Here is a 53,582-nt window from a genome sequence, read left to right as displayed (position 1 = left end):
GGACCGAGGTGCACGGCCCGTCCTCGCGGCGGGAGTGCGTGGACTACGTCGAGGCGAACTGGACCGACATGCGCCCGAAGAGCCTGATCGAGGCGATGGCGGCGGACTCCGCGAAGTAGTCGCCGCGAATGGAGACCGGCCCCGGAACGTGCGTTCCGGGGCCGGTCTCGTTGGTGCGCGTGGCTGGCGTTCTAGCCGCTGAAGATGGTGAAGCCCTTGCCTGTGACGTCGTCCGGCTGCCCGTTGAGGTCGCCCAGGATGTTCTTGGCCGAGGTGTAGACGTAGGGCGGGAAGTGGATGGCGAGGCGGGTGACGATGCCGGTCCACTTGCTGGTGCCCTGGAGGATGGCAGGTCCGCCCGAATCTCCGCCCTGCATCGGGGCCCAGGACTGGATCAGCCCGCCGCGGGTCGCGGTGACGAACCCGCACTTGTAGTTGTCGGAGGTGGCGCCGTATCGGCAGATCTCCTGGTAGTCGTTCGGAACCGTCGGCGCTCCCGCGGCGTTGGTGTGCAGCGAGTTCTGGCGGAACACCACGGCGCCTGCGGCGTTCTTCACCTCGGTGGTGAAAGAGACGTTGGGGGTGAACTCGATGACCATGTAGTCGGTGTAGCCGCCGCGAGTGCCAGCCGAGCCGTCGGGTGGGAGCGTGTCGTCCTTGGAGACCCAGCGGATGTGGCCGATCGGCCCGTCGCCGACGTTGCGGTGGTCCCAGACGCGGTGTTCATTGGTCAGGGTGTGGATGCCCTTTTCGGGACCGACGATCGGGGTGAAGGTCTTGTTCCCGTCGGCATCGGTGTGATCGGGATCGTTGTTCTGGTTGTCGGGGTGGCGCTTCGGGTTGCAGTGTCCCGCGGTGATGCCGACCTTGCGGCCGGCGGAATCGGTGCCGACGGCCCCCAGCGTGCACCAGAATCCGTACTCCGTGTAGTTGTCGAACGTGATCTTGGTGCCGGGTCCGACGACCTTCGCGGGCGGGACTGCGGGGTCCGGAACCTGGTACGCATGGGCGGGCGCGGCGCCGAGCCCGAGAATGAGGGCGGCCACGCCGATCAGGCGCAGCGTGCCAGTGGAGACGTCTGCGACCCACGGCAGTTTCTCGGCGAGCGTGTCCTTGGCCTGGGTGGACTTCATCACCCCGGCCATTGCAAACATGACGGCCAGGATTCCTGCCACGATCCACAAGGCAACGTTCACAAAGCAGTTCCTTCATCCAGGGCGGGATGCGCCGGTTCAGGTCATGCAGGGTCAGGGGGTGAAGATCTTCGCGGCCTGGTCACGTTCGACATGCAGGTCCCAGTACAGCGGGGAGATTTGATCTGCGGAGGCGCTGGGCGTGCCCTCCGGAGCACGGTCGCCGATCCACGCCCCGATGGCTACATGCGCGGCCTGAATGCCGTCAGGCTCGAGCTCCTTGTGCAAGTTCAGCACCCACGAGCGCAGGGCCGCACCGGCGGTGTTGATGTCACCGAGCATCGGGGTGGGATCCACCGACCCGGCGCCGGTGGTGAACAGCAATGTGCCCGTACCTGCTTGCCGCATTGCGGGCAGCACCACGCCGGTGGCTGCGATCGCGCCGTAGACCAGGTACCGCATCTGCAGCTCCACATCCGCGGCGGTGAGCCTGCTGGGCGTGACGAACTTCGGCTCGGGCCCGCCCGGGGAATACTCGAGCACGTCGATCCCACTGAAGTGCTCCGCCGCGGCCTCGATGGCGCCAGTCAAAGAATCGGTGTCCAGGACGTCGGCCGCAAAGCCTCTGGCGGTGATGCCTTCAGCGGCCAGAGTCGCGACCCGAGAGTCGAGGTTGGTCTGGCTGCGGGAAAGCAGGGCCACGTCGAATCCGTGGGAGCCGAAGGTGCGTGCGATGGCCAGGCCCATGCCGGGCCCGGCGCCGACGACAGCGATAGTAGGCATGAAGAGAACTCCTTGAGAAGGACGGCATTTTCCCTGGACGGGACTGAAGCCGACAGTTACCAGTGTTTCCTTGGTAACTTTGGATAACCACATCCTGGTGGTCAAGGAGGCACTTTCGGGTGCCGTGGTTCTCGGGAGGTAACCATGCAGGTCAACGAGGAACTCAACCCGATCTGCGGCCAGGGCGCGGCCAGGGCTCGGGAGGTCCTGGACTTGGTCTCGGACAAGTGGTCGCTGTACGTCGTGGCCGCTTTAGGGCAAGGCCCGTTGCGGTTCAGTCAGGCCCGGCGGGTCGTAGTCGGGATCAGCCAGCGCATGCTCACCGTGACCCTGCGTCGTCTCGCGCGCGACGGACTGGTTACGCGTACAGTGACCCCCACGGTGCCGCCGCAGGTCACCTATGCGCTGACCGAGACCGGGCACAGTCTGCGTCTGGCCGTCCAGCCGTTGATCGGTTGGGCTTTCACCACCGTCGATGACATCGACGCCGCTCGCGCAGCCTACGACGCCCAGGTCGAAGAGCAGGCATGACCACGACTCCGTGGGTTGCCGGAAATTGACGGACACGCCCTAGTGGAATGTCGCACCCGAGCCGGTGAACCAGATTCGGTCGCTGCTGCGTCGGCGGGTGGGCAGCGTGAGGGCGTGTTGGCCGAGGTTGTTGTGGATGTGCATGATGGCGTCGGTCAGCATTTCGTAGCTCCACAGGCCTGCGGTCTTGAGTTGGTGATGCAGTACGCAGAGGCATTGCAGGTTCGCCAGGATGGTCCAGCCGCCGAGGGTGGGGTTGGCCTTGAGGAACGCGACGATGTGGTCGAGTTGGCAGTCGGCTGCGGGCACGGTGCATCCGGGGTGTCGGCAGGTGCCGTCGCGGAGTCTGACTGCGGCGGCGAGGAGATCCCTGGGTTGGTAGGTGAGGGCGCCCGGCGGTGGTTGGGTGAAGCCGCCGTGGCCGTCGGGGAATTCGGCGACGATCTGTCCTGGGTCGGTCAGGATCGCGCGGTAGAGGCCGTTGATCGTGGTGGCGGGTGAAACGAGGCCGGGTTGCGGGAGTTTGCGGCCGGGTAGTGCGAGGGTCCCGGCGGGCATGATCGCGCTCTTGAAGATGCGCAGACCCGGTCCGGGCGCCGCGGAACTCCCTGATTGTGGTGTGGGGTCGGGTGTTTCGGGTCCCGGCGGCGGTCCCGGCGGCGGTCCCGGCGGCGGTCCCGGCGGCGGTCCCGGCGCGGGACCGTCGCCGTCTCCGCTTCCACTGCCGTCGGCGCCGTCGCCGTCATCGTCATCGTCATCGTTGCCGGAACCGTCGTCATCGGCCGCAGCGATGTCGACGCCCGTACGAGAGTCGGCCGCTGCGGTGTCGCATTCACACCCTGCCTGCCTCCGCAGGCGGTCGAGTGTGGTTGCTGCGCAGTCCATCAGCGCCTGCCAGGTGGCGTCTTCGGCGAGGGTACGGGTCTGGGCGTGATCCAAATATCCGTAGCCGGCGAGGTAGCCCGGGTTGTCGCCGAGGCCGAGGAGGGTTTCGAGGCCGCACATGATGTTGACCCGGACCTGCGGCGGTGCGGGTTCGGGGTTGGCCTTGGCGGGGCACTGCGTGTGGGTGCAGTGGCAGGCGAGGCTGCGGTGGCCCTGGGTGATCGCGAGGAACGCGGCGACGCACAGTTCGTCGGTGGTCCGGGGATCCCTGAAACACACCGTCTTGGCGACCTCCGCGATCTGGGTGGTCACCGCCGTCATCTGTACGGCGGTCAGGGTCACCGACAGCACACCCATGCCGTGTGGACGCCGGTGTGTGCGGACCTTCGCGGTGGCCTCGGCTCCGCGGCGGGCCCGCTCCGCCCAGTTCGCGTCGTCCTCGATGAGCAACCGGTCGATCTCCACACCCAGGGGGCCGGGCGCCAGCCGGCGGGCGGCGACGGCGATGGTTGTGTCGAGGCGCTTGAGGGCGGCGAGGGTGGCGCCGCGGGTGTGTTCGGCGATCACCCGGACCTTCCGCAGGGAGATGTCCCCGGCGGTGAACGCGGCGGACACCGCGGGGACCCGTTCGAGGGCGTAGCCGAGGCGCATCAGGCCGGCGACCGACTTGAAGGAGGTGGACAGTTCGAGCGCGAGTTCGGCGATCGCGGACCGTTCCGCGGTGACGCCGTCGAATCGGGATCCGGGCGCGGCGGCCGCGAAGACGCAGCGGGAGTCGATGTAGCCCATGATCTGGCCGATCAAACCGGCGGCCGCGGCGTTCTCGGCGCGGGCGATCGCACCGACCGCGGCGAGCAGGCCACGTTCGCGGTCGGTCACCGTCATCTCCGTGGTAGCCCCCACTGCCAGCACCCCCCGGTTCGCTCGTATGTTCGAGTCTACTCGGGAATGGCTCGGACGCAAGGGTTTCTGATGCCGGCGTTCAGTCCCAGATCCCCACTTCTTCGAGGTGCTTGATCAGTCGCTGCGCGCCGTCGACGAAGTGGGCCTTGGATTCGCGGCCGGCCTCATCCGCGTTCCCCGCGGCCATCGCCGCGATGAGCCGGTCATGGCTTGCGACCGCGGCATCTCCCCAGCCCTGGTCGGCCGAGTAGAAATGCACCGGCGTGTACCGGGTCGCATTGAGCAGGAATCGAGAGAGTTTCGCGGCGCCTGCCAGCCGATTCAGGATCCGGTGGAAGCCGAACTCGAGGTCCTCGATCCGTGCGGTATCCGAATCCTCCACGGCACGTGCCAGTTTCGCGTTGATCGTCCGGAGCTCATCGAGGGCCTCAGTGCCGATGGCTGTGGTGGCCCTCGCGGTCAGCTCCTCGGCGATCTGCCCCTGCAGCCAGAACACGTCCTCGATGTCGCTGCGGCTGAGCGCGGCGACGACATATCCGCGGTGCGGGACCAGCTCCACGAGGCCCTCGCTGCGCAGCGTCAGCAGGGCCTCGCGGACGGGGGTGACGCTGACCCCGAGCTCGGCTGCGGTCTCGTCGAGGCGGATGAACTCGCCCGGCCGCGCCCCGCCCGACATGATCAGGTTGCGGACGTGCACCGCGACGTCGTCGGAGAGTTGGGGGCGGCGACGCAGCGCGCGCGGCTCCGACTGGCGTGGTGTGGCGGACGAGGTCATCGAATCAATCTCCTTCTGACGGCAACCAGCTTAAACGCCGGTCAGTGCCTACAAGCCGTACGTCTTGCCGATGATGTCGCGCTGGATCTCGCTGGTGCCGCCGAAGATGGTGGACACCAGAGCCCCGCGGACGTGCTTCTCCATGTCGAACTCGGCGGCGTAGCCGTAACCACCCATCATCTGCATGCCCTCGAGTGCGACCTTCTTCGCGGTCTCGGTTGCCTTGAGCTTGGCCATCGACGCCTCGCGGGCCAGCATCTTGTCCGGGTTGGCGTCCGCCTCACGGGCCACGCTGTACACGAGGAGTTTGGTGCACTCGATCTCGGTGGCGAGATCGGCGATCCGGTGCCGGAGCGACTGGAAGGTGCCGATCGGTCGGCCGAACTGCTTTCGCTGGGTGATGAACTCGAGGGTGTCATCGAAGGCCCTCTCCGCGGTGCCGAGGATCATCGCCGCCAGGATCAGTCGCTCGAAGTTCAATCCGGTCATCAGCTGACGCCACCCGTTGCCGACCTCGCCGACCACCGCGTCCTCCGGCAGTACGCAGTCGGTGAAGTACAGGTCGTTCGTCTCCTTCTGGCCGCCCATCAGCTCGATCGGGCTGATCTTGAGCCCTTCGGTGTCGGCGGGCACGTGGAACATGGTCATGCCCTCGTGCTTGTTCTCGCCGCGACTGGTGCGCGCCACCAGCAGGATGTTCTCCGAGATGTGTGCGTTGGAGCACCAGGTCTTCTGGCCGTTGATCAACCATCCGCCCGAGGTCTTCTCGGCCTTGGTGCTCAGGTTGCCGACGTCGGAACCCGCCTCGGGCTCGGACATCGAGATCGATTGCGATGCGCCGCGGACGATCCCGCGCAACACATTGTCCTTCTGCTCCGGAGTGCCGAACTTGTTGTACGCGCCGCCGGTGATGAGGGTGGGCCCGATCGCGCCGATCGGAGCCATTCCCCGATGGGACTCCTCGAGCAGGATGCACATGTCGACCATGGTCGCGTCGGAGCCGCCATACTCCTCCGGAATGGTCAGCCCCAACCAGCCGAGGTCGGCCATCTTCTCGTAGATGCCCTGGTTGTGGTTGTGCTCGCCGTGGTTGGTGAGCTGGTTCCGCTTCTCGCGGGTGCCGGTCTCGCGCTTGCAGAAGTCGGCGACGGCCGTGGCGAACGCCTTCTGCTCTGTGGTGAATTCAACGCTCATCTTCGTGGACTCCCGCTGGTCGGTGGTCGGCGCCCTCGCTGTGACAGCTGCGCAGTTCGCCTGGGATCGGTGTCGATGTGGTCTTGTCGGCGGGGCTGTTGCCGCCTAATGTGATGTCCACAACACTACATCACATCAAATATATTTGATGTGAAGCATTTCGAATGTGATCGCGGCGACGAAGGGAACTGTCCATGCCCCAGCAGGCGGCCAAGAAGCGCGAGCTCACCGAGACGGAGGCGTCTCCCGCCCCTTCGGTGGTGATCGAGTCGCTCGACCCGCGTACCGACCAGGTCATCGCCGAATACCCGGTCGCGGACGCATCGGAGGTCGCGAGGGTGGTCGACCGGGCCCGGGCCGCCGCCCGCTGGTGGGCGTCGCTGGGCTTCGACGGACGCAAGAAGTGGCTACTGGACTGGAAGAAGGCGATCGCCTCCGACGCGCAGGCGCTGGCGGCCGTGATCTCCCGTGAGACGGGGAAGCCGCCGGGAGACGCACTGCTCGAGGTCATGCTCACCGTCGAGCACCTCGATTGGGCGGCCCGCAACGCCGCCAAGGTGCTGGGCAGGAAGAAGGTGCCCGCCGGGTTGGTGAGCGCCAACCAGGAGGCGACCGTCCGCTACCAGCCGCTCGGCGTGGTCGGGGTGATCGGGCCGTGGAACTACCCGCTGTACACGCCGATGGGATCGATCTCGTACGCGCTGGCGGCCGGCAACGCGGTGGTCTTCAAGCCGAGTGAGCTGACGCCGGGCGTCGCGGTGTGGATCGCCGACAAATGGCGGGCGCTGGTCCCGAACCAGCCTGTGCTGCAGGTGATCACGGGAGATGGTGGCACCGGGGCCGAGCTCTGCCGGGCGGGTGTCGACAAGGTCGCTTTCACCGGTTCGACGCCGACGGCGAAGAAGGTGATGGCCCTGTGCGCGGAGACCCTGACCCCGATGGTCGCCGAGTGCGGCGGCAAGGACGCGATGCTGGTGGGCGCCGACGCGGACCTGGAGGAGGCCTCCACCTTCGCCGTCTTCGGTGCCATGGGCAATGCCGGCCAAACCTGCGTCGGCGTCGAGCGGATCTATGTGGCGGACAAGGTGTTCGACGCCTTCGTGCAGAAGGTCACCGAGAAGGCGAAGCGGCTGCGCCCAGGTGGGGCCGCGGATTCCTCGTACGGGCCGATGACGATGGCCCGGCAGTCGGAGGTGGTGCGCGGACAGATCGACGACGCCCTCGCCAGGGGCGGCCGCGCGGTGCTCGGAGGCCCGGAGTCGATCCGCGGGCCGTTCGTCGAGCCGGTCATCCTCGTCGATGTCCCGGAGGACTCCGCCGCCGTCCGCGAGGAGACCTTCGGCCCCACGGTGGTGATCAACAGGGTCGCCGACCTTGACGAGGGGGTGTCCAGGGCGAACGCCTCGAGCTACGGGCTGGGCGCCTCGATCTTCACCCGCGACCGCAGGCGGGCGGTGGCTGCGGCCGAGCGGCTGAGGGCCGGAGTCGTGACGATCAACTCCGTGCTGGGCTTCGCGGGGGTGGCTGCGCTCCCGTTCGGTGGGGTGGGGGAGTCGGGCTTCGGCCGGATCCACGGCGCCGACGGACTCCGCGAGTTCAGCCGCGCGAAGTCGGTGGCCAGGCAGAAGTACAAGGCGCCGCTGAACCTGTTGTCGATGGAACGCAAGCCCCGCGACATGAAGATCGCCGCCTGGTTGCTCAAGACGCGGCACGGCCGGAGCTGAGGGGGCACCATGTTTCTGATGAACGAGAGCTCGTCGACACCGCGCGGCAGGCACGGCTGGCTACGCCGGATCGAGCAGCTGGATCCGGTCGCGGACCATCAGGAGATCCTCCGGATCACCGCCGGCTTCGAGTTTCCCTGGGACTACCAGCGGTCGCTCGAGTTCGCGCTGTTCCGGACCTACTGCGTGCCGACGATCTCCGCTCTGCTGCGCAAGACAGGTGAATTCGAGAAGCGGCCGCAGAAGCGCTACGACGACACCGCGCTGCTGATGGCCGAACTCGTCGAGCACGGCTACGACTCGCCGCGGGGGACCGAGTCGCTGCGGATGGTCAACCGGATGCACGCCAAGTACGACATCGACAATTCGGACATGCTGTACGTCCTGAGCACCTTCGCCTTCGATCCGCTGGACTGGATCGACCGCTACGGCTGGCGCAGGCTGCACCCGAACGAACGCCTCGCGTCCTTCCACTTCTACCGGGCGGTCGGGCTGCGGATGGGGATCAAGGACATCCCCGCGAGCTTCGAGGAGTTCTACCGTTTCAAGGCCGAATACGAGGCGGAGCACTTCAGATACACCGAGGACAACCACATGATCGGGGTGTACACCCGGGACCTGTTCTGCTCGTGGTTTCCGCGGCCGGTTCGGCCTGCCGTGCGGCAGGGGGTCTACGCGATGCTGGACCAGTCGATGCGCTCCGCGTTCGGCTTTCCTGCGGCGCCCGGCTGGATGACCGGGCTCGCGCAGGGCGGATTGGTCGCCCGGTCCACGGCGGTTCGGCTGCTGCCGCCGCGCAGGCGCTCGAGTGCCTCCAGGGACCCTCACAATCGGACGTACCCGGGGTACCCGATCGGCTACCGGCCGAGCGATCTCGGCGTGGACCAGGACAACGGTCGGAGCTGACGGCCGCTGCATCGCGCCCGTGGTCGCGTGCAGCGGGGAGCTGCGGTGGCGCAGATCTGTAGCGTGCGAAGCCTCCGCGTCAGCCGTGTAGCACCGTCAGCATCAGGGTCTGCATCCGGCCGCGGGCCGCCGCCCCGGTGTCGAAGTGCATCAGCCTGCCGACGTCGAGGGTCTGGCCGAGGGCGGCGTGCACCAGGAACCTGGCCTCGACCGCGGACAGCTCGGGCCGGACCGCGGTGAGCAGGTGGACCCACTCCTCGACATGCAGGCGCTGCACGTTGCGTAGATTCGTGCGCTCGTGCTTGGGCAGGTTCCCGATCTCCGCGAAGTACACCGAGAGCACCTCGGGATAGCCGAAGGCCAGGTCGATGTAGGTGGCAGAGAGCCGACTCAGCGCCTCCTCAGGGTCGGCGGAGGCGCCGAGCGCGGCCGCCGTCGCCATCGCCAGGCGGTCGGCGGCCCGGTGGAACGCGGCGGCCAGCAGGTCCGCCTTACTGGGGAAATGTCGGTAGACACTCGAGGCGTTGATGCCGGCGGCGGCGCCGATCTCCTCGATGCTCGATTCGTGGTAGCCGCGATCGTTGAAGATCTTCACCGCCTCTGCGAGGAGGAGTTCGCGCTTGGAGGTCACGGCGAGGCCGCGCGCGGCCGATGGATTTTCGATGGTGGTCAGCGCGGGCTCGGCCGCGGCCAGATCGCACCGCAACACCGCCCACGCGGTGCGCAGCAGTAGCTTCTCGATCCGGCGGTTCGCAAGCGCGGCGCGGTGGCCGGTGATGCTGCCGATCACGCTCAGCGCGGCGGTCGAGAGGATCACCGAATCGCGTTCCGTGACATCGGGACGCAGCTCGAGCAGGGGCCGCGCGATGTTCTGGGTCACCGCGCCGAACTCGGCGCGCATCAGGTCGCGATCGGTGGGACGGAGGTAGCGTCCCTCCCAGCGGTAGAGCCCACCGGTCTTCCGGTTCTCGACGGTGGTGCTGATCAGCGCCCGCAACACGCGGTCCAATTGCCCCTCGGGTGTGGGGTCCGGATCGTCCTGGCCGACCTCGCGGGCGCCGTCGGACGCCGACCGCAGCCCTCCGACGGTGCTCATCGCGGCATGCACGAGCAGCGCGTACTTGTTGGGAAAGTGGCGGTAGAGGGCCGGGCCGGAGATTCCGAGGGTGGCGGCGATGTCGTCGACGCCGACGGCGTGATAGCCCCGTTCGCTGAAGGCCTGTGCCGCCACCAAGGCGATCTGCGCCTTGCGGTCCTTCGGTCGTCGCCGAACGGATGCGGCGGCCGAAACCGACGGGCCGGTGGTCGTCTGGGGCATCGACGTCTCCTGACTTCGGTCCCCACATCTTAACCGAGAGTTCCGGGGCTCCGACCCAAAAGCGAAGACGGATTCCTTCGCGATAGGCCATGCTTTCGTCGCCAATTCAACGCAATGGCTGTACTGACAACAAAATTCACCCTTGACAGCCTCGGCACGGTGCCTGAAAGTTAACAAGGATTCGCACCGTGTGAGTGTGGTCACGGGTGTGAGGGCAACCGAGAGGGGAACCATGAGAACCCGATTCACCGAGGCGTTCGGGATCGAGCACCCCATCGTGGCGGGCGGAATGATGTGGGTGGGTCGCGCGGAACTCGTGGCGGCTGTTGCCAATGCGGGCGCGCTCGGCTTCATCACCGCGCTCACCCAGCCGACACCCGAGGATCTCGTACGGGAGATCGCGCGCTGCCGTGACATGACCGACAAGCCGTTCGGGGTGAACCTGACGATCCTGCCGTCGATCGCGCCGCCGCCCTACGCGGAGTACCGCCAGGCGATCGTCGACTCCGGCATCACGATCGTCGAGACCGCCGGTTCCAGTCCCGCCGAGCATCTTCCGCATTTCAAGGACGCGGGAATCAAGGTGATCCACAAGTGCACCAGCGTCCGGCACGCACTGAAGGCGGAGCGGATCGGCGTCGACGCCGTGAGCATCGACGGGTTCGAATGCGCCGGTCATCCCGGTGAGGACGATGTGCCCGGGCTGGTCCTGATTCCGGCGGTAACCCAGAAACTGAGCATTCCGGTGCTCGCCTCCGGTGGGATCGCGGACGCTCGCGGACTGGTCGCCGCGCTCGCGCTCGGCGCTGACGGAGTGAACATGGGCACCCGGTTCATGTGTACCGAGGAATCACCCGTCGCCCAGTCGGTGAAGGAGCAGATCGTGGCGAACACCGAACTGAATACGAAGCTGATCTTTCGCACCCTCGGCAACACCGCACGGGTGGCGGAGAACGCGGTGTCCTCGGAGGTCGTGGACATCGAGTCGAGGGGAGCGACGTTCGACGACATCCGTGACCTCGTCGCGGGGGCCCGAGGTCGAAAGGTGTTCGAGGACGGTGATCTCGACGCAGGCATCTGGACCGCGGGTCAGTGCCAGGGGCTCATCGACGACATCCCGGCGGTGGGGGAACTGGTCGCGCGGATGGTGTCGGAGGCGGAGGAACTCATCGCCTGCCGCCTGAGCGCCATGGTCGGCGCAGGCGAACCGGTCGGGGCACTCCGGTGACGGCGGCACCCGAGCGCGAGACGGTCGGCGGCCTGCGGGTCGAGTTCGCGGACGGGATTCTGCGGATCACCATCGACCGTCAGGACCGGATGAATGCGCTCGATCTTGCGTCGATGAACGCTCTCGGCGACCTGCTGACCGGCCGGGCCGAGGATCCGTCGGTCAGGGTCGTCGTGATCACCGGAGCGGGGGTGGCGTTCTCGACCGGCGCCGACCTCGCCGCCGCGGCGAACGGACCCGAGGCGGACCCCCGCGTCGTGATGGAGTCTGCGAACCGGGTGATCCGGGCGATCCTCACGCTGCCGGTGCCGGTGATCGCGGGGGTGAACGGGGCGGCGGCCGGTATCGGCGCGTCCATCGCATTCGCGGCGGATCTCGCGTTCGCGGCGCCGAGTGCGTACTTCCTGTTGGCCTTCGTCAATGTCGGGCTGATGCCCGATGGCGGGTCGAGCCTGCTCGTGCCCGCGGCGATCGGGCGGGCCAGGGCGACCGAGATGGCGTTGCTCGGCAGGAAACTCGGCGCCACGGACGCCGCGGCCGCCGGGCTGATCGCGCGGGTTCTGGCCGAGGGTGAACTGCCGTCCCATGTCGATTCCGTCGCGGCCAGGCTGGCGCGCGGGCCGCGGCGTGCGATCGAGCTGACCAAGCGCTCGCTGACCGCCACCACGCTCGCCCGCATCGACGAGGCGATCGAACGGGAGACCGACGGTCAGGTCGAGCTCCTGGCCGCGCCGGACTTCCGGGAGGGCGTCGCCGCGATGCTCGGCGGCCGGGCGCCTGAATTCGGTCGATAGGCCCATTTCCTAGCGCGAATCAGTGTTAACAAAAATGCCGCGCGGTGCGTCTCGTATTGCCATACTGGGCGCATCCGTGAGGGTACGTCAGCCACACCGTGCCAGGGAAGGACAATCAAGATGTCACTCAGCGATGATCTGCTCACGCAGCCGCTGCAAGCCCGCAGGAATCACTGGAACAATCAGGTCGCGACGCACGCGGCCATGCGGCCGGACGCGGTGGCCCTGCGATTCCAGGGGGCCACGACCACCTGGTCGGGGCTGCACCTGCGTTCGGAGTCGTTCGCGGATGCGCTCGCTCGACGAGGCGTCGGATTCGGGGACCGGGTCCTGCTGGTCATGCTCAACCGCCCCGAGTTCCTGGAGGCCGTCCTCGCCGTCAATTCCCTCGGTGCTATCGCGGTCCCGGTCAATTTCCGCCTGACGCCGCCCGAGATCGCCTTCATCGTGGAGGACAGCGGCGCCACCGCGGTCGTCACCGATGTGCCGCTGGCACCCCTGGTCGCCGCGGTGCGCGGTCAGGTTCCGGCCCTGTCGACCTGCGTCGTGGTGGGCCAGCCGGGCGCGGACGGGGTGCTCGGCTACGAGGAGTTGCTCGACGAGGGCGGTGCGGACCATGCGCCGATCGACCTGGCCGAGGACGCCCCCGCCCTGATCATGTACACCTCCGGCACCACGGGCAGCCCCAAGGGGGCGGTGCTCTCGCATGCGAACATGCAGGCCCAGGCGCTCACCTGTATCCGGGCCCTGCGCATGTACGGCGGCGACGACATCGGGTTCTGTGCCTCACCGATGTTCCACATCGCCGCGCTCGGCAGCATGGCGCCGTCGCTCGTGCTCGGGGTGCCGACGGTGATCCATCCGCTCGGGGCGTTCAACCCAGCCGAGCTGTTGGACGTGTGGGAAGCGGAACGGGTCACCACGGCCTTCCTCGTGCCAGTGCAATGGCAGGCGGTGTGCGCGGAACCGACTGTGCGACAGCGTGATCTCGCGTTGCGGGTGATCAGCTGGGGCGCCGCGCCCGCTTCTGACGTGGTGTTGCAGGCGATGTCGGACACCTTCCCCGACGCGTTCAACGTCGCGGTGTTCGGGCAGACCGAGATGTCGCCGATCACCTGTGTCCTGGACGGCGAGGACGCGGTGCGCAAGCTGGGGTCGGTCGGCAAGGTCATCCCGACCATCCAGGCCCGCATCGTGGACGACGAGATGAACGACGTGCCCGCCGGGCAGGTCGGCGAGATCGTGTACCGGGGCCCGACGATGATGCGCGAGTACTGGCGTAACCCGCAGGGCACGGCGGATGCGTTCGCGGGCGGCTGGTTCCACTCCGGAGACCTGGTGCGCCAGGACGAGGAGGGGTTCATCTTCGTCGTCGACCGCAAGAAGGACATGATCATCTCCGGCGGTGAGAACATCTACTGCGCCGAGGTCGAGAATGCGCTCTTCGGTCATCCGAAGGTGCTGGAGGCGGCGGTGATCGGGCGCCCGGACGACAGGTGGGGGGAGGTCCCCGTCGCCGTCGTGGCGCTGCACGGCGGCGACCTCACCCTCGACGAGCTCTCCGAGTTCCTCGACGAGCGACTGGCCAGGTACAAGCACCCGAAGGAGCTCGTCATCGTGGATGCGCTGCCGCGTAACGCCAGCGGCAAGGTGGTCAAGGGTGACCTGCGCAAGAACCACGGATCGGTGTCGGTCGCGGCCGGCTGACGCCTGGGTCGGGGGCATGGGCGACGGGGAGGGTCGTTCCATGTCCCCGCGCCTGCCCGTCATCGGGTGGCCATTTCGGTCAAGGCCCCTGATCCTGATGAGAATCACGGTTCACTTAAACCTTGCGGGCCGCTGCCCGCTGTGAGAGGCTTCACACATTCGAACCGCGGGGGGGCTTCGGTCGCGGACTGGTCGAGAGGGGCTGTGGCGATGACGTACGAGCTTCCGGTCGCCAAGGGTCCGGTTCGAGACGTCGCGAATCAGGGCGGGTACCTGATCGGGTTCGCCGTCCTCTCGCTCGTCGCGCTGGTCCGGGCTCTGTTCCGGCGCCGATTGTCGCTGCACGAGACCATTACTCAGACCTTGTTCATCGGCCGGGTCAGCACCGGCCCCTCGTTGCTGCTGATGATTCCGATCGGCGTGTTCATCGCGGTGTCGGTTGGCGAGCTCGCGGGCCGGATCGGGGCAGGCGGCTACTCGGGTGCGGTGGTGGCGTTCATCATCGTCGGCCAGGCCGCCGCGCTCGTGTGCGCGCTGATGATGGCGGGTGTGGCCGGATCGGCGATCTGTACCGACCTGGGTTCCCGCAAGATTCGCGAGGAGATCGATGCCATGGAGGTCATGGGCATCGACGTCGTCGAGCGCCTGGTCGCGCCCCGACTGGTCGCCGCGGTGGTGGTCTCGCTCGCGCTCTGTTCGATGGTGACCTTCGGCGGCGTGATGGCCTGCTACGTCTATCACATTTACGTTCAACATCTTCCGGCCGGAACCTTCATGTCCACCTTCAGCCAGTACGGGCGGATGTCCGACTTCGTGATGGCGCTGGTGAAGGCGGCGATCTTCGGCCTCACCTCGACCCTGGTCGCCACCTTCAAGGGCTTGCACACCAAGGGGGGTCCGCGCGGAGTCGCGGACGCGGTCAACGAGGCGGTGGTGATCGCCTTCGCGTTGGTGTTCATCGTCAACACGGCGCTGTCCGCGCTGTACACCGTGATCGTCCCGGCAGTGGGGTCCTACTGATGGCCGGCTACGACACGATTCACCGGATGCGTTACCGCGGGGCGGCGCCGGCGCGGGCGGTCTACGGCGGACTGGTCGACGTCGGCAAGCACGTGACGTTCTACTCGCAAACCGTCGCATCGATCCCGTTCGCGCTGATGAAGTACCGCAAGCACGTCCTGGGCCAGATCAGCGAGGTCAGCTTCGGCACCAATTCACTGCTCTCCGGGGGCGGCACCATCGGGATCGTGTTCGCGATGTCCCTGGCCGCCGCGATGATGCTCGGCGTCGAGACGCAGCGGGGACTCGAACTGGTCGGGATGACGACGATGTCGGGAATGCTCTCCGCCATCGCGAACACCCGTGAGCTCGCACCGGTCGTGGTCGCGATCGCGCTGGCGGCCAAGGTCGGCACCGGATTCACCGCGCAGATCGGCGCGATGCGGATCTCCGACGAGATCGACGCGCTGGACGCGATGGCGATCCGTTCGATCCCGTTCCTCGCGGGTACCCGGGTGCTGGCCGCCATGGTCTGTGTCCTCCCGATCTACATGGTCGGGTTGCTCGCGAGCTACCTCTCGACGCGGCTGGTGATCGTGTTCTTCAATGGCGCCTCCGCGGGTACCTACGACTATTTCTTCCACCTGGCGCTGTCCCCGCAGGATCTCGCATACTCCGCGCTCAAGGCAATCGTCTTCGCCGCCGTGGTCTCACTGGTGCACTGCGCGTACGGCTACTACGCGTCGGGCGGCCCCGCGGGTGTCGGACAGGCGGCAGGCCGTGCGCTACGCACTGCGATCCTCGCCATCGGCATCCTCGACGTCCTGATGACCTTTGCCCTGTGGGGCCTGGTCCCCGAGATCCCGGGAATGGGGGTCTGAGGTGGACCAGTTCACGGGGCGCTCGCGCGCCCGGCTGGCGCTCCGTGGGGCGATCGCGGTGCTCGTCGGCGTGCTCGTCGCGGTGGCGATGGTGATGCGCGGGTCGGGAAACCTGGAGCGCGATGCCGTCGTGGTCGTCGCCATCCCCGCGTCGGCGGGACTGATCACCGGCGAAGCGCCGGTGCGCTACTCCGGTGTCAACATCGGACGAATCGCCGGAATCGACTCGGGCACGGAATCTTCCGTAGTGCGTCTGCAGATCGACGACGCGTCGATCGGGCGGGTTCCGTCCTCGGTTCTCGCGCGGGTGGTACCCAGGACCTTCTTCGGGGACATCTACATCCAGTTGGTCGACGCCCCTGACGCTGCGGCAGGGGGCTCGCTCGCGGACGGCGACACGATCGGCGTCGACACCGGCCCGGACGCGGTGGCGCTCTACGGGGTCTACACGAAGATGGTCGAGGTCCTCGACCGCATGCAGCCGCAGAAGATGCAGACCGCACTGACCGCGTTGGGCAAGGCGCTGGACGGTCGGGGCGAGACTGTCGGCCGAATCGTCGACCGGCTCGGCTCGGCCTCGCGGACGCTGGCCCCCTCCGCACAGGAGTTCCTCGCCGCCACACCGGACTTCCGTTCGGTGATCGCCGCTCTCGACACGGCGACGCCGGACGTGCTGGCCACACTGACCGCGGCGACATCGGTGTCGCAGAGCATCGTCGACCACGGCGACCAGATGGCCGCGATGTTCGGCAGTGCGGCGGGGTTTGCCTCGGTGGCGGCGTCGTTCGTCGGTGAACAGCGCGACCGGATCATCACCGTGATGGACTCCACCGGCACGATCCTGGCGACGACGGCCGCGAACCCGTCCGGTCTGGTCGACACGCTTGCGGGTGCCGAGACCTTCGGGGCCGCGGGCGCGCGGGTCTTCGCCACCGGAAAGTTCAACATCACCGCGGTGCCGACCTTTCAAGGGCCGCTGCCGTACACGGCGGCCGATTGTCCGCACTACGGCGACGAGTACGGCGCGAATTGCGGTGGGGGCCAGGCGACGCAGCCCCAGCCGACCGCCGCGTCGCCGCAGCCGGTGGCGGCCGTCGCCCCGGCCTCCTTCCTTGAGTCGGACCTGGTCGACGCCGTGCGCGAAGCCCCCGCGCTGAACCTCCTCGAGGGCCACCTGCGTGGAATCCCGACGTCCGCCGACGCGGCGCCGAACCCGGCCACCGTCGTGATGCTCGGGCCCATGGTGCGGGGGAACGAGGTGACCGTCCGATGAAACTCGGCTGGGTGGCCGCAGTGAAGGCGATCGGGTTCTGCGTGACCGGCGCGCTGTGCGCCTCGTTCGTGGTGAACACGCTGTCCGTTCCCGTGCGCGGAGCCACCGACGACTACACGCTGGAGTTCACCGATGTGGAGGGGCTCAGCCCGGGCAACGCGGTGACCATGGCGGGAGTGCGAGTGGGCCGAGTCGACGCGATCGACTTCGCCGACGCGGGCGGCGGCACCAGCAAGGCGGTGGTCCGCATCGAGGTCGAATCCGAGCACTTGCTGGCCAGGGACGTGACGGCCGCGGTCCGGTACGGCGACATGCTCGGGGCCCGCTACATCGCGCTGACTCAGCCGGACGGGACTGCGGTCGACGCGGTGGCGCTCGCAACCCGAGGCGACCGGCAGCAGGCGGCAACCCTGAACCCGGGCGCGGTGATTCCCACCGCGCAGACCACGCCGCCCGTCGACCTCACCGCGCTGATGAACGGGTTCCGGCCGCTCTTCGACGCGCTGGCGCCGGATCAGGTCAACGCTCTCACCAGGGGATTCGTGGAGACCTTCGGTGGCCAGGGACAGACGATCGCGACTCTGCTCTCGCAGATCGGGTCGCTGAGCGCAGGCCTGGTCGATCGGCAGGACGTGATCACGCAGCTGGTCGACAACCTGGCGTCGCTGCTGGGTTCGGTCAATGCGCGGGCGCCGCAGCTCGAACAGCTGCTCGCCGGGCTCAGCGGGCTGAGCACCGCGGTGGCGGGCAACAGCGATCACCTGGTCGCGTTGCTCGGCGACGGCAACCGGGCGGTCGCCCAACTGGCTCAGGCGATGGCCCGCTCCAACGGAGCCTTCGGTCAGTCGGTGACCGACCTCAGGTCGATGACCGACGCCTGGGTCGCGGGCACCGACGAGTTCAACGCCTTCGTGGCGAAGATGCCGGAGTTCGCGGCCGCGATCAACCGGATGGGCAGTTACGGCGGGTTCGTCAATCTCTACCTGTGCAACTTCACGTTGAAGGCGGGCGACTTGGAAGCGAACATCTTCGGCCCGACGCATTCTCCGGTGTGCTCATGATGTTCCTGGTCAAGCTGATCGACGTCTTCGTCGGCATGATGACATTCCTGTTCAAGGGCGACCGGCGCCGTGGCAGCGGCACACCGATGGCGCTTGGCGCACTGGGAATCATCCTGCTGCTGGCGGGGCTGGTCGTCGCGATCGGAGCGCCGAAGGCGTGGTATCAGGTCCGCACCAGTCCCTTTGTCGCAGAACTCGACAACGCCAGCGGGCTGTCGGGCGGCGACCCCGTGTACGTGGCAGGGGTGCCCGCCGGTCGGGTGGAGGGCATCGAGTTGGCGGGCGACCATGTGCGGGTGGACTTCCGGCTGGACAAGCGCCAGCCACTGGGCAATCAGAGCACCGCGACCGTGCGGCTCAAGACGGTCCTCGGTAAGCGCTACCTCGAGGTCGTGCCTGCGGGAGTGGATGACGGCGACACCGTCATACCCCGCTCCCGAACCACGGTTCCGTACAGCCTCGACGACGTCAGCAGGGATGCGACGGAGGCGGCCAAGGGCGTCGACCTCGACTCGATGCAGGCGATGATGACGACGCTGTCGCAGGTGATGCCTGCCGACTCGGAGCAACTCGGAAAGACGCTCGCCGGCCTGAGCGGCGCCTCGGCCGCATTCGCCGAGAACGGTCAGCAGGTCGACGAACTCCTCGCCATGTCCCGGTCCCTGTCCGATCTCGTTGTCCGTCAGAGCGACTCGCTGACGACGACGATGTCGAACGCGCAGACGGTGATCCAGATTCTCGCCGTCCGCAAGCACGCGCTGACCGAGCTGGTGGACAACCTGAGCGCGGTCATCGCCACCGCCTCCACGTCGATGACCGACCACCAGGAGGAGTTCGGGTTGATGGTCACCAATCTCGTGTCGATCACCGACACCTTGAAGCGGAACGCCGACAACATCGAGCTGCTGATGGATCGGCTCCCGCCCGCGCTGCGATCGGCAGCCGACGCGACAGGAAACGGTGCCTGGACCGACGTCAACGCGCCAGCCGCGGTGATCCCGGACAACCTACTGTGCGCCATCGGTGTCATGCAGGGGTGCAGGTGAGCACCGCGCGGAAGTCCACCGCGCGAAGGTCGCGGATCGCGACCGCACTCGCGCTCGTCGTCGCGCTGGCGACGGCGGGATGGTTTGTCTTCGCGCACACCGACGACTCGAAGACCGTGCACGCGAACTTCAGTTACGTGAACGGGATCTACCCGGGCAGCAAGGTGACGGTGCTCGGCGTCCCGGTCGGGTCGGTGATCGAGGTCCAGCCACAGGGGACCACGGTGCGCGTGACGATGACGGTGCCGGGCGAGGTGGAACTGCCCGCGGACGCGAATGCGTACGTGCTCAACCCCTCGGTGATCAGCGACCGACACGTCGAACTCGGCCCCACGTATCAGGGTGGACCGATGCTTGCCGACGGCGCCGAGATTCCCGCGGAGCGCAGCCACGCGCCGATCGACTTCGACGGGCTGATGGGCAGCATCAGCACGCTGACCGACGCACTCGGCGGCAGCGCTCCCGGTGGCGGCGGCGCCGCGACCGGCGACCTGCTCACCAAGGCGGCGGACAACTGGCGCGGCAACGGCGAACAGTTCAACACCGCGATCAAGAACCTCAGTGCCGCAACGGGAGTGGTGGGAGCGCGAGCCGAGGACATCGGCGCACTGGTGCGCAACCTCAACACCCTGATGGCCGCGCTGGATGCCCGCCAGGTGAGCCTGGACTCGCTGGTCGCCGACCTCGGTGCGCTCGGCGACGAGTGGTCGGCCCAGGAGGTCGACATCGCCGGACCGCTGGAGAACCTGCGTGTGGTGCTCGACCAGGTCAATTCCTTCATGAGCCTGCACGGTGACGACGTCGGTTCGATCGCCGAGAACACGCGCGTGCTCGGCGAGGTGCTGGCCGCGAACCAGTCGGGTCTGGCTGAGTTCATGGACGTGGTGCCGTTGCTGATGCAGAACCTGTCCAACTCCGTCGGTCCCGACAACCGCGGCCGGATCCGGCTGAACGTCTCGACCGCGCTGACCCAGTTCGCCGTCGCGAAACCGCTCTGCGACGCCCACCCGCTGCCACTGTGCACCGGAGCCGGGTTCACCAACCCGATCTCCTTCCCGGTCAGTGCATCCGACCCGCTTGGCATCGTCTCGGCCGTCACCGGTGGGGCGCTGCCACCGAAGGGAAACTGATGGGTCGCACGATGATTCGACTGGCGGCCGCGGGTCTGGGATGCCTCGTGCTGGCCGGGTGCGGGGTGGGAATGCAGGACCTGCCGCTCGGGCGCACCGCGGACGGCCCCGACTACCCGGTGACGCTGCAACTGGCCACCGCGGCCGGGTTGCTGCCGGGTGCCGACGTACTCAACGGGCAGAAGGTGATCGGTCGCGTCGCGGGCCTCGCGACCGACACCATCGGGGCGAAGGCCCTGCTGAGTCTCGAACTCGCGACCGAACTGCCGGAGAACGTCGAGGCGTCGGTGGAACTGCCGTCGGCGCTGGGCAACCCGTTCGTCCGGCTCACCGCGCCAACGGAGCCTTCGCCGCGGCCGTTGCGGGCGGGGGACGTCATCGCCGAGTCCCGCGCGACGATCGGCCCCCAGATCGAGAGTGCGCTCGCCACCCTCGGCACGATCGTCAGCGGGAGCGGGCTCAGTCAACTGCGGACCGTGGTCGACGAGCTGAACACGGCGTTCGCGGGCCGGTCGGGCGAGGTACGGGGGCTGATGGACACGATGGCGACCCTGATGTCAGAAGCCACAGCCAATCAGGGCGACTTCGACGCCGCCGTCGACCTCGCGGCGCGGGTCTCTCAGCAGTTGACGGACCAGCAACGGGCCGTCGACGGTTACCTCGACACGGTGCCGGGTGCGGTCGAACTGCTCGCGCAGCAACGAGATTCCATCGCCTCGCTGCTCGCCTCGACGACCGCCCTCGCGAGCAACACCGATGCAATCCTCGCGGCGTCGCCGCAGGGCCTCGACGGCCTGCTCGCCGATGCCGGGACGGTCATCGGGGCGTTGAACAGCTTCAACGGCCGGATCGGTACGACGCTCGACAACATGAACACCTTCATGGACAACTTCGGTCGATCGGTCCACGGCGACTACCTGAACTTCGATGGCGCGCTCGACATTCCGGGCGGGATCGACAAGCTGATCACCGGTGGGCCATTGCCAAGCGGCGCCGCGACCACCCCGGCAGGCACCCTCGCGTCGCTGTTGGCGGGGGGTGTCCGATGAGACGCCTGGTGTTGGTCCAGCTGGTCCTGTTCGCCCTCACGTCGGCGATCGTGATCCCGTTCGGGATCAACTACGTCCTCGGGCCGCAGGCGTTCGGGGACTCGATCCGGGTGCACAGCGCGATGAGCGACGCACTCGGGCTCACCGAAGGCACCAGCGTCACCTACCGGGGGGTCACGGTCGGGAAGGTGGCAAACGTCTCGCTCGACCCCGATATCCGCGGTGCCCGAGTGGAGTTCGACCTGAACCCGGGGACCCTGATCCCGCGGGACAGCGTGGCCAGGGTCGGGATGGGGACCGCCGCGGGCATCCAGAACGTCGACATCTTTCCCAATACCGGGGACGGCCCGTACCTCGAGGAGGGCGACGAGCTCGCCGCGCCTGCCGACGAACAGCCGGTCCAGATGAGTCAGATGATGCTGCAGGCGGCCCGGCTGCTGGAGGACGTCGACCCGCAGGCGGTCAGCGACATCGGCACGGAGCTCGGAGCGTCGTTCGACGGACTGGGTCCGGCGATGGCGAGCATGATCGATCACGGCGACCGACTCTCGGCCCAACTCGACGAGCAGGCGCCGATGCTGAAGTCGCTGCTCGAGCGGACCACGACATTGGTCGGAGCCATGGCGGGACAGTCGGATTCGTTCGTCCGGGGGATGGCGGCCGCCCGCGACGTCACCGGGCAGGTCGACTCGAGCGCGCCGGTCCTCGTCTACCTCGCCGACACCTCGCCGCAGGCGCTCGGCGCCGCCCGTGAGCTGTTCGATCGCTATCACGACACATTCGGGGCCGTGCTCGCGAACCTGGTGACGGTCGAGCCGATCATCTCCGATCGCAGCGACGCCCTCGCCGCGGGTCTCGACGAGATCCCGCGGGGGCTGGGGAGGTTGGAGTCGATCGTCACGGGGGACCGGGCCAACTTCGCCCTCGTCGCCACCCAGGGGCCGGTGTGCAACTACGAGACCGAACGGCGGGCGGTCGGCGACGTGAGCCCCACTGCCCCCAATCTCACCTTCTACTGCCCACCGGGGACTTCCATCGCGCAGCGTGGCGCCCGAAACGCTCCCCGGCCGGGCGGCCTCGGCCTGCAGAACGCGACAACACCGGGGACCACCATCGGGCCCCCGGTGGTCGCCGACCCGATCCTCATCCCCACCGGGGTCGAGGCAATGAACTACTGGAAGACGCTCCTGGAGGATCTCGGACATGGCAACTGACAACACCACCCTCACCGCGCCGAGCGAGACCGATGCGCTCCCACAGGCACAGAGCCCGCGCAGCACGGCCCGTTCGCTGCGGCGACCGCGGATGCTTGTGGCGTTGCTGCTGGTGTTCGCGCTGCTCGCGACGACCGCGGCCCTGACGGTCCAGGTGTTACGCGCCCGGCACCTCGATGACCTGCGCGCCGAGGCCGTCGACACAGCGAGGGACTACTCGGTGGCGATGTCCTCGTTCGACTTCCAGAGCCTGGATGAGAACCGCGACAAGATCATCGAGATGTCGACCCCGTCGTTCGCCGACAAGTACAACGAGATGGTCGACGCGCTCGCGCAGATCGTCACGGAGGGCAAGGGCCAGGCGACCGCGACCGCGGACCACGTGGCGGTCGAGCACATCGACGACTCGTCCGCTGTGGCGCTCGTCTTCGTCGACCAGCAGGCGACGAACGTCGTCTCGCCCGACGGCAACTCACAGAAGTATCGGATGGTGGTCTCCCTTGTCCGCGAGGGCGACCGATGGGTCGTCGACAACGTCGACACCAAATAGGGACAGGGGAATTCGATGCCCACTCATCACCAGCAGGAGGCCGCGGCGGCGGGGGAGGCGCTCGGCACGGCCGAGACCCGGATCCGGATCACCTCGTCCGCGCGACGGTGGACGCGCAAACCCGCACACATCTCCGAGGCGCTGGACTTCTGGTCGTTCGCGGGCGGCGCCGCGAACGTGGTGATGCAGCTGGGGTGGCCCGAGGTGGCTTACGGGGTGATCGAGAGCAAGGTGGAGTCCGGCAGCCTGATGCGGCACCCGTGGAAGCGTGCCAGGACGACCTTTCAGTACCTCACCGTCGCGATCCTGGGAACCGAGCAGGAACGCCACGCGTATCGGGAGGCGGTGAACGTCGCGCACCGGCAGGTGCGTTCGGACGAGAACAGCCCGGTCAAGTACAACGCGTTCAACCGCGAGCTCCAGCTGTGGGTTGCAGCCTGCCTGTACATCGGGTTCGAGGACACACACCAGCTTCTGCACGGCAAGATGTCCGAGGAGCAGTCGGAGTCGTTCTATCGGTCGGCCTCCACGCTCGGCACCACCCTGCAGGTCACCGAGGAGATGTGGCCCGCCACCCGGGTCGACTTCGACCACTACTGGAACAACGCGTGTCGCCGGGTGTCGATGGACGACACGGTCCGCGCCTACCTGATGGACCTGGTGAATCTGCGCATGATCGCGTGGCCGCTGCGGCTCTTCTTCGGGAACCTGTTGACGTTCCTGACCGTCGGTTTCCTGCCGCCCCTGTTTCGCGAGCAGCTGCGAGTCGAGTGGAGCGAGGATGATCGCAGGCGCTTCGAGCACCTGTTCGTCTTCGTCTCGTTCGTCAATCGATTTCTGCCCCGCTTCGTCCGGCACGGAGCCAACTACTTGCTGATGCGGGACGTTCGTCGCCGCATCGGGGGAGGAAAAAAGCTCATCTGACCCCGCGGACGGGAACCGGGCTGGGTTGTCACGATCGAATCCCTGCTGGAACATTCCGTGGGTCAGGGGAGGCGACGGTCACGAAGCCGGGTTGTGTGCCGCCCTCTGATAGCCCTTGATCGCGGGGTAGGTGAACAGCACGATGGCGCCGACCGACCACAGCACCGTCTTGATCAACGGCTCAGCGACCGCGCCGCCCAGGGTCAGGCCCTTCATCGCGTCGATCGCGGTGGACATCGGCTGGTTCTCGACGAAGGTCTGCAGCCACGTCGGGTAGGCCGCGGTCGGCACGAACCCGGAGTTGAAGAACATCAACAGCGTGCACAGCAGCGAGAGCAGTTCGACCAGGGGCGCTTTGGCCGCCATCACCGACAGCATCGTGACCAGGGTCGCGAAACCGAGACCGAGCAGCAGTGGGACGAACAGCATGCCGATCGCCGCGAGAAACCCCTGATTGAACCGGAACCCAAGCGGGATCGCCACGGCCACGATCAGCACCGTGGTGACCATGATGCGAATGGATTCGGCGAGCAGACGGCTGACCAGTCCGGCCGCTCGGTGGATCGGGAGCATCCAGAAGCGGGCGAGTAGCCCGGTCTTCCACTCCTTCTTCAATGAAAGTCCGCTCGCGATGGAGCCGAACATCGCGCCGACCAGGGTGATCAGTGGGGCTTGGCCGTAGACGCTGTTCACGCCGGTGGCCTTGGTGATCGAGATCCCGAGCACCGCCCAGAACATCAGCAGCGTGACGGCGGGGTAGACGATCGCCTGCAGCATCGTGAACGGATCGCGGAGCCACCCGCGCATCAGGCGTCCCGTCTGGAGCAGGCTGTGGGCGTAGAGGGCCGATCCGGACTTCTCGTCGTGCGCCTCGGTCACGGACGGGAAGGTCTCGATGGGGGAGGCCGGCTCCCTGGTCTGGGTCTCGGTCATGCGCGCTTCACATTCGCCCAGATCGACAGCGGCGCGAAGATCAGCAGCATTCCACCGATCCACAGCAGTGACGGCGTCATCTGATGCAGCGTGATGCTGCCGTCGGCCATGGAACGCATGACGGTGGAGAACTGGGAGATCGGCTGGTTGCGGACGAAGGGCTGGGACCATTCGGGGAACTGGGTCACCGGGACGAATCCGCTCGAGAACATGCCGAGGATCAGCTGAGGGAGGGTCAGCGCTTGGCTGGTGATCTCGGGGCTCTTCGTGAGGGTGCCGAGGGCGTCGCCCCCGATCGCGAGCGACATGCCGACGGCGAGGGCCATCGCGCAGAAGCCAGCGGCCATGGCCGCACCGCCGACGAAGCGGAATCCGATCGCGTGGCCGTAGACGAGCGCGGCGAGCAGGGATATGACCGCATGGACGAACAGGCTGCTCACCCGCGAGGCCAGCGGGACCGCGGCAAAGATCGGCATCGTCTGGAACCGTGCGTTCATCCCGTTGGACGCCTCGGTCGCGGCGCGACTGGCCGCGGAGATCGCCGTGAACGCCATGGCCTGCAGGACGATGATCGGCATCACGAACTGGGCGTAGTCGATGCCCTGGACCTGCATGACGAACTTCAGCGGCAGGTAAAAGCCGAGCGTGAAGATCAGCGGGGCGAGGATCGCGACGAAGATCTGCCCGTGCGTCCACATCGTATGCAGGCTGCGTCCGGACAGCGCGAGCCACTGCTGCGTGCTGGACAGCTGCGGCTTACGGTGGCGCCCGCTCCGCGCGATGACCACGGGGCTTGCGGCGACGGCGGTCATGACGCCGCGCTCTCTTCCTCTTCCGCGTCCATTTCCACGGGGGCATGCCCGGTCAGTGAGAGGAACACGTCGTCGAGGGACGGACGGCGCAGGGCGATGTCTGCCAGCGGGATCCGCGCGATGTCGAGTCGGCGCAGCACCTCGGCGAGAGTCTGCGCGCCGTACTGTGCGGGAATCGAGAGCCGGTCGTGGCCGGTCTCGGTGATGTACTCCGGCGGGACGAGGCTCATCAGCACGTTGAAGACCCGCGGCAGGTCAGCCAGCTGTACGGGCACCACCTCGCAGTAGCTGCCGCCGGTGCGCTCCTTGAGCTGATCGGCGGTGCCCTCCGCGATCACGGTGCCCTTGTCGATGACGACGATGTTGTCGCTGAGGACGTCGGCCTCTTCGAGGTACTGCGTGGTCAGCAAGATGGTGATGCCCTGCTTCTTGAGGTCGGACACCAGCGACCACACACCCTGACGGCTGCGGGGGTCGAGGCCCGTCGACGGCTCGTCGAGGAAGACCACCTCGGGCCGGGTGACCAGTCCGCAGGCGATGTCGACGCGCCGCCGCATACCGCCCGAGAACCCGGACACCTTGCGGTCGCCTGCGTACACCAGATCGAACTGGCGGAGTAGTTCCTCGGCGCGGGCCTTGGCGGACTGCCTGTTCAGCCCCAGGAGGCGGCCGAAGAGCACGAGATTCTCTCTGGCGGTGAGGGATTCATCGAGCGCTGCGTACTGGCCGGTCGTCATGATGCTGCGGCGCACCGAGGCGGCCTGCGCCACCACGTCATGGCCGGCCACGAACGCGCGGCCCGAATCGGGGCGCAGCAGCGTCGAGAGCACATTGACCGTCGTGGTCTTGCCTGCGCCATTCGGGCCCAGGATGCCGAGCACGGTCCCTCGGGGAACCTCGAAGCTGACACCGCGCAACGCATGCACGTCGCCGAAAGACTTCTTGATTCCCTCGACCAGGACGGCAGAGTGGGGTGAAGGCATGCACGCGAGTATGTCATGGGTCCAGTTCGTGGGTGATCGACAACTGGGAATTGGTCACTTGTCCGGGTCAGGTTTCCCGTCTCGCGGACTCGATTTCGGGCTGAGTTCGTCCACGGCGGTGCCCAGGCGGGCGCCCAGCTGGGTCTTTGTCCCACAAGTTAACGACGGGTCGCTCAGGTTTCGTCCTTGACGGATCGCAGGTTCTCGCCGATGACCACGGTATTCGTGTGAATTTCGGAAAGCCTCTGGTGAACATGGCCGTGGTGTGATTGCATGGCGACTATGAGTCGACGGGCGGCGGCAGTGACACTCCAGGACGTGGCGGGCGAGGGGATCATGCTCGCCGCAGGCGGCCGAGCGATCCTGCTTCAGGTGGCGAACCGGGGCGTGGGTCATGGAGTCGCAGACCACAGTGATTTCGCCCATCGGGCGGTCGACCGGTTACGGACGACGATGACCTATATATACGCCGTCGTCTACGGCACCGACGAGGAGCGCGCGACCGTCGTCCGGATGGTCAACAAGGCGCATGCCAAGGTGCGCTCCGACGACTACAGCGCTTTCGATCCGCAACTCCAGTTGTGGGTGGCCGCCACCCTCTACGAGAGCGCGGTCACCCTCTATGAACGCGTATTCGGCAAGCTTGACGATGTCAGTGCCGACGCGTTGTACCGGGAGTACGCGATCCTGGGCACCGCACTGCAGGTGCCGGAGGGTCTCTGGCCGCGTGACCGCGCCGAGTTCGCCGCGTACTGGAAACAGCAGATCGACAGCGTCGAGGTGGATGCGAAGGTCCGGGCCGTGTCGCGGGACCTCTTCCATCCGGTGCGGGCGCCCTTCTTCATCCGCGCGAATCTGCCGGCCTACCGGTGGCTGACCACGGGTCTGCTGCCCGACCGACTGCGGCAGCAGTTCGAGCTGCCCTGGAACGAGCGGGATCAGCGCAGGTTCGAACGAGTGATGACGGTCGTGTCGTGGGTGTATCCCCGGATCCCGCGAGCCGTCCGGCACGCGCCGAGGGCCGTCTACCTCTGGGACATGCGCAGGCGACTGAGTTCGCGCGGCTCGCTCTCGGCCTGACGGCCGCGTCGCTGCTGACGCGGCCGTGCGGCATCGGACGCTACTTCGGGGTCACCCAGATGGTGATGTCCGCGTGCACCACCTCGGTGCCCGCCTTGTCGAACAGTGCGACGGACACCACCAGGTCGGTGCCCGAGGTGATCTCGTCGAAGTCCGGCAGTTCCGGCAGCGTCGCCACGGCATGCAGCCCGGTGTCGGCCTTGGTGAGGTACCGGGTGTTCATCGACTTCGGGATCCAGCGGTGGGAGGTGGGCACCGTGGCCTCCGCGAGCATGCCCATCGCCGCTTCGGCGAGGTTGCAGGCCGCGATGGCATGGAAGGTGCCGATGTGGTTGTGTACCCCCCACCACTTGGGGGATCTGACCTCGCACAGGCCCGGCTCCAGCCGGGTGACGTGGGGGAGGACCGTCGCGAAGTAGGGCACTCGGACGCACATGCCCAGCGAGAACAGTGTCGATCCGATGCGGTTCCTGGGGAGCCTGAGCCAACCGCGATAGGTGGGTGTCTGGATTGCCATGGGCGCTATCTTACTCCGGAGTAAGTTTATGGGGGTGGGTGGCGTCAGATCGGATTTGAACTCCTGGCCGGTCTGCGGCATACTGTTCGGGTTGCCTAGACCCAGGTCGTGTTCCATTGCGGCAGGCGTCGGGCGAGAGATGACCGAAGCCCCGGCAGAGAGTGCGGGGTAGAGGCCAATGCAGGACGGAAGCAGTACCTGCGCTCACTTGCGAGCGCATCCGGTATTCATCCTTCAGGGCACATTTGTGCCTTGAGTATGAGTGGTAGGGCGACACGCCCGACCGCGTGTACCGGAGAACCATGACAGATGAACAGCGGCAGCGGATCGGGTACTTGCCCGGTCGCCAACGTTCGGACAGTCATGGGCAAGGCAGGAACTGTGCAAACGAGGTAGCCCATGACGGTCTACACGAACGAGGTAGCCCCCAGGGTCTACGAGGCCTAATCACATCGGGCAAGGAAGAGGACACAAGCGTGGCGGGACAGAAGATCCGCATCAGGCTCAAGGCCTACGACCATGAGGCGATCGATGCGTCAGCGCGCAAGATCGTCGAGACGGTGACCCGTACCGGGGCCCGTGTCGTTGGACCGGTGCCGTTGCCGACTGAAAAGAACGTGTACTGCGTCATCCGCTCGCCGCACAAGTACAAGGACTCGCGCGAGCACTTCGAGATGCGTACCCACAAGCGGCTCATTGACATCCTCGACCCGACGCCCAAGACGGTCGACGCGCTCATGCGCATCGATCTGCCGGCCAGCGTCGATGTCAACATCCAGTGAGCGCGGCGGAGACAAAAACAATGACTGAGAACAAGATCAAGGGAATCCTGGGCACCAAGCTCGGAATGACCCAGGTCTTCGACGAGAACAACCGGGTCGTCCCGGTCACCGTCGTGAAGGCCGGACCGAACGTGGTCACCCAGATCCGTACCGAGGAGCGCGACGGCTACAGCGCCGTGCAGCTCGCCTTCGGTGCGATCGACCCGCGCAAGGTCAACAAGCCGGAATCCGGCCAGTTCGCCAAGGCAGGCGTGACCCCCCGTCGCCACGTCGTGGAGCTCCGCGTTGCGGACGCCTCCGAGTACGAGGTCGGCCAGGAGCTCACCGCCGAGGTCTTCGAGGACGGCGCCTACGTCGACGTCACCGGAACCAGCAAGGGCAAGGGCTTCGCCGGAACCATGAAGCGGCACGGCTTCGCCGGCCAGGGCGCCTCCCACGGCGCGCAGGCCGTGCACCGTCGCCCGGGTTCGATCGGTGGCTGCGCCACTCCCGGCCGCGTGTTCAAGGGCATGCGCATGTCGGGCCGCATGGGTAGCGACCGCATCACGACGCAGAACCTCTCGGTCCACAAGGTGGACGCCGAGAACGGTCTGCTGCTCATCAAGGGTGCGATCCCGGGCCGCAAGGGTGGCCTCGTGATCGTCAAGACCGCAGTGAAGGGTGGTGCGTCCGCATGACCGAGACCGCAACCAAGCTGACCCTCGACGTCCGCACCGCCGGTGGCGGCACCAACGGGACCGTCGACCTGCCCGCCGAGATCTTCGACGCGACGGCCAACATCGCGCTGATGCACCAGGTCGTCGTCGCGCAGCTCGCCGCGGCACGTCAGGGCACGCACTCCACCAAGACCCGCGGCGAGGTTCGCGGCGGTGGCAAGAAGCCGTGGCGTCAGAAGGGCACCGGCCGCGCCCGTCAGGGCTCGACCCGCGCTCCGCAGTTCGCCGGTGGTGGCGTCGTGCACGGCCCGCAGCCGCGTGACTACAGCCAGCGGACCCCCAAGAAGATGAAGGCAGCCGCCCTGCGCGGTGCCCTCTCCGATCGGGCGCGCAACGAGCGCATCCACGTGATCACCGAACTGGTGTCGGGTCAGACCCCGTCCACCAAGGGCGCGAAGTCGTTCCTCGGCGAGATCTCGGATCGCAAGAAGCTTCTGCTCGTCGTCGGGCGTGCAGACATCGCCGCATGGAAGAGCGTGCAGAACCTGGAAGGCGTGCATCCCATCGCACCCGACCAGCTGAACACGTACGACGTGCTCAACAGCGATGACATCGTGTTCAGCGTCGAGGCGCTCAACGCGTTCATCCACGGGCCGGCCGAGTCCGCCCAGGCAGACAGCAAGGAGGAGAGCAAGTGAGCACCATCGCTGATCCCCGCGACATCTTGCTGGCCCCGGTCATCTCTGAGAAGTCCTACGGACTGATCGAGGAAGGCACCTACACCTTCCTGGTGCACCCGGACTCGAACAAGACGCAGATCAAGATTGCCGTCGAGAAGGTCTTCGGCGTCACCGTGACGAGTGTCAACACCGCCAACCGTCAGGGCAAGCGCAAGCGGACGAAGTTCGGTTACGGCAAGCGCAAGGACACCAAGCGCGCGCTCGTCACCCTCTCCGCCGACAGCAAGCCCATCGAGATCTTCGGAGGACCGGTCGCGTAAGCGGGCGGGACTTGACGAGACATAGAGGACGAGAAGACTCATGGGAATCCGTAAGTACAAGCCGACTACTCCGGGCCGTCGCGGCTCGAGCGTCTCGGACTTCGCCGAGATCACTCGGTCGACGCCCGAGAAGTCGCTCATTCGCCCGCTGCACGGTCGCGGTGGACGTAACGCACACGGTCGCATCACCACCCGGCACAAGGGCGGCGGACACAAGCGCGCCTACCGGCTGATCGACTTCCGTCGCAACGACAAGGACGGCGTGCCGGCCAAGGTCGCGCACATCGAGTACGACCCCAACCGCACCGCGAACATCGCGCTGCTGCACTACGCCGACGGCGAGAAGCGCTACATCATCGCGCCGAAGGACCTCAAGCAGGGTGCGAAGGTCGAGTCCGGTGTCGGAGCCGACATCAAGCCGGGCAACAACCTGCCGCTGCGCAACATCCCGACCGGTACCACCATCCACGGTGTGGAGCTGCGTCCGGGCGGCGGCGCCAAGATGGCCCGTTCGGCCGGCGCCAGCATCCAGCTGCTGGGCAAGGAAGGCACCTACGCGACCCTGCGTATGCCCTCCGGCGAGATCCGCCGCGTCGACGTGCGTTGCCGCGCGTCGATCGGCGAGGTCGGCAACGCCGAGCAGTCGAACATCAACTGGGGCAAGGCCGGACGTATGCGGTGGAAGGGCAAGCGCCCGACCGTCCGTGGTGTCGTGATGAACCCGGTCGACCACCCGCATGGTGGTGGCGAGGGCAAGACCTCCGGTGGTCGCCACCCGGTCAGCCCGTGGGGACAGCCTGAGGGCCGTACCCGCAAGCCCAACAAGCCGAGCGACAAGCTCATCGTCCGTCGCCGCCGTACCGGCAAGAACAAGCGCTAGGAGGGAGTTCAGAATGCCACGCAGCCTGAAGAAGGGCCCGTTCGTCGATGACCACCTCCTCGCGAAGGTGGATGTGCAGAACGAGAAGGGAACCAAGCAGGTCATCAAGACCTGGTCCCGTCGTTCGACGATCATCCCGGACTTCATCGGACACACGTTTGCGGTCCACGACGGCCGTAAGCACGTCCCCGTGTTCGTCTCCGACTCGATGGTCGGACACAAGCTCGGAGAGTTTGCACCGACCCGCACGTTCAAGGGTCACATCAAGGATGATCGGAAGGCGAAGAGGCGATGAGTAACACCGAAACCGCCAACCCGACCGCCAAGGCCGTCGCTCGCCACGTGCGCGTGACGCCGATGAAGGCGCGTCGTGTTGTGGACCTGGTTCGCGGGCGTTCCGTCGAGGACGCGCTGTCGATCCTGAAGTTCGCGCCGCAGGCAGCGAGCGAGCCGGTCGCCAAGGTGATCGCGTCCGCAGCGGCCAACGCCGAGAACAACCTCGACCTGGACCCGAGCACGCTTGTCGTCGCCACGGCGTTCGTGGACGAGGGTGCGACCCTCAAGCGGTTCCAGCCGCGTGCACAGGGCCGTGCGTTCCGGATCCGCAAGCGCACCAGCCACATCACGGTCATCGTGGAGAGCCTGCCCAAGGCCGGCGCCTCGACCCGTAATCGCCGGAAGGGAAGTGCTCGATAGTGGGCCAGAAAATCAACCCGCACGGCTTCCGCCTCGGCATTACGACCGACTGGAAGTCCCGCTGGTACGCAGACAAGCAGTACGCGGAGTACGTCAAGGAAGACGTCGCCATCCGCAAGCTCCTCGCCACCGGCATGGAGCGGGCCGGCATCGCCAAGGTGGAGATCGAGCGCACCCGTGACCGGGTTCGCGTCGACATCCACACCGCGCGTCCGGGCATCGTCATCGGTCGCCGCGGCGCCGAGGCCGATCGCATCCGCTCCGAGCTGGAGAAGCTGACCGGCAAGCAGGTGCAGCTCAACATCCTCGAGGTCAAGAACGCTGAGGCCGAGGCCCAGCTCGTGGCGCAGGGTGTTGCCGAGCAGCTGTCGAACCGTGTCGCGTTCCGTCGCGCCATGCGCAAGGCCATCCAGTCGGCCATGCGTCAGCCGAACGTCAAGGGCATCCGCGTGCAGTGCTCGGGCCGCCTCGGCGGCGCCGAGATGTCCCGCTCGGAGTTCTACCGCGAGGGTCGGGTTCCGCTGCACACGCTGCGTGCGGACATCGACTACGGGCTCTACGAGGCCAAGACCACCTTCGGCCGCATCGGCGTGAAGGTCTGGATCTACAAGGGCGACATCGTCGGTGGCAAGCGTGAAGCTGCCGCCAGCGCTGCAGCCCCGGCCGGTGACCGCCCGCGTCGCGAGCGTCCGAGCCGCCCGCGTCGCTCCGGCGCCTCGGGCACCACGGCGACCAGCACCGAGGCGGGCCGCGCTGCGACCGCCACCGCCGAAGCTCCGGCTTCGACCGAGACGAATCAGGAGGGCTGACGCATGTTGATCCCCCGTCGGGTCAAGCACCGCAAGCAGCACCACCCGAGCCGTTCGGGTGCCGCCAAGGGCGGAACTCAGGTGACCTTCGGTGACTACGGCATCCAGGCTCTCGAGCCCGCCTACATCACCAACCGTCAGATCGAGTCCGCTCGTATCGCAATGACGCGCCACATCAAGCGTGGCGGCAAGATCTGGATCAACATCTTCCCGGATCGTCCGCTCACGAAGAAGCCGGCCGAGACCCGAATGGGTTCCGGTAAGGGTTCGCCCGAGTGGTGGGTCGCGAACATCAAGCCCGGTCGGGTCATGTTCGAGATGACTTACCCCAACGAGGAGATTGCTCGTGAGGCCCTGCGCCGCGCGATGCACAAGCTCCCGTGCAAGTGCAGGATCGTCACGAGGGAGGAGCAGTTCTGATGGCTACTGGAACCCCAGCCGCAGAGCTCCGTGAGCTCAGCGAAGAAGAGTTGGTCACCCGGCTCCGCGAGTCGAAGGAAGAGCTGTTCAACCTTCGCTTCCAGATGGCGACCGGTCAGTTGGACAACAACCGTCGCCTGCGCACTGTCCGTCACGAGATCGCGCGCGTCTACACCGTCATGCGCGAGCGTGAGCTCGGCCTCGCCGCCGGCCCGGATGCGGGTGACGCGGCATGAGTGAGAAGAAGGACACCGCAGTGACTGAAGAGCGTGGGACCCGCAAGGTCCGCATCGGCTACGTCGTCTCCGACAAGATGGAGAAGACGATCGTGGTCGAGCTCGAGGATCGTGTGAAGCACCCGCTGTACGGCAAGATCATCCGCCGTACCACCAAGGTGAAGGCGCACGACGAGAACGGCATCGCCGGCATCGGCGACCGCGTTCAGCTCATGGAGACCCGACCGCTGTCGGCGACCAAGCGCTGGCGTCTGGTCGAGGTGCTCGAGAAGGCCAAGTAAGAAATCGACACCACGAAACGGCCCGTCCCCGTTGGGGGCGGGCCGTTTTCGTTGTCGACACGGCGGGGGACCGCCCAAGCACGCCGGATGCCCATCGGGCACGATTTGGATTCCCTCGGCGTGTTCCCTACACTAGAGCGGTTGCCTTTACCTCCGCATGTCCGCATGCGGGTTCGGATGGGCAGCAGACCGCGCGCATCGGGTCGGTAATCCGTTGCGTACGTAAATCCAGGTCTTAGGAGAGATCAGTGATTCAGCAGGAGTCGCGACTGCGCGTCGCCGACAACACGGGTGCCAAGGAGATTCTCTGCATCCGCGTTCTCGGCGGGTCGTCTCGTCGCTACGCCGGGATCGGCGACATCATCGTCGCCACCGTCAAGGACGCCATCCCGGGTGGAAACATCAAGAAGGGCGAGGTCGTCAAGGCCGTCATCGTCCGCACCACCAAGGAGCGCCGCCGTCCGGACGGCTCGTACATCAAGTTCGATGAGAACGCTGCCGTCCTCATCAAGCCTGATCACGATCCCCGTGGCACCCGCATCTTCGGACCCGTGGGTCGCGAGCTGCGCGACAAGAAGTTCATGAAGATCGTTTCGCTCGCCCCGGAGGTGCTGTGATGAAGGTGCACAAGGGTGACACCGTTCTGGTCATCGCCGGCAAGGACAAGGGCGCCAAGGGCAAGGTCATTCAGGCCTTCCCGGCGACCGAGAAGGTCCTCGTCGAGGGCGTGAACCGGATCAAGAAGCACACCGCGGTCTCCGCGAACGAGCGTGGCGCCTCCTCCGGCGGCATCGTGACGCAGGAAGCCCCGATCCACGTGTCGAACGTGCAGGTCGTGGACTCGGACGGTAACGCCACTCGCGTGGGCTACCGCACCGACGAGAACGGCAAGCGGGTTCGGATCTCCCGTAAGAACGGGAAGGACATCTGAGATGACTAGCACTGAGAACAAGATCGTTCCCCGTCTGAAGACCCGCTACCGCGCCGAGATCAAGGACGCGCTGAACGCGGAGTTCGAGTACGCGAACGTCATGCAGATCCCCGGCGTCGTCAAGGTCGTCGTCAACATGGGTGTCGGCGACGCCGCCCGCGACGCGAAGCTGATCAACGGCGCGGTCACCGACCTCGAACTGATCACCGGTCAGAAGCCCGAGATCCGCAAGGCCCGCAAGTCCATCGCGCAGTTCAAGCTGCGCGAGGGCATGCCCATCGGCGCACGCGTCACCCTCCGTGGCGACCGCATGTGGGAGTTCCTCGATCGCCTGGTCAGCATCGCGCTGCCCCGTATCAGGGACTTCCGCGGCCTGTCCGGCAAGCAGTTCGACGGCAACGGCAACTACACCTTCGGTCTCAACGAGCAGTCGATGTTCCACGAGATCGACGTTGACAAGATCGATCGCCCGCGCGGTATGGACATCACCGTCGTGACGACCGCGACCAACAACGAAGAAGGCCGTGCCCTGCTCAAGCACCTCGGCTTCCCGTTCAAGGAGAACTGAGCCATGGCGAAGAAGGCACTGGTCAACAAGGCCAACAAGAAGCCCAAGTTCGCGGTGCGCGCCTACACCCGCTGCCAGCGGTGCGGCCGTCCCCACTCGGTGTTCCGCAAGTTCGGCCTGTGCCGAATCTGCGTTCGCGAGATGGCGCACGCGGGCGAGCTTCCCGGCGTTCACAAGAGCTCCTGGTAGCGAGAACACTTCTGGCTTGCATCCGTGAGCCAGTCCGAAGGAAAACCCCTTCGCTGTAGGCCCACGACCGGCCGGCACTCCCTGGAGTGCCGGACCCGGTGTTGTATGGGAACCGCTGCGAGAAAGGTGAACAGGTCAACCCCATGACCATGACCGATCCAATCGCAGACTTCTTGACGCGTCTGCGCAACGCCAACTCGGCGTACCACGATGAGGTGAAGCTTCCCCACTCGAAGATCAAGGCGAACATCGCCGAGATCCTCAAGCGTGAGGGCTACATCTCCGACTTCCGTACCGAGGACGCCGAGGTGGGCAAGACCCTCATCGTCGACCTGAAGTACGGACCCAGCCGTGAGCGCAGCCTCGCGGGTGTCCGGCGCGTTTCCAAGCCCGGCCTCCGGGTTTACGCGAAGTCCACCAACCTGCCCAAGGTCCTGGGCGGCCTCGGCGTGGCGATCATCTCCACGTCGACCGGCCTGCTCACCGACCGCCAGGCGGCCAAGCAGGGCGTGGGCGGCGAAGTCCTCGCCTACGTCTGGTAAGGGAGGCCACCACAATGTCGCGTATTGGAAAGATTCCGGTCACCGTCCCCGCGGGCGTTGACGTCACCATCGAAGGCCAGAACGTCTCGGTCAAGGGCCCCAAGGGCACCCTGGCGCTGACGATCGCCGAGCCGATCAGCGTTGCCAAGAGCGAGGACGGTGCCCTTCTGGTCACCCGTCCGGACGACGAGCGTCGCAGCCGCGCGCTGCACGGCCTCTCGCGCACCCTTGTCGCCAACCTGATCACCGGTGTCACCGAGGGCTACACCACGAAGATGGAGATCCACGGCGTGGGCTACCGCGTCGCGCTCAAGGGCAAGGACCTCGAGTTCGCGCTGGGTTACAGCCACCCGGTGCCGATCGAGGCCCCCGAGGGCATCACCTTCGTCGTCGAGACGCCCACCCGGTTCTCGGTCTCGGGTATCGACAAGCAGAAGGTCGGCCAGATCTCGGCCAACATCCGTCGTCTTCGCCGCCCGGACCCGTACAAGGGTAAGGGCGTGCGTTACGAGGGTGAGCAGATCCGCCGCAAGGTCGGAAAGACGGGTAAGTGATATGAGCCAGACTGCAAACCAGAAAGCCAAGCGGATCCCGCTGGGCAAGGATGCGTCCACCACGCGTCGTCTCTCGAAGACGCGTCGTCACTTCCGTCTGCGCAAGAAGGTCTCGGGTACGCCCGAGCGTCCGCGCCTGGTCGTGAACCGGTCCTCGCGCCACATCCACGTCCAGCTCGTGGACGACCTGGCGGGCCGTACCCTGGCCTCCGCGTCGACCATCGAGGCGGACCTGCGTGCGGCCGAGGGCGACAAGAAGGCCCTGAGCGCGAAGGTCGGTCAGCTGATCGCCGAGCGCGCGAAGGCAGCAGGCGTCGAGGCCGTGGTCTTCGACCACGGTGGCCACGGCTACCACGGTCGCATCGCGGCCCTGGCGGACGCTGCTCGCGAAGGCGGGTTGAAGTTCTGATGATGAAGTTCACGAATGGAAGGACAGTCTGATGCCGGGACGTCAGAGGCGTGACGGCGGCAGCGGACCCGCCGGACAGAACGGACCCGCCGGTGGCGGCGACAACCGCGGCGGCGGCGACCGTCGTGGCGGCGGTCGTGACGATCGTCGTGGCGGCCAGTCGGCTCCGAAGTCGGACCACATCGAGCGCGTTGTCACCATCAACCGCGTGTCGAAGGTCGTCAAGGGTGGTCGGCGCTTCAGCTTCACCGCTCTCGTGATCGTGGGCGACGGCAACGGACTCGTTGGCGTCGGCTACGGCAAGGCCAAGGAAGTTCCCGCGGCCATCCAGAAGGGTGTCGAGGAGGCTCGCAAGAGCTTCTTCCGCGTTCCGATGATCGGCGGCACCATCACTCACCCGATCCAGGGTGAGGCGGCGGCTGGCGTGGTCATGCTCCGTCCGGCCAGCGCCGGTACCGGCGTCATCGCCGGTGGCGCGGTGCGTGCCGTGCTCGAGTGCGCGGGTATCCACGACATCCTGTCGAAGTCGCTCGGTAGCGACAACGCAATCAACGTCGTGCATGCGACCGTTGCCGCCCTCAAGGGTCTGCAGCGTCCCGAGGAGGTGGCCGCGCGTCGCGGTCTGCCCATCGAGGACGTGGCCCCGGCCGGCATGCTGCGTGCACGTGCGGGACAGGGAGTCTGAGATGGCTGAACTGAAAGTCACCCAGGTCAAGAGCTCGATCGGCACCAAGAAGAACCAGCGCGACAGCCTGCGCACCCTCGGTCTGAAGGGCATCCGTCAGACCGTCGTCCGCGAGGACAACGCGCAGAACCGTGGCCTGGTCAACGTGGTCCGCCACCTCGTCACAGTTGAGGAGGTCTAACCATGACCATCAAGTTGCACCACCTGCGCCCCGCTCCCGGCGCCAAGTCCGACAAGATCCGCGTCGGCCGAGGCGAGGGCGGCAAGCGAGGTAAGACCGCAGGTCGCGGCACGAAGGGCACCAAGGCCCGCAAGAACGTGCCCGCAGCCTTCGAGGGTGGACAGATGCCGCTGCACATGCGTCTGCCCAAGCTCAAGGGATTCAAGAACCCGTTCCGGACCGAGTACCAGGTCGTCAACGTGGGCGATATCGCCCGGTTGTTCCCCAACGGTGGGACGATTGGCGTTGCCGAGCTCGTCGAGGCAGGCGCGGTTCGCAAGAACCAGCTCGTGAAGGTCCTCGGCGACGGAGAGCTCACGGTGTCCGTTCAGGTCACCGCGAACAAGTTCACCGGTGCCGCCAAGGAGAAGATCGCCGCTGCCGGTGGGACCACCACCGAGCTGTGATCCACCAGTAGGTCGAGACCGATGGCCGCAGCGCATCCCGAAGGGGCGTGCTGCGGCCATTCGTCTAACCTGACTCACGCGGTCTCTCGGGGCTGAGTGAACGGGTGCCACTGCTAGTGTTCTAAAGTTCATTTCGCCTCGTGAGCGATCCCGCTCGCGTTCTGCCAGTGCCAGGAGGATCTTTGCTTTCCGCCTTCGTCTCGGCCCTCAGGACTCCAGACCTGAGGCGGAAGATCCTCTTCGCCCTCGGCATCATCGCGTTGTACCGATTCGGTGCGACGCTGCCGTCGCCCGGCGTCGACTATGCCAACGTCAAGACCTGTATCGATCAGATCTCCGGCGGTGAGTCCGCGGGCATCTATTCGCTGATCAACCTGTTCTCCGGCGGCGCGCTGTTGCAGCTGTCGGTCTTCGCGATCGGCATCATGCCGTACATCACGGCGAGCATCATCGTGCAGCTGCTGACGGTGGTCATCCCGAGGTTCGAGGAACTCCGTAAGGAGGGCCAGTCGGGCCAGGCGAAGATGACGCAGTACACGCGGTACCTGTCGATCGCGCTGGCCATCCTGCAGTCCACCGGCATCGTCGCGCTCGCCGCGCGGGGACAGCTGCTGCAGGGCTGCCAGGAAGACATCATCGCCGACCAGTCCATCTTCGGACTGGTGACCATCGTCCTGGTGATGACCGCCGGTGCGGCTCTGGTGATGTGGTTCGGCGAGTTGATCACCGAGCGTGGCGTCGGCAACGGCATGTCGCTGCTGATCTTCGCCGGCATCGCCTCGCGCATGCCGTCGGAGGGCAAGGCGATCCTCGACAGCCGTGGCGGACTGATCTTCGCCATGGTCTGCGTCGCGGCGCTCGTCCTCATCGCCGGCGTCGTGTTCGTCGAGCAGGGCCAGCGGCGCATCCCGGTGCAGTACGCCAAGCGGATGGTCGGGCGGAAGATGTACGGCGGCTCGTCGACGTACCTGCCGCTCAAGGTCAACCAGGCGGGCGTGATCCCCGTGATCTTCGCGTCCTCGCTGCTGTACCTGCCGAACCTGATCGCTCAGCTGACCGGTGCGAGCACGGCGACCGACCCGAGCTGGTGGCAGCGGCTGATCCAGGAGTACCTGGTCAATCCCAGCAACCCGGTCTACATCCTCATCTACTTCCTGCTGATCGTCTTCTTCACCTACTTCTACGTCGCGATCACCTTCAATCCCGAAGAGCGCGCGGACGAGATGAAGAAGTTCGGCGGCTTCATCCCGGGTATTCGCCCGGGCCGCCCGACGGCGGACTACCTCAACTACGTGCTCAGCCGCATCACGCTGCCGGGCGCCATCTATCTCGGTCTCATCGCGGTGCTGCCCAACTTCTTCCTCAGCGGGGGGAACGCGGGAAGCAGCATCTTCGGTGGTGCGGCAGTGCTGATTCTGGTCAGCGTCGGCCTCGACACCGTCAAGCAGATCGAGAGTCAACTCATGCAGCGCAACTACGAAGGGTTCCTCAAGTGAGACTTGTCCTCCTTGGTCCTCCCGGTGCCGGTAAGGGCACTCAGGCCGCCATCCTGTCGGAAAAGCTCGGCGTTCCGCACATCTCCACGGGCGACCTGTTCCGCGCCAACATCGGGCAGCAGACGGCGCTCGGCCTCGAGGCGAAGAAGTACCTCGACGCAGGCGACCTGGTGCCAAGCGAGATCACCAACAACATGGTCCGCGCCCGGGTGTCCGAGCCGGACGCGGTGAACGGTTTCCTGCTCGACGGGTTCCCCCGCACGGTCGATCAGGCGCAGGCGCTCGAGGGCATCCTCGGTGAACTGAACGCCAAGCTCGACGGTGTGCTGGCCTTCGAGGTCGACGACGAGGTCGTGGTCGAGCGGATGCTGGCGCGTGGGCGCGCTGACGACCAGGAAGACGTGATCCGCAACCGGATGCGTGTCTACCGCGAGGAGACCGCGCCGCTGCTGGACTACTACGCCGGCCAGACCGTCACCGTCGACGCCGTCGGCGAGGTCGACGAGGTCAACGCGCGCGCGCTCGCCGCGCTCGGCAAGTAAGAGGCCATCGTGGGGTTTCGTCGTAAGAAGGTCGTTCCCTTCCGCACCGCGGGCGAGTTGGACGCGATGGCGGCTGCTGGTGCCGTCGTCGGCGCGACACTCGTCGCGGTGCGCAACGCGGCGAAGCCCGGCGTGAGCACGCTCGAGCTCGACCAGCTCGCCGAGCAGACGATCCGTGATGCGGGCGCCGTGCCGTCGTTCCTCGGCTACCACGGCTTCACCGGATCGATCTGCTCGTCGGTGAATGACCGGGTGGTGCACGGGATCCCGTCGGCCGACGATGTTCTCGTCGAGGGCGATCTCGTGTCCATCGACTGCGGCGCGATCCTCGACGGTTGGCACGGCGACTCCGCCTGGACGTTCGGCGTCGGCACGATCATCGAGGCCGACGAGCTGCTCAGCGAGGCGACCAGGCTGTCGATGGAGGCCGGCATCGCGGCGATGGTCGCGGGCAACCGCCTCACCGACGTCTCGCATGCGATCGAGCTGGGCACGCTCGCCGCGGCGAAGGCGCACGGCCGCAAGTACGGCATCGTGGACGGCTACGGTGGTCACGCCATCGGCAGGGAGATGCACATGGATCCGTTCCTGCCGAACGAGGGCGCGCCCGGCAAGGGACCGGAACTCGTCATCGGTTCCGTGCTGGCCATCGAGCCGATGCTGACGCTGGGTACCCACGAGACCGTGGTGCTCGAGGACGACTGGACGGTCGTCACGACCGACGGCTCCCGCGCCGCGCACTGGGAGCACACCGTCGCGGTCACCGAGGACGGCCCGCGAATCCTCACCCTCCGCCCGGAGTAGAGGCAAGGCGACTGTTCGAGTCGGGGCAAACGTGAGCGGGGTCGGCCTGTCGATCGCGGAGGCTGCTGCGCGGACCGGGCTCAGCGCGCACACCCTGCGCTACTACGAGCGAGACGGCTTGATGCTGTCCGCGGTCGGCCGGTCCGGGGCCGGGCACCGGCGGTATGCCGCGGAGGACATCGCGTGGATCGAGTTGGTCACTCGGCTGCGGGCGACCGGCATGCCGATCCGGGAGATCCAGCGTTATGCCGCACTTGTCCGGGCGGGGGACGGGACCGAACTCGATCGGCTGACGCTGTTGCAGGCACACCGGAGCCGGGTGCTCGCCCAGCTCGCCGAGGTGACCGATCACCTGGGTGCCATCGACCACAAGATCGGCGTGTACGGCGATCGTCTCGACGCTCGGGGCTTGACTTCGAGCGCACTCGAAGTCGTTGACTTCACCCATGACAACTGACGCAATCGGAACGAGAACCCTCGGCGCAGCCTCGCCGCTGACCGTGTCTGCCCTTGGGCTGGGCTGCATGGGCATGTCCGAGTTCTACGGGACCGGCGACGAGGCAGCCGGGATCGCCACCATCCATCGGGCGCTCGACCGCGGTGTGACCCTCCTGGACACCGCTGACATGTATGGGCCGTTCACCAATGAACGGCTGGTCGGCAAGGCCGTCGCCGGGCGTCGCGACGAGGTCGTGCTTGCCACGAAGTTCGGCCACGAGCGGCTTCCCGACGGCACCCGAGTCGGGATCAACGGCAGGCCGGAGTATGTGCGTGCGGCCTGCGACGCCTCGCTGCGGCGGCTCGGCGTCGATCACATCGACCTCTACTACCAGCATCGCGTGGACAGGTCGGTTCCGATCGAGGACACCGTCGGCGCGATGGCTGGACTCGTCGCGGCCGGCAAGGTGCGTCATCTCGGATTGTCCGAGGCGGGTCCGGACACGATCCGTCGGGCGCATGGCGTGCATCCGATTACCGCGCTTCAGACGGAGTACTCGCTCTTCACTCGTGATCTCGAGGACGAAATCCTGCCGACGATCCGCGAGCTCGGCATCGGGCTCGTGCCCTACTCGCCGTTGGGTCGGGGCATGCTCACCGGCGCGATCACTCCGGTTTCCGGAGCAGACGGCGCCGGTGACCTGCGCCGGTCGGCGTACTTCCCGAGGTTTCAGGGCGAGGCGCTGACGGCGAATTTGGCGTTGGTCGCCAGTGTGCGCGCCTGCGCCGAGGCCAAGGGCGTGACGCCCGGCCAACTGGCGCTGGCATGGGTCCTCGCGCGCGGCGAGGACGTCGTCCCCATCCCCGGGACCAAGCGGGTGAGCTACGTCGACGAGAACGTGGCCGCCGCATCGGTCACGCTGACGACGGAGGACCTGGTGGCGCTCGAGCGGGCGGTGCCGAAGGGCGCGGTCGCAGGCGACCGGTACGGCGACATGTCGCACATCGACGCGTGACGAGGGAGCCTGGCCGGTGACATCGGGGGCGCGGCGTCGTGCATCCTCTGCCGGCTCAGGCCTCGAGCAGCAGGGTGACGGGGCCGTCGTTGACCGAACTGACACGCATGTGCGCGCCGAAGTGGCCGGTCTCGACGTCTGCGCCCAGCCCGCGCAGCGCGTCGGCGAACGCGTCCACCAGCGGCTCGGCCACCGCGCGGGGTGCGGCCGCCGACCAGGAGGGTCGCCTGCTCTTGCGGGTGTCGGCGAGCAGCGTGAACTGGCTGACCACGAGGATCGGCGCAGCGACGTCCGAGGCGGACCGCTCGTGGTCGAGGATGCGCAGCTTCCAGACCTTCGCGGCGAGGGCGTCCGCGACAGCCTGGTCGTCGCCGTGCCCGACGCCGAGCAGGATCAGCAGTCCCTGGCCGTCCGGGGCGATCCTGGCGACCGTGCGACCGTCGACCTCGACTGCCGCCTCGGTGACCCGCTGCACAACCGCGCGCACGTCTCGCTTCCTTTCGGGGGTTGGGGCGTGTGAACCCACATTTGGCCTGGTGAGCGAACTCCGGTAAGCTAGATCAACGGTGCGCCCTGCGTGCCGGTCGTTTCGTGCGTCTGTGCGGCTCGCCGGTTCTCTACCGCGTGCGCATCACCGTAACGGAGAACGATGCCCACCAACGGATCGCGGAGGATATGGCTAAGAAAGACGGGGCCATCGAGGTCGAGGGACGCGTAGTCGAACCGCTGCCCAATGCAATGTTTCGCATTGAGCTCGAGAACGGCCACAAGGTCCTCGCGCACATCAGCGGGAAGATGCGTCAGCACTACATTCGCATCCTGCCGGAAGACCGTGTCGTCGTAGAGCTGTCGCCCTATGACCTCTCTCGCGGTCGCATCGTCTACCGGTACAAGTAACACACACTTCCCGGGCCACATCTGGCCTGGGGGAACCATGTCCACCCACCGGTGGGCGACCACACAGGAGATTAGACAGACGTGAAGGTTCAGCCCAGCGTCAAGAAGATCTGCGAGAAGTGCAAGGTGATCCGTCGTAACGGCCGGGTCATGGTCATCTGCGACAACCTGCGTCACAAGCAGCGTCAGGGATAACCACCTGCACGACTTGCGATCGGCTTGTCCGACGCAACTGAAAAGAAGACCTCTCAGCACCAGCCAGGGTCACGGCCAACGGGTTTCGGCTCGAACGGCAAATCCTGGTACACCCCCGGCACGGAGGCCGGGGCCCCACTGAGTTAGTTGAAAGACGCTCTGAGCGATCAGAGGACACAGGGGACGGACTGGGAGCAGACCTCCGCACACCGATAGGAAATGCCAACATGGCACGTCTCGCAGGTGTCGATCTTCCTCGCGAAAAGCGCATGGAGATCGCACTGACCTACATCTACGGCGTCGGCCGTACCCGCTCCAAGGAGATCCTCGCGGCCACCGGGGTCAACCCGGATCTGCGCAGCAAGGACCTCAGCGACGAGGACCTGACCAAGCTCCGCGAGTACATCGAGGAGTCGCTGAAGGTCGAGGGTGACCTTCGCCGCGAGGTTCAGGCGGACATTCGTCGCAAGATCGAGATCGGCTGCTACCAGGGCCTGCGCCACCGTCGTGGTCTGCCCGTGCGTGGACAGCGCACCAAGACCAACGCGCGCACCCGCAAGGGCCCCAAGCGCACCATTGCCGGCAAGAAGAAGGCGAAGTAATGCCCCCTAAGTCACGCACCGGTCCGAAGAAGACCCAGAAGGCACGTCGCAGGGACAAGAAGAACGTCCCGCACGGCGCCGCTCACATCAAGAGCACCTTCAACAACACCATCGTGTCCATCACGGACCCGGCAGGCAACGTCATCTCCTGGGCGTCCTCGGGTCACGTGGGCTTCAAGGGTTCGCGTAAGTCGACCCCGTTCGCCGCTCAGCTGGCCGCCGAGAGCGCTGCCCGCAAGGCGCAGGAGCATGGCGTCAAGAAGGTCGACGTCTTCGTCAAGGGCCCCGGCTCGGGACGCGAGACCGCGATCCGTTCGCTGCAGGCTGCAGGCCTCGAGGTCGGCACCATCTCCGATGTCACCCCCCAGCCGCACAACGGCTGCCGTCCGCCCAAGCGGCGTCGGGTCTAGCGGGAAGGAAAGGTTTAGAAAATGGCACGTTATACCGGCCCCATCACCCGCAAGTCGCGTCGTCTGCGCGTCGACCTCGTCGGAGGCGACCAGGCGTTCGAGCGTCGCCCCTACCCGCCGGGCCAGCACGGCCGCGCGCGGATCAAGGAGAGCGAGTACCTGCTCCAGCTGCAGGAGAAGCAGAAGGCGCGCTTCAGCTACGGCGTCATGGAGAAGCAGTTCGTCCGCTACTACAAGGAAGCGGTGCGTCGCCCGGGTAAGACCGGCGAGAACCTGCTGCGCATCCTCGAGACCCGTCTCGACAACGTCGTGTACCGCGCCGGTCTGGCCCGTACCCGTCGTCAGGCCCGCCAGCTCGTCAGCCACGGCCACCTTCTCGTGAACAACAAGAAGGTCGACATCCCGAGCTACCGCGTCTCCCAGTACGACATCATCGATGTCAAGGAGAAGTCGCTGAGCACGCTGCCGTTCCAGGTTGCCCGCGAGACCGTCGGCGACCGCCCGGTTCCCGGCTGGCTGCAGGTCGTTCCGGGTCGCCTCCGCATCCTGGTCCACCAGCTGCCCGAGCGCGCACAGATCGACATTCCGCTGCAGGAGCAGCTGATCGTGGAGCTGTACTCGAAGTAATGCCTAACGGCCTGTGCGCGGTTAGCGGGTCCAAGGACCCGCTAACCGCGCACAGGCGCCGAAGGCGCCATCCATCGTGGGCGTCAAATAGCGGACGTCCGTACAGGAGGAAAACCACATGCTCATTTCTCAGCGACCCACGCTGACCGAAGAGGTCATCGCTGACAACCGCTCGAAGTTCGTCATCGAGCCCCTTGAGCCCGGCTTCGGGTACACCCTCGGCAACTCGCTTCGCCGTACCCTGCTGTCGTCGATCCCCGGCGCTGCTGTCACCAGCATCCGCATCGACGGCGTCCTGCACGAGTTCACCACCGTTCCCGGCGTGAAGGAAGATGTCACCGACATCATCCTGAACCTCAAGGGCCTGGTCGTGAGCTCCGAAGAGGACGAGCCGGTCACCATGTACGTCCGCAAGCAGGGCCCCGGTGCCGTGACTGCAGGCGACATCGTGCCCCCGGCCGGCGTCACGGTGAACAACCCGGATCTGCACATCGCCACCCTGAACGACAAGGGCAAGCTGGAGATCGAGCTCGTCGTCGAGCGCGGTCGCGGCTATGTCCCCGCCGTCCAGAACAAGGCGTCCGGCGCCGAGATCGGCCGTATCCCGGTCGACTCGATCTACTCGCCGGTGCTCAAGGTCACCTACAAGGTGGAGGCCACCCGCGTCGAGCAGCGCACCGACTTCGATCGGCTCGTGCTGGACGTGGAGACCAAGAACTCCATCACTGCTCGGGACGCGCTCGCCTCGGCGGGCAAGACCCTGGTTGAGCTCTTCGGCCTGGCCCGTGAGCTGAACGTCGAAGCAGAAGGCATCGAGATCGGACCCTCGCCCGCCGAGGCCGATCACATCGCTTCCTTCGGACTGCCGATCGAGGATCTGGACCTGACCGTCCGTTCCTACAACTGCCTCAAGCGCGAGGGTGTTCACACCGTCGGCGAGCTGGTTGGTCGCACCGAGTCCGATCTGCTGGACATCCGCAACTTCGGTCAGAAGTCCATCGACGAGGTGAAGGTCAAGCTGCATTCGCTCGGCCTGGCCCTCAAGGACAGCCCGGCTTCCTTCGATCCGACCACCGTTGCCGGCTACGACGCCGCCACCGGAACCTGGAGCGACACGGACGCCGGCGCCTTCAACGACGCCGACGGCAACGACCAGGACTACGCCGAGACCGAACAGCTGTAGTCAGCTCACCGGTTCCTTACTAGGAGATTCATCATGCCCAAGCCCAAGAAGGGTGCTCGCTTCGGCGGGTCGGCTTCGCACCAGAAGGCGATCTACGCCAATCTGGCCACCGCGCTCTTCGAGCACGGTCGCATCACCACCACCGAGGCCAAGGCCAAGGCCGTGCGGCCCTACGCCGAGAAGCTCATCACGCACGCGAAGGCCGGCACGCTGGCTCACCGTCGTGAGGTGCTCAAGGTCATCCGCAACAAGGATGTCGTGCACACCCTGTTCGCGGAGATCGGTCCGTTCTACGCGGAGCGCGATGGCGGCTACACCCGCATCATCAAGACCGTTCCCCGCAAGGGTGACAACGCTCCGATGGCGATCATCGAGCTCGTCAAGGAGCAGACCGTCACCTCCGAGGCCAACCGCGCCAAGCGCGTGAAGGCTTCGCAGGACGCCCCGGCCGAGAACGTCGTCGAGGCCGTCGTGGCCGACGCGACCGAGGCCGAGGTCGAGAACGCTGACGCAGTCGTGGAGGCCGTCGAGGACGAGACCGCCACCGCCGCGGACGCGGACGAGGCCAAGAAGGACTAACGCTGAACGCGTCAGAACCTCTGAGCGAACCCGTCGCCCCCTCCCGGGGCGGCGGGTTCGTTCGCTATCGCCTCGACGTCACCTACGACGGCGCCGACTTCGCCGGCTGGGCCCGTCAGCCCGGGCTCCGCACCGTCTGCGGGGTGCTCGAGCAGGCCCTGTCCACGGTGTTCCGCGAGCCGGTCGAGCTGACCGTGGCCGGACGCACCGACGCGGGCGTGCACGCCGCAGGGCAGGTCGCGCACATGAACCTGTCGACGCCGCTCGACGACCCGAGCCGGCTGGTCCGCCGGTTCGCGCGGTTCCTGCCGCCCGACGTCCGGATCAAGGCCATCACCGCGGTGCCCGCGGAGTTCGACGCCCGGTTCTCCGCGATCCGCAGGCACTACGAATACCGCATCAGCACGGCGAAGTACGGCGTCGAACCGTTGCGGGCCCGCGACACCGTCTCGGTGCCGAAGGACCTGGACCTGGACGCGATGGGCAGGGCCTCGGCCGGGCTGCTCGGTCTGCACGACTTCGCCGCCTTCTGCCGCAGGCGGGAGGGCGCCACCACCGTTCGCGAACTGCAGCGCTTCGATTGGGCACGCGAGGGCGACATCGTCACCGCCTACGTCAGCGCCGATGCCTTCTGCTGGTCCATGGTGCGGAGTCTGGTCGGCGCGATGCTCGCGGTGGGGGAGGGTCGCCGCAGCGTCGAGTGGACGGTCGGGCTCCTCGAGCAGCGCGAGCGGTCCAGCTCGGTGCTGGTCGCGCCCGCGCACGGGCTGAGCCTGGTTCGGGTCGACTATCCGGCCGACGAGGATCTCGCGGAGCGCAACGCCGTCACCCGCGAGGTGCGGACGGTGCCCGGCGGCTGCTGCGGCGACTGACCTCGGGCTGCCGAGCGTGCAGTTACCGGGGCGTCGGCCGCGCGGGAGCGTCGACAGGTGCACTCTCGGCGGGCTGCGGCAGCGGCAGGCGCTGGCCGCCCGCGCCGCCGACCCGGGCGAGTGCGATGCCGCCGAGTACGCCCGCGCCGCCGAGGATCTGGATCGGCGTCATCGATTCGCCGAGCAACAGCCACGAGGCGGCGACGGCGAACAGCACCTCGGTCAGCAGGATCAGCGAGGTCAACGTCGGGCCGATCCGGGCCACCGCGGCACTGCCCGACAGGTAGGAGACGACCGTGCTCACGAGGATCAGCAGGGCCAGTGGGACGAACCACGCGAGCTCGACCGCGCCCAGCGTCGCGTCCGTGCCCGCGACGGTGAGCGGTAGCACGCCGAGCAGGCCGAAGAATCCGATCGCGACGGCGCCGACGCCCATCCCCGTCGCGGTCAGCACCAGCGGGCTGAAGGACTCGGAGGTCCGGTCCGAGATGACGAAGAAGCAGGCCAGGCAGACCGTCGACATCGCCGACCAGGCGACGCCGACGACGCTGATCTCGACGCCCCCGAGGAGGTCGAGCACGCCCACGGCTCCCACGAGCGCGAGCCCCGTGCCCAGCAGGGTCACCAGGCCGGGACGTTCGCCTCGCGTAGCCCACGCCCACCCGATGACGAGCAGCGGCGCCATGAACTGAATCATCAGGGCGACGCCGACCGAGAGATACTGCAGCGACAGGAAGAAGCTGGCCTGAACGCCTGCCACCGCCATTAATCCGTACAGCACAATCGTTCTGGCGTGCCGGTGGGCGGTGCGCAGTCCGCCCGGTTCGACGATCGCGGCGATGAGGAGCATCACGACGGCGGCGCCCGCGATGCGCGCGAGAACGGTGCCGCCCGGTGACCAGCCGGCGTTCATCAGCGACTTGGCGAACGGGCCCGACAGTCCGAAGGCGAGGGCGGAGAGCACGCTCAGGGCGGTACCGGTCCGGGTCGCCAGCGACTGCTTGCAGGTCGCTCGAAACGACACCGCCAGCGACGGCTTGCAGGTCGCTCGAAACGACGCCGCCGGCGACTGCTTGCAGGTCGCTCGAAACGACGTCGCCAGCGATTTGCCGCTGTGCATGTCGGCGTCTCCTGTCATGAGTGAAAGCTGATTAGACTCATGACGGTAGGAGGCGAGTCGTCAGGAGTCAAAGTGTATATAGCCCATGACACCGAGCGGGCCCTCATCGGCGCGGCCGCGCTGGTGAACACCGGGCTCGGTGGCCGGGAGTGGCTGCCCGACGTCGCGGCGCTCGACGCGTTCCTGACCGAACACGACTGGAGCGGCAGGCGGGACGGGACCGAGGCGGAACTGCGCGCGGTGCGGTCGTTGCGGCCACGGCTTCGCGCGCTGTGGCGGTCGGGCAGTGACCGCGACGCGGCACAGATCGTGAACGCGTTGCTCCGGGAGGCGAAGGCGCTGCCCCGGCTGACGGAGCACGGCGACTGGGGCTGGCACCTGCACGTGACCGCGGACGAGGATCCGCTGGTGCACAGGATGGGCGCCGAGGCCGCGATGGCCTTCGTCGACGTGATCCGTGTCGGGGACCTCGACCGACTCCGCCACTGCGCGGCGCCTGACTGCGAATCGGTGCTGATCGACCTGTCCCGCAACAGGTCCCGCCGCTATTGCGACACCGGAAACTGCGGGAATCGGGCGAATGTGGCGGCGTACCGGGCGCGCAAGGCGCAGGCCGCGACGCAGTGACACTGCGGTCAGTGCGTGGTCAGCCGGACTGCGCGACGCCCTCGATGACGGTCATCACGACCGTTTCCGCGTTGTGCCGGGCGACGGATTTGTTCACCTTGACCCGGATGACGCAGCCGTCCTTGCGCACCAGGTCGACATCGGCGGACAGGCCGAGTTGCTCGCCGTTGATCAACTGGGTGTGGCCGCGGTCGTGTTCCTCGATGAGACTCGGATGGACGAATTGGCGGGGGCCGAGGCCCCGCGCCTCGGGCAGTGAGTAACCGAGAAGGTCGGCGAATGCCCGGTTGACGTCGACGACGTGATCGTCGCTCTTGTGCACGATGACCGGCATGTTGACGTTGTGGATGAGCGACCGATAGTGGGCACCACTTATCGCACTCACGGAACTCGAAGACACCCGCGACCTCCCGACTGGTCTGCGCAAGCACTCGGTCCAAAGTTGTGGACCGTTCAATCAATGTGACAGCGGGGGAAGTGTAAGTGCAACGTGATGGGTGACACATCGGTTTCCGATACATAGGGAACCGAAATGGTTTGTATCCGGTCAGCCGGCCAGGGAGCGGGCGATCACGAGGCGCTGAATCTGGTTGGTGCCCTCGAAGATCTGCGTGATCTTCGCCTCGCGCATGTACCGCTCCACCGGGAAGTCCTGGGTGTAGCCGTATCCGCCGAACACCTGCACGGCGTCGGTGGTGACCTTCATCGCGGCATCGGTGGCGACGAGCTTCGCGACGCTGGCATTGCGGGAGTAGGGGACTCCCGCGTCGCGCCTGCGGGCCGCGTCCAGGTAGGTGGCGCGCGCCGAGTCCACCGCGGCGGCCATGTCGGCGAGCAGGAAGCCGAGGCCCTGGTGGTCGATGATCCGCTTGCCGAAGGCCTTGCGCTCCTTGGCGTACGCGACGGCGTCGTCGAGTGCGCCCTGTGCGAGTCCAACCGCGACCGCGGCGATGCCGAGGCGGCCCGAGTCGAGCGCGCTGAACGCGATGGGCAGGCCCTGGCCCTGCGCTCCGATCAGCCGCTCCTGCGGGACGAAGGCGTCGTCGTAGTGGGCGGAGGTGGTGGGGACGGCACGCAGTCCCATCTTCTCCTCCGGCTTGCCGAAGGACAATCCGTCGGTGTTCTTGTCCACCAGCAGGCAGGAGATGCCGCGCGGACCGTCGTCGCTGGTGCGGGCGAACAGGGTGTAGAAGTCTGCGCGGCCACCGTTGGTGATCCAGGCCTTGGAGCCGTTGATCCGGAATCCGCCGTCCACGGGGTCTGCCTTGCAGCTCAGCGCGGCCGCATCGGATCCGGCCTGGGGCTCGGAGAGGCTGTACGCGCCGATGGTGTTGCCGCCCAGCATGTCCGGGAGCCACCGCGCCTTCTGCTCGTCGGTGCCGTGGGTGGCCAGGGCGAAGCAGGAGAGGCTGTGCACGCTGGTGGCGACCGCGACGGCGGCCCATCGCGCGGCGAGCTCCTCGAGTACCTGTAGGTAGACCTCGTACGGCTGATTGCCGCCGCCGAACTCCTCGGGATACGGCAGGCTCAGCAGCCCGGCCTGGCCGAGGGCCGGGAAGACGCCCTCCGGGAACGTTTCCGTCTTCTCGTGCTCGTTCACCTTGGGCGCCAGCACCTTGTCCGCGACATCGCGGGTGAGTTCGATCAGGTCGCGGGCTTCCTGGCTGGGCAGCAGGCGTTCGACGGGCACGGCGGTCTCCTCCGGTGAGTAGTACTGAAAACGATACTGCAGTACTGTTATGAGTATGGCAACCCGGTCCAGCACCCCCGCCGTGCGTGGCGCCGCGCGCCGGGCGCAGCTACTCGATCAGCTCGTCGACCTGTTGCTGGAGGAGGGCTTCGCGCACCTGACGCTGGACGACATCGCGGGCAGGTTGCGCTGCTCGAAGTCGACCCTTTACGCGCTCGCGGACAGCAAGGAGCAGCTGGTCGCCGCCGCGACCGTGCACTTCTTCCGGGGTGCCACCGAGCGCGTCGAGTCCCGTCTCGATGGGGTCATCGGTGCGCGCGAGCGGATCGGGGCATACCTGGAAGCGGTCGGCGAACAACTCCGCCCCGCTTCGGCCCGCTTCATGGACGATCTCGCGCGCAATGCTGCGGCCCGCGAGATCTACGAGCGGAACACCCGCTTCGCTGCCCGCCGGGTGCAGGACCTGATCACGGCGGGGGTGCGGGCGGGCGAGTTTCGGGAAGTCAACGCCGCCTTCGTGGCGGACGTGGCCGCGGCGATGATGGTCCGAATCCAGCGGCGTCAGGTCGCGGAATCGACCGGGCTGCCGGACGCCCAGGCGTATCTCGAACTCGCAACGCTACTTACTCAGGGTCTCACCATGTGAGCCTCTGGCCTGGCGCTTCACAGTTGGACGAATGTCCGTGTTGGGAATCATCTCATTTTGACATCGCCGCTCGGGGCGGTTGGTTATGGTTGCCCCATTTCGTGCGATCTGTAACCGGTTCTGGCTATGCATTCGCGCGGTCCCTGGATGCATGGAGGAACGACGAAGATGTCTCATGCGGTGATGCGTCGCGCGGTGGCGGCGGTGAGCGTCGCGGCTGTCGGTGTGCTCGGTCTCGGGGTCGGTGGTGGTGTCGCGAACGCGGCGCAACTGTCGGCGACGGTGACGGCCACCAACATCGTGGCGACGAAGACCTTGCTGGGCGATGGGTCGGTGCTGCCCGGTGAGGTGGTGACCTACCGGACGCAGTTCTCGGTGAACACCATCATCGACCGGTACCTGAACAAGATCACCGATGTTCATCCGGCCGGATTCCAGTATGTGCCGGGCAGCGCGAAGGTCACGGCGGCGTCCACCTCGTCTCCGACGCCGAGCGTGGATGTGGCGAACAACCGGGTGTCGGTGTCGAACTCGGCGAGCGCGTGGTACCTGTCGAAGTCTGTGAACCGGACGGTGTCGTACGAGGTGTCGTACAAGGTTCCGGACAATGCGCCCGCGGGCACGTTCAACAGCGGTCTGACGTTCGATGTGAACACGTTCGGTTCGACGCAGGCGTTCAACCCGATCGGCGTGACGATCGACGTGCAGGCTCCGCCGGATGCGGCGACCACGACGACCCTCACGGCTCCGGCGACGGCGAATGTCGGTGCCGCGGTGGAGCTGAAGGCGACGGTTGCTCCGGCCAATGCCGGTGGCACGGTGCAGTTCAAGGACGGCGCCGCGAACATCGGTTCACCGGTTGCGGTCACCGGTGGCACGGCGACGCTCTCGCACAGCTTTGATGCGGCGGGTGCGAAGTCGATCACCGCTGTCTACTCGGGTGGTACGGGGTTCACGGGTTCGACGTCGGCTGCTGCGACGGTGACGGTGTCGGTGCCCGATGAGGCGACCACGACGACCCTCACGGCTCCGGCGACGGCGAATGTCGGTGCTGCGGTGGAGTTGAAGGCGACGGTTGCTCCGGCTGCTGCTGGTGGGACGGTGCAGTTCAAGGATGGCGCCGCGAACATCGGTTCGCCGGTTGCGGTCAGCGGTGGCAATGCGACGTTGTCGCACAGCTTTGATGCGGCGGGTGCGAAGAGCATCACCGCGGTGTATTCGGGTGGTGCGGGGTTCACGG

The 53,582-nt window shown here is 66.8% G+C and carries 69 protein-coding genes (1 of these 69 only partly in view); 55 read left to right on the top strand and 14 right to left on the bottom strand.

The features are described from left to right. Positions 1-119 carry the 3' portion of an MbtH family protein gene (locus ACFXMV_RS09340; RefSeq protein WP_378502509.1) on the top strand. It extends 103 nt beyond the left edge of the window, so the window shows 119 of its 222 coding nt (coding positions 104-222); the start codon falls outside the window, past its left edge; it ends in the stop codon at positions 117-119. A gap of 72 nt (positions 120-191) precedes the next feature. Here ACFXMV_RS09340 and ACFXMV_RS09335 read toward each other — a convergent pair whose 3' ends face one another. After that, positions 192-1,196, bottom strand: coding sequence for a DoxX family protein (locus ACFXMV_RS09335; protein ID WP_378502907.1), 1,005 nt, complete (start codon positions 1,194-1,196; stop codon positions 192-194). Between the two features lie 51 nt (positions 1,197-1,247). Continuing rightward, positions 1,248-1,916, bottom strand: a complete 669-nt coding sequence (locus ACFXMV_RS09330; RefSeq protein ID WP_378502338.1) for an SDR family NAD(P)-dependent oxidoreductase — start codon at positions 1,914-1,916, stop codon at positions 1,248-1,250. A gap of 144 nt (positions 1,917-2,060) precedes the next feature. On the opposite strand from ACFXMV_RS09330, the gene ACFXMV_RS09325 reads away from it, so the two are divergent. After that, positions 2,061-2,447, top strand: a complete 387-nt coding sequence (locus ACFXMV_RS09325) for a winged helix-turn-helix transcriptional regulator (protein ID WP_378502337.1) — start codon at positions 2,061-2,063, stop codon at positions 2,445-2,447. A gap of 39 nt (positions 2,448-2,486) precedes the next feature. Here the strand turns inward: ACFXMV_RS09325 and ACFXMV_RS09320 are convergent, their stop codons facing one another. The 3 genes from ACFXMV_RS09320 to ACFXMV_RS09310 form a co-directional block, all read right to left on the bottom strand. Continuing rightward, the gene (locus ACFXMV_RS09320; protein WP_378502906.1) at positions 2,487-4,235 is read right to left on the bottom strand and encodes a DUF222 domain-containing protein; all 1,749 of its coding nucleotides are present in this window, start codon (positions 4,233-4,235) and stop codon (positions 2,487-2,489) included. Between the two features lie 79 nt (positions 4,236-4,314). After that, a complete protein-coding gene (locus ACFXMV_RS09315; protein ID WP_378502905.1) occupies positions 4,315-5,010 on the bottom strand; it encodes a GntR family transcriptional regulator in 696 nt (231 codons plus the stop codon). 48 nt (positions 5,011-5,058) lie between these two features. Beyond that, on the bottom strand, positions 5,059-6,204 hold the full coding sequence (locus tag ACFXMV_RS09310) for an acyl-CoA dehydrogenase family protein (RefSeq protein ID WP_378502904.1): 1,146 nt from the start codon (positions 6,202-6,204) through the stop codon (positions 5,059-5,061). Between the two features lie 194 nt (positions 6,205-6,398). On the opposite strand from ACFXMV_RS09310, the gene ACFXMV_RS09305 reads away from it, so the two are divergent. Together ACFXMV_RS09305 and ACFXMV_RS09300 are read left to right on the top strand one after the other, a co-directional pair. After that, the gene (locus ACFXMV_RS09305; RefSeq protein WP_378502903.1) at positions 6,399-7,928 is read left to right on the top strand and encodes an aldehyde dehydrogenase family protein; all 1,530 of its coding nucleotides are present in this window, start codon (positions 6,399-6,401) and stop codon (positions 7,926-7,928) included. A gap of 9 nt (positions 7,929-7,937) precedes the next feature. Then, positions 7,938-8,834 (top strand): oxygenase MpaB family protein, encoded by an 897-nt coding sequence (locus ACFXMV_RS09300; RefSeq protein ID WP_378502902.1) that lies wholly within the window; start codon positions 7,938-7,940, stop codon positions 8,832-8,834. Between the two features lie 79 nt (positions 8,835-8,913). Here ACFXMV_RS09300 and ACFXMV_RS09295 read toward each other — a convergent pair whose 3' ends face one another. Continuing rightward, on the bottom strand, positions 8,914-10,152 hold the full coding sequence (locus ACFXMV_RS09295) for a TetR/AcrR family transcriptional regulator (RefSeq protein WP_378499566.1): 1,239 nt from the start codon (positions 10,150-10,152) through the stop codon (positions 8,914-8,916). Positions 10,153-10,384: 232 nt separating this feature from the next. Between ACFXMV_RS09295 and ACFXMV_RS09290 the strand changes: the two genes are divergently transcribed. From ACFXMV_RS09290 to ACFXMV_RS09230, 13 genes are all read left to right on the top strand, one after another. Next, entirely contained in the window at positions 10,385-11,380 is a 996-nt protein-coding gene (locus tag ACFXMV_RS09290) for an NAD(P)H-dependent flavin oxidoreductase (protein WP_378502901.1), read from the top strand. After that, entirely contained in the window at positions 11,377-12,174 is a 798-nt protein-coding gene (locus ACFXMV_RS09285; RefSeq protein ID WP_378499564.1) for an enoyl-CoA hydratase-related protein, read from the top strand. The genes ACFXMV_RS09290 and ACFXMV_RS09285 overlap by 4 nt, the downstream gene beginning before the upstream one ends. A 120-nt stretch (positions 12,175-12,294) precedes the next feature. After that, positions 12,295-13,881 (top strand): fatty-acid--CoA ligase FadD5, encoded by a 1,587-nt coding sequence (fadD5, locus tag ACFXMV_RS09280; protein ID WP_378502900.1) that lies wholly within the window; start codon positions 12,295-12,297, stop codon positions 13,879-13,881. 210 nt (positions 13,882-14,091) lie between these two features. Then, positions 14,092-14,901 carry an MlaE family ABC transporter permease gene (locus ACFXMV_RS09275; RefSeq protein ID WP_378499562.1) on the top strand — a complete coding sequence of 270 codons (810 nt, stop codon included), beginning with the start codon at positions 14,092-14,094 and terminating at the stop codon, positions 14,899-14,901. Then, positions 14,901-15,761 (top strand): MlaE family ABC transporter permease, encoded by an 861-nt coding sequence (locus ACFXMV_RS09270; protein ID WP_378499561.1) that lies wholly within the window; start codon positions 14,901-14,903, stop codon positions 15,759-15,761. The genes ACFXMV_RS09275 and ACFXMV_RS09270 overlap by 1 nt, the downstream gene beginning before the upstream one ends. Before the next feature lies 1 nt (position 15,762). Further along, a complete protein-coding gene (locus ACFXMV_RS09265; protein ID WP_378499560.1) occupies positions 15,763-17,034 on the top strand; it encodes an MCE family protein in 1,272 nt (423 codons plus the stop codon). Continuing rightward, complete coding sequence (locus tag ACFXMV_RS09260; protein ID WP_378502899.1) at positions 17,031-18,095, top strand: MCE family protein; 1,065 nt, start codon at positions 17,031-17,033, stop codon at positions 18,093-18,095. The genes ACFXMV_RS09265 and ACFXMV_RS09260 overlap by 4 nt, the downstream gene beginning before the upstream one ends. Further along, positions 18,095-19,141, top strand: a complete 1,047-nt coding sequence (locus tag ACFXMV_RS09255; RefSeq protein WP_378502958.1) for an MCE family protein — start codon at positions 18,095-18,097, stop codon at positions 19,139-19,141. The genes ACFXMV_RS09260 and ACFXMV_RS09255 overlap by 1 nt, the downstream gene beginning before the upstream one ends. Next, positions 19,138-20,271, top strand: a complete 1,134-nt coding sequence (locus tag ACFXMV_RS09250; RefSeq protein ID WP_378501435.1) for an MCE family protein — start codon at positions 19,138-19,140, stop codon at positions 20,269-20,271. Before ACFXMV_RS09255 ends, ACFXMV_RS09250 begins: the two co-directional genes overlap by 4 nt. Next, the gene (locus ACFXMV_RS09245; RefSeq protein ID WP_378501434.1) at positions 20,271-21,320 is read left to right on the top strand and encodes an MCE family protein; all 1,050 of its coding nucleotides are present in this window, start codon (positions 20,271-20,273) and stop codon (positions 21,318-21,320) included. Before ACFXMV_RS09250 ends, ACFXMV_RS09245 begins: the two co-directional genes overlap by 1 nt. Beyond that, complete coding sequence (locus ACFXMV_RS09240) at positions 21,317-22,534, top strand: MlaD family protein (protein WP_378501433.1); 1,218 nt, start codon at positions 21,317-21,319, stop codon at positions 22,532-22,534. The genes ACFXMV_RS09245 and ACFXMV_RS09240 overlap by 4 nt, the downstream gene beginning before the upstream one ends. Beyond that, positions 22,524-23,084 (top strand): mce associated protein mas1a, encoded by a 561-nt coding sequence (locus ACFXMV_RS09235; RefSeq protein ID WP_378501432.1) that lies wholly within the window; start codon positions 22,524-22,526, stop codon positions 23,082-23,084. The genes ACFXMV_RS09240 and ACFXMV_RS09235 overlap by 11 nt, the downstream gene beginning before the upstream one ends. A gap of 15 nt (positions 23,085-23,099) precedes the next feature. Then, positions 23,100-24,008 (top strand): oxygenase MpaB family protein, encoded by a 909-nt coding sequence (locus ACFXMV_RS09230; protein WP_378502898.1) that lies wholly within the window; start codon positions 23,100-23,102, stop codon positions 24,006-24,008. Positions 24,009-24,086: 78 nt separating this feature from the next. On the opposite strand, the gene ACFXMV_RS09225 is transcribed toward ACFXMV_RS09230, so the two are convergent. Genes ACFXMV_RS09225 through ACFXMV_RS09215 form a run of 3 tightly spaced genes read right to left on the bottom strand, consistent with a single transcriptional unit; the run spans position 24,087 to position 26,736 of the window. Beyond that, complete coding sequence (locus tag ACFXMV_RS09225; protein ID WP_378502897.1) at positions 24,087-24,941, bottom strand: ABC transporter permease; 855 nt, start codon at positions 24,939-24,941, stop codon at positions 24,087-24,089. Then, positions 24,938-25,753, bottom strand: coding sequence for an ABC transporter permease (locus ACFXMV_RS09220; RefSeq protein WP_378502081.1), 816 nt, complete (start codon positions 25,751-25,753; stop codon positions 24,938-24,940). Before ACFXMV_RS09220 ends, ACFXMV_RS09225 begins: the two co-directional genes overlap by 4 nt. After that, positions 25,750-26,736 carry an ATP-binding cassette domain-containing protein gene (locus tag ACFXMV_RS09215; RefSeq protein ID WP_378502080.1) on the bottom strand — a complete coding sequence of 329 codons (987 nt, stop codon included), beginning with the start codon at positions 26,734-26,736 and terminating at the stop codon, positions 25,750-25,752. The genes ACFXMV_RS09220 and ACFXMV_RS09215 overlap by 4 nt, the downstream gene beginning before the upstream one ends. A gap of 273 nt (positions 26,737-27,009) precedes the next feature. Here ACFXMV_RS09215 and ACFXMV_RS09210 point away from each other — a divergent pair, with 273 nt between their 5' ends. Continuing rightward, positions 27,010-27,816 (top strand): oxygenase MpaB family protein, encoded by an 807-nt coding sequence (locus ACFXMV_RS09210; RefSeq protein ID WP_378502896.1) that lies wholly within the window; start codon positions 27,010-27,012, stop codon positions 27,814-27,816. Positions 27,817-27,856: 40 nt separating this feature from the next. Here the strand turns inward: ACFXMV_RS09210 and ACFXMV_RS09205 are convergent, their stop codons facing one another. Beyond that, positions 27,857-28,333 carry a hotdog fold domain-containing protein gene (locus tag ACFXMV_RS09205; RefSeq protein WP_378500604.1) on the bottom strand — a complete coding sequence of 159 codons (477 nt, stop codon included), beginning with the start codon at positions 28,331-28,333 and terminating at the stop codon, positions 27,857-27,859. A 476-nt stretch (positions 28,334-28,809) separates the two neighbouring features. Here ACFXMV_RS09205 and rpsJ point away from each other — a divergent pair, with 476 nt between their 5' ends. The 26 genes from rpsJ (at position 28,810) to ACFXMV_RS09075 (ending at position 42,894) form a co-directional block, all read left to right on the top strand. Next, entirely contained in the window at positions 28,810-29,115 is a 306-nt protein-coding gene (gene rpsJ, locus ACFXMV_RS09200) for a 30S ribosomal protein S10 (RefSeq protein ID WP_003938093.1), read from the top strand. A 20-nt stretch (positions 29,116-29,135) separates the two neighbouring features. Then, entirely contained in the window at positions 29,136-29,792 is a 657-nt protein-coding gene (gene rplC, locus ACFXMV_RS09195) for a 50S ribosomal protein L3 (RefSeq protein ID WP_097211071.1), read from the top strand. Then, positions 29,789-30,469, top strand: a complete 681-nt coding sequence (gene rplD, locus ACFXMV_RS09190) for a 50S ribosomal protein L4 (protein WP_378500605.1) — start codon at positions 29,789-29,791, stop codon at positions 30,467-30,469. The genes rplC and rplD overlap by 4 nt, the downstream gene beginning before the upstream one ends. Beyond that, positions 30,466-30,771 (top strand): 50S ribosomal protein L23, encoded by a 306-nt coding sequence (gene rplW / locus ACFXMV_RS09185; protein WP_056818486.1) that lies wholly within the window; start codon positions 30,466-30,468, stop codon positions 30,769-30,771. The genes rplD and rplW overlap by 4 nt, the downstream gene beginning before the upstream one ends. Positions 30,772-30,811: 40 nt before the next feature. Next, positions 30,812-31,651, top strand: coding sequence for a 50S ribosomal protein L2 (gene rplB, locus ACFXMV_RS09180; RefSeq protein ID WP_378500606.1), 840 nt, complete (start codon positions 30,812-30,814; stop codon positions 31,649-31,651). 13 nt (positions 31,652-31,664) lie between these two features. Beyond that, positions 31,665-31,946 carry a 30S ribosomal protein S19 gene (rpsS, locus tag ACFXMV_RS09175; protein ID WP_003940820.1) on the top strand — a complete coding sequence of 94 codons (282 nt, stop codon included), beginning with the start codon at positions 31,665-31,667 and terminating at the stop codon, positions 31,944-31,946. After that, a complete protein-coding gene (gene rplV / locus ACFXMV_RS09170; protein ID WP_378500607.1) occupies positions 31,943-32,347 on the top strand; it encodes a 50S ribosomal protein L22 in 405 nt (134 codons plus the stop codon). Before rpsS ends, rplV begins: the two co-directional genes overlap by 4 nt. Then, a complete protein-coding gene (gene rpsC / locus ACFXMV_RS09165; RefSeq protein ID WP_378500608.1) occupies positions 32,347-33,156 on the top strand; it encodes a 30S ribosomal protein S3 in 810 nt (269 codons plus the stop codon). The genes rplV and rpsC overlap by 1 nt, the downstream gene beginning before the upstream one ends. A 3-nt stretch (positions 33,157-33,159) precedes the next feature. Further along, positions 33,160-33,576 (top strand): 50S ribosomal protein L16, encoded by a 417-nt coding sequence (rplP, locus tag ACFXMV_RS09160; RefSeq protein WP_027503156.1) that lies wholly within the window; start codon positions 33,160-33,162, stop codon positions 33,574-33,576. After that, positions 33,576-33,812 (top strand): 50S ribosomal protein L29, encoded by a 237-nt coding sequence (gene rpmC / locus ACFXMV_RS09155; protein WP_378500609.1) that lies wholly within the window; start codon positions 33,576-33,578, stop codon positions 33,810-33,812. The genes rplP and rpmC overlap by 1 nt, the downstream gene beginning before the upstream one ends. Next, positions 33,809-34,093: a 30S ribosomal protein S17 gene (gene rpsQ / locus ACFXMV_RS09150; protein ID WP_378408655.1), complete on the top strand. Its 285-nt coding sequence runs from the start codon at positions 33,809-33,811 to the stop codon at positions 34,091-34,093. Before rpmC ends, rpsQ begins: the two co-directional genes overlap by 4 nt. 248 nt (positions 34,094-34,341) lie before the next feature. Then, positions 34,342-34,710, top strand: a complete 369-nt coding sequence (gene rplN / locus ACFXMV_RS09145) for a 50S ribosomal protein L14 (RefSeq protein WP_027503159.1) — start codon at positions 34,342-34,344, stop codon at positions 34,708-34,710. Further along, positions 34,710-35,024, top strand: coding sequence for a 50S ribosomal protein L24 (gene rplX / locus ACFXMV_RS09140; RefSeq protein WP_027503160.1), 315 nt, complete (start codon positions 34,710-34,712; stop codon positions 35,022-35,024). The genes rplN and rplX overlap by 1 nt, the downstream gene beginning before the upstream one ends. Position 35,025: 1 nt before the next feature. After that, positions 35,026-35,592 (top strand): 50S ribosomal protein L5, encoded by a 567-nt coding sequence (rplE, locus tag ACFXMV_RS09135; RefSeq protein WP_378502468.1) that lies wholly within the window; start codon positions 35,026-35,028, stop codon positions 35,590-35,592. 3 nt (positions 35,593-35,595) lie between these two features. Then, on the top strand, positions 35,596-35,781 hold the full coding sequence (locus ACFXMV_RS09130) for a type Z 30S ribosomal protein S14 (protein ID WP_005239644.1): 186 nt from the start codon (positions 35,596-35,598) through the stop codon (positions 35,779-35,781). A gap of 143 nt (positions 35,782-35,924) precedes the next feature. Then, entirely contained in the window at positions 35,925-36,323 is a 399-nt protein-coding gene (gene rpsH / locus ACFXMV_RS09125; RefSeq protein ID WP_142100159.1) for a 30S ribosomal protein S8, read from the top strand. Between the two features lie 14 nt (positions 36,324-36,337). Next, positions 36,338-36,877 carry a 50S ribosomal protein L6 gene (gene rplF, locus ACFXMV_RS09120; RefSeq protein WP_097211073.1) on the top strand — a complete coding sequence of 180 codons (540 nt, stop codon included), beginning with the start codon at positions 36,338-36,340 and terminating at the stop codon, positions 36,875-36,877. A gap of 1 nt (position 36,878) precedes the next feature. After that, complete coding sequence (gene rplR, locus ACFXMV_RS09115; protein ID WP_378502244.1) at positions 36,879-37,286, top strand: 50S ribosomal protein L18; 408 nt, start codon at positions 36,879-36,881, stop codon at positions 37,284-37,286. A gap of 31 nt (positions 37,287-37,317) precedes the next feature. Continuing rightward, on the top strand, positions 37,318-37,971 hold the full coding sequence (gene rpsE, locus ACFXMV_RS09110; protein ID WP_378502245.1) for a 30S ribosomal protein S5: 654 nt from the start codon (positions 37,318-37,320) through the stop codon (positions 37,969-37,971). 1 nt (position 37,972) lies between these two features. After that, complete coding sequence (gene rpmD, locus ACFXMV_RS09105) at positions 37,973-38,152, top strand: 50S ribosomal protein L30 (protein ID WP_027503165.1); 180 nt, start codon at positions 37,973-37,975, stop codon at positions 38,150-38,152. A gap of 2 nt (positions 38,153-38,154) precedes the next feature. Continuing rightward, a complete protein-coding gene (gene rplO, locus ACFXMV_RS09100; protein WP_077040845.1) occupies positions 38,155-38,598 on the top strand; it encodes a 50S ribosomal protein L15 in 444 nt (147 codons plus the stop codon). Between the two features lie 182 nt (positions 38,599-38,780). Next, a complete protein-coding gene (secY, locus tag ACFXMV_RS09095; protein ID WP_378501548.1) occupies positions 38,781-40,094 on the top strand; it encodes a preprotein translocase subunit SecY in 1,314 nt (437 codons plus the stop codon). Next, positions 40,091-40,636 (top strand): adenylate kinase, encoded by a 546-nt coding sequence (locus ACFXMV_RS09090; protein ID WP_378501547.1) that lies wholly within the window; start codon positions 40,091-40,093, stop codon positions 40,634-40,636. The genes secY and ACFXMV_RS09090 overlap by 4 nt, the downstream gene beginning before the upstream one ends. A 9-nt stretch (positions 40,637-40,645) precedes the next feature. After that, on the top strand, positions 40,646-41,440 hold the full coding sequence (map, locus tag ACFXMV_RS09085) for a type I methionyl aminopeptidase (RefSeq protein ID WP_378502895.1): 795 nt from the start codon (positions 40,646-40,648) through the stop codon (positions 41,438-41,440). A gap of 31 nt (positions 41,441-41,471) precedes the next feature. Further along, entirely contained in the window at positions 41,472-41,897 is a 426-nt protein-coding gene (locus ACFXMV_RS09080; RefSeq protein WP_378501545.1) for a MerR family transcriptional regulator, read from the top strand. Further along, positions 41,887-42,894 carry an aldo/keto reductase gene (locus tag ACFXMV_RS09075; protein WP_378502894.1) on the top strand — a complete coding sequence of 336 codons (1,008 nt, stop codon included), beginning with the start codon at positions 41,887-41,889 and terminating at the stop codon, positions 42,892-42,894. Before ACFXMV_RS09080 ends, ACFXMV_RS09075 begins: the two co-directional genes overlap by 11 nt. 55 nt (positions 42,895-42,949) lie before the next feature. On the opposite strand, the gene dtd is transcribed toward ACFXMV_RS09075, so the two are convergent. Next, the gene (gene dtd / locus ACFXMV_RS09070; RefSeq protein ID WP_378502893.1) at positions 42,950-43,381 is read right to left on the bottom strand and encodes a D-aminoacyl-tRNA deacylase; all 432 of its coding nucleotides are present in this window, start codon (positions 43,379-43,381) and stop codon (positions 42,950-42,952) included. Between the two features lie 188 nt (positions 43,382-43,569). Between dtd and infA the strand changes: the two genes are divergently transcribed. The 8 genes from infA (at position 43,570) to truA (ending at position 48,259) form a co-directional block, all read left to right on the top strand. After that, positions 43,570-43,791, top strand: coding sequence for a translation initiation factor IF-1 (gene infA, locus ACFXMV_RS09065; protein WP_003418601.1), 222 nt, complete (start codon positions 43,570-43,572; stop codon positions 43,789-43,791). 81 nt (positions 43,792-43,872) lie between these two features. After that, positions 43,873-43,986, top strand: a complete 114-nt coding sequence (gene rpmJ, locus ACFXMV_RS09060) for a 50S ribosomal protein L36 (RefSeq protein ID WP_025347279.1) — start codon at positions 43,873-43,875, stop codon at positions 43,984-43,986. Positions 43,987-44,213: 227 nt separating this feature from the next. After that, a complete protein-coding gene (gene rpsM, locus ACFXMV_RS09055; protein WP_027503171.1) occupies positions 44,214-44,588 on the top strand; it encodes a 30S ribosomal protein S13 in 375 nt (124 codons plus the stop codon). Beyond that, positions 44,588-44,998 (top strand): 30S ribosomal protein S11, encoded by a 411-nt coding sequence (gene rpsK, locus ACFXMV_RS09050; protein ID WP_077040851.1) that lies wholly within the window; start codon positions 44,588-44,590, stop codon positions 44,996-44,998. The genes rpsM and rpsK overlap by 1 nt, the downstream gene beginning before the upstream one ends. A gap of 21 nt (positions 44,999-45,019) precedes the next feature. Then, the gene (gene rpsD / locus ACFXMV_RS09045) at positions 45,020-45,625 is read left to right on the top strand and encodes a 30S ribosomal protein S4 (RefSeq protein WP_378502892.1); all 606 of its coding nucleotides are present in this window, start codon (positions 45,020-45,022) and stop codon (positions 45,623-45,625) included. Positions 45,626-45,743: 118 nt separating this feature from the next. Next, entirely contained in the window at positions 45,744-46,808 is a 1,065-nt protein-coding gene (locus ACFXMV_RS09040; protein WP_027503174.1) for a DNA-directed RNA polymerase subunit alpha, read from the top strand. Positions 46,809-46,841: 33 nt separating this feature from the next. Continuing rightward, on the top strand, positions 46,842-47,387 hold the full coding sequence (gene rplQ, locus ACFXMV_RS09035) for a 50S ribosomal protein L17 (protein ID WP_378501958.1): 546 nt from the start codon (positions 46,842-46,844) through the stop codon (positions 47,385-47,387). A gap of 20 nt (positions 47,388-47,407) precedes the next feature. After that, a complete protein-coding gene (truA, locus tag ACFXMV_RS09030; protein ID WP_378501959.1) occupies positions 47,408-48,259 on the top strand; it encodes a tRNA pseudouridine(38-40) synthase TruA in 852 nt (283 codons plus the stop codon). A 22-nt stretch (positions 48,260-48,281) separates the two neighbouring features. Here truA and ACFXMV_RS09025 read toward each other — a convergent pair whose 3' ends face one another. Next, positions 48,282-49,397, bottom strand: a complete 1,116-nt coding sequence (locus ACFXMV_RS09025) for a DMT family transporter (protein WP_378502891.1) — start codon at positions 49,395-49,397, stop codon at positions 48,282-48,284. Between the two features lie 54 nt (positions 49,398-49,451). Here ACFXMV_RS09025 and ACFXMV_RS09020 point away from each other — a divergent pair, with 54 nt between their 5' ends. Then, the gene (locus tag ACFXMV_RS09020; protein WP_378502368.1) at positions 49,452-50,006 is read left to right on the top strand and encodes a CGNR zinc finger domain-containing protein; all 555 of its coding nucleotides are present in this window, start codon (positions 49,452-49,454) and stop codon (positions 50,004-50,006) included. 19 nt (positions 50,007-50,025) lie between these two features. Here the strand turns inward: ACFXMV_RS09020 and ACFXMV_RS09015 are convergent, their stop codons facing one another. Then, positions 50,026-50,391, bottom strand: a complete 366-nt coding sequence (locus tag ACFXMV_RS09015) for a PAS domain S-box protein (protein ID WP_378611799.1) — start codon at positions 50,389-50,391, stop codon at positions 50,026-50,028. Positions 50,392-50,553: 162 nt separating this feature from the next. After that, positions 50,554-51,696, bottom strand: coding sequence for an acyl-CoA dehydrogenase family protein (locus tag ACFXMV_RS09010; RefSeq protein WP_378502889.1), 1,143 nt, complete (start codon positions 51,694-51,696; stop codon positions 50,554-50,556). 55 nt (positions 51,697-51,751) lie between these two features. Between ACFXMV_RS09010 and ACFXMV_RS09005 the strand changes: the two genes are divergently transcribed. Together ACFXMV_RS09005 and ACFXMV_RS09000 are read left to right on the top strand one after the other, a co-directional pair. Next, positions 51,752-52,342: a TetR/AcrR family transcriptional regulator gene (locus ACFXMV_RS09005; protein WP_378501966.1), complete on the top strand. Its 591-nt coding sequence runs from the start codon at positions 51,752-51,754 to the stop codon at positions 52,340-52,342. Between the two features lie 168 nt (positions 52,343-52,510). Continuing rightward, the coding region (locus ACFXMV_RS09000) for an Ig-like domain-containing protein (protein WP_378613079.1) at positions 52,511-53,582 on the top strand (1,072 nt) is incomplete at its 3' end.

The sequence above is a fragment of the Rhodococcus sp. NPDC059179 genome (assembly GCF_042754885.1).
Lineage (GTDB): Bacteria > Actinomycetota > Actinomycetes > Mycobacteriales > Mycobacteriaceae > Rhodococcus_G.
The sequence above is the reverse complement of the archived record's forward strand: the minus strand, read 5'-3'. Positions and strand labels throughout refer to the sequence as shown.

What these genes read in the sequence shown, in the direction of transcription:
- ACFXMV_RS09330 (WP_378502338.1), bottom strand. Translation starts at nt 1,916, where the DNA reads ATGCCTACTATCGCTGTCGTCGGCGCCGGGCCCGGCATGGGCCTGGCC.
- ACFXMV_RS09325 (WP_378502337.1), top strand. Translation starts at nt 2,061, where the DNA reads ATGCAGGTCAACGAGGAACTCAACCCGATCTGCGGCCAGGGCGCGGCC.
- ACFXMV_RS09315 (WP_378502905.1), bottom strand. Translation starts at nt 5,010, where the DNA reads ATGACCTCGTCCGCCACACCACGCCAGTCGGAGCCGCGCGCGCTGCGT.
- ACFXMV_RS09310 (WP_378502904.1), bottom strand. Translation starts at nt 6,204, where the DNA reads ATGAGCGTTGAATTCACCACAGAGCAGAAGGCGTTCGCCACGGCCGTC.
- ACFXMV_RS09305 (WP_378502903.1), top strand. Translation starts at nt 6,399, where the DNA reads ATGCCCCAGCAGGCGGCCAAGAAGCGCGAGCTCACCGAGACGGAGGCG.
- ACFXMV_RS09300 (WP_378502902.1), top strand. Translation starts at nt 7,938, where the DNA reads ATGTTTCTGATGAACGAGAGCTCGTCGACACCGCGCGGCAGGCACGGC.
- ACFXMV_RS09295 (WP_378499566.1), bottom strand. Translation starts at nt 10,152, where the DNA reads ATGCCCCAGACGACCACCGGCCCGTCGGTTTCGGCCGCCGCATCCGTT.
- ACFXMV_RS09290 (WP_378502901.1), top strand. Translation starts at nt 10,385, where the DNA reads ATGAGAACCCGATTCACCGAGGCGTTCGGGATCGAGCACCCCATCGTG.
- fadD5 (WP_378502900.1), top strand. Translation starts at nt 12,295, where the DNA reads ATGTCACTCAGCGATGATCTGCTCACGCAGCCGCTGCAAGCCCGCAGG.
- ACFXMV_RS09275 (WP_378499562.1), top strand. Translation starts at nt 14,092, where the DNA reads ATGACGTACGAGCTTCCGGTCGCCAAGGGTCCGGTTCGAGACGTCGCG.
- ACFXMV_RS09270 (WP_378499561.1), top strand. Translation starts at nt 14,901, where the DNA reads ATGGCCGGCTACGACACGATTCACCGGATGCGTTACCGCGGGGCGGCG.
- ACFXMV_RS09260 (WP_378502899.1), top strand. Translation starts at nt 17,031, where the DNA reads ATGAAACTCGGCTGGGTGGCCGCAGTGAAGGCGATCGGGTTCTGCGTG.
- ACFXMV_RS09255 (WP_378502958.1), top strand. Translation starts at nt 18,095, where the DNA reads ATGTTCCTGGTCAAGCTGATCGACGTCTTCGTCGGCATGATGACATTC.
- ACFXMV_RS09245 (WP_378501434.1), top strand. Translation starts at nt 20,271, where the DNA reads ATGGGTCGCACGATGATTCGACTGGCGGCCGCGGGTCTGGGATGCCTC.
- ACFXMV_RS09240 (WP_378501433.1), top strand. Translation starts at nt 21,317, where the DNA reads ATGAGACGCCTGGTGTTGGTCCAGCTGGTCCTGTTCGCCCTCACGTCG.
- ACFXMV_RS09235 (WP_378501432.1), top strand. Translation starts at nt 22,524, where the DNA reads ATGGCAACTGACAACACCACCCTCACCGCGCCGAGCGAGACCGATGCG.
- ACFXMV_RS09230 (WP_378502898.1), top strand. Translation starts at nt 23,100, where the DNA reads ATGCCCACTCATCACCAGCAGGAGGCCGCGGCGGCGGGGGAGGCGCTC.
- ACFXMV_RS09225 (WP_378502897.1), bottom strand. Translation starts at nt 24,941, where the DNA reads ATGACCGAGACCCAGACCAGGGAGCCGGCCTCCCCCATCGAGACCTTC.
- ACFXMV_RS09220 (WP_378502081.1), bottom strand. Translation starts at nt 25,753, where the DNA reads ATGACCGCCGTCGCCGCAAGCCCCGTGGTCATCGCGCGGAGCGGGCGC.
- ACFXMV_RS09215 (WP_378502080.1), bottom strand. Translation starts at nt 26,736, where the DNA reads ATGCCTTCACCCCACTCTGCCGTCCTGGTCGAGGGAATCAAGAAGTCT.
- ACFXMV_RS09210 (WP_378502896.1), top strand. Translation starts at nt 27,010, where the DNA reads ATGGCGACTATGAGTCGACGGGCGGCGGCAGTGACACTCCAGGACGTG.
- ACFXMV_RS09205 (WP_378500604.1), bottom strand. Translation starts at nt 28,333, where the DNA reads ATGGCAATCCAGACACCCACCTATCGCGGTTGGCTCAGGCTCCCCAGG.
- rplC (WP_097211071.1), top strand. Translation starts at nt 29,136, where the DNA reads ATGACTGAGAACAAGATCAAGGGAATCCTGGGCACCAAGCTCGGAATG.
- rplD (WP_378500605.1), top strand. Translation starts at nt 29,789, where the DNA reads ATGACCGAGACCGCAACCAAGCTGACCCTCGACGTCCGCACCGCCGGT.
- rplB (WP_378500606.1), top strand. Translation starts at nt 30,812, where the DNA reads ATGGGAATCCGTAAGTACAAGCCGACTACTCCGGGCCGTCGCGGCTCG.
- rpsS (WP_003940820.1), top strand. Translation starts at nt 31,665, where the DNA reads ATGCCACGCAGCCTGAAGAAGGGCCCGTTCGTCGATGACCACCTCCTC.
- rplV (WP_378500607.1), top strand. Translation starts at nt 31,943, where the DNA reads ATGAGTAACACCGAAACCGCCAACCCGACCGCCAAGGCCGTCGCTCGC.
- rplP (WP_027503156.1), top strand. Translation starts at nt 33,160, where the DNA reads ATGTTGATCCCCCGTCGGGTCAAGCACCGCAAGCAGCACCACCCGAGC.
- rpmC (WP_378500609.1), top strand. Translation starts at nt 33,576, where the DNA reads ATGGCTACTGGAACCCCAGCCGCAGAGCTCCGTGAGCTCAGCGAAGAA.
- rpsQ (WP_378408655.1), top strand. Translation starts at nt 33,809, where the DNA reads ATGAGTGAGAAGAAGGACACCGCAGTGACTGAAGAGCGTGGGACCCGC.
- rplX (WP_027503160.1), top strand. Translation starts at nt 34,710, where the DNA reads ATGAAGGTGCACAAGGGTGACACCGTTCTGGTCATCGCCGGCAAGGAC.
- rplE (WP_378502468.1), top strand. Translation starts at nt 35,026, where the DNA reads ATGACTAGCACTGAGAACAAGATCGTTCCCCGTCTGAAGACCCGCTAC.
- ACFXMV_RS09130 (WP_005239644.1), top strand. Translation starts at nt 35,596, where the DNA reads ATGGCGAAGAAGGCACTGGTCAACAAGGCCAACAAGAAGCCCAAGTTC.
- rpsH (WP_142100159.1), top strand. Translation starts at nt 35,925, where the DNA reads ATGACCATGACCGATCCAATCGCAGACTTCTTGACGCGTCTGCGCAAC.
- rplF (WP_097211073.1), top strand. Translation starts at nt 36,338, where the DNA reads ATGTCGCGTATTGGAAAGATTCCGGTCACCGTCCCCGCGGGCGTTGAC.
- rplR (WP_378502244.1), top strand. Translation starts at nt 36,879, where the DNA reads ATGAGCCAGACTGCAAACCAGAAAGCCAAGCGGATCCCGCTGGGCAAG.
- rpsE (WP_378502245.1), top strand. Translation starts at nt 37,318, where the DNA reads ATGCCGGGACGTCAGAGGCGTGACGGCGGCAGCGGACCCGCCGGACAG.
- rpmD (WP_027503165.1), top strand. Translation starts at nt 37,973, where the DNA reads ATGGCTGAACTGAAAGTCACCCAGGTCAAGAGCTCGATCGGCACCAAG.
- rplO (WP_077040845.1), top strand. Translation starts at nt 38,155, where the DNA reads ATGACCATCAAGTTGCACCACCTGCGCCCCGCTCCCGGCGCCAAGTCC.
- ACFXMV_RS09075 (WP_378502894.1), top strand. Translation starts at nt 41,887, where the DNA reads ATGACAACTGACGCAATCGGAACGAGAACCCTCGGCGCAGCCTCGCCG.
- infA (WP_003418601.1), top strand. Translation starts at nt 43,570, where the DNA reads ATGGCTAAGAAAGACGGGGCCATCGAGGTCGAGGGACGCGTAGTCGAA.
- rpsM (WP_027503171.1), top strand. Translation starts at nt 44,214, where the DNA reads ATGGCACGTCTCGCAGGTGTCGATCTTCCTCGCGAAAAGCGCATGGAG.
- rpsK (WP_077040851.1), top strand. Translation starts at nt 44,588, where the DNA reads ATGCCCCCTAAGTCACGCACCGGTCCGAAGAAGACCCAGAAGGCACGT.
- rpsD (WP_378502892.1), top strand. Translation starts at nt 45,020, where the DNA reads ATGGCACGTTATACCGGCCCCATCACCCGCAAGTCGCGTCGTCTGCGC.
- ACFXMV_RS09040 (WP_027503174.1), top strand. Translation starts at nt 45,744, where the DNA reads ATGCTCATTTCTCAGCGACCCACGCTGACCGAAGAGGTCATCGCTGAC.
- rplQ (WP_378501958.1), top strand. Translation starts at nt 46,842, where the DNA reads ATGCCCAAGCCCAAGAAGGGTGCTCGCTTCGGCGGGTCGGCTTCGCAC.
- ACFXMV_RS09025 (WP_378502891.1), bottom strand. Translation starts at nt 49,397, where the DNA reads ATGACAGGAGACGCCGACATGCACAGCGGCAAATCGCTGGCGACGTCG.
- ACFXMV_RS09005 (WP_378501966.1), top strand. Translation starts at nt 51,752, where the DNA reads ATGGCAACCCGGTCCAGCACCCCCGCCGTGCGTGGCGCCGCGCGCCGG.